The organism is Arenibacter latericius DSM 15913 (genome assembly GCF_000424985.1).
Lineage (GTDB): Bacteria > Bacteroidota > Bacteroidia > Flavobacteriales > Flavobacteriaceae > Arenibacter > Arenibacter latericius.
Map to the genome: position 1 here is coordinate 1 of NZ_AUKX01000007.1, position 57,671 is coordinate 57,671.

The 57,671-nt window shown below is 35.5% G+C and carries 47 protein-coding genes (1 of these 47 running past the window's edge); 28 read left to right on the top strand and 19 right to left on the bottom strand.

What is annotated here, in order from left to right; all coding sequences use genetic code 11:
* Together H344_RS0104440 and H344_RS22265 are read right to left on the bottom strand one after the other, a co-directional pair.
* On the bottom strand, positions 1-237 hold a 237-nt coding region (locus H344_RS0104440), incomplete at its 3' end, for a transposase (RefSeq protein ID WP_205667124.1).
* Positions 238-332: 95 nt separating this feature from the next.
* A complete protein-coding gene (locus H344_RS22265; protein WP_262482271.1) occupies positions 333-467 on the bottom strand; it encodes a hypothetical protein in 135 nt (44 codons plus the stop codon).
* Positions 468-740: 273 nt separating this feature from the next.
* Between H344_RS22265 and H344_RS0104450 the strand changes: the two genes are divergently transcribed.
* The 4 genes from H344_RS0104450 (at position 741) to H344_RS0104465 (ending at position 3,393) form a co-directional block, all read left to right on the top strand.
* On the top strand, positions 741-1,382 hold the full coding sequence (locus H344_RS0104450; RefSeq protein WP_026809199.1) for a MarC family NAAT transporter: 642 nt from the start codon (positions 741-743) through the stop codon (positions 1,380-1,382).
* A 70-nt stretch (positions 1,383-1,452) separates the two neighbouring features.
* Positions 1,453-2,328 (top strand): alpha/beta fold hydrolase, encoded by an 876-nt coding sequence (locus H344_RS19700; RefSeq protein ID WP_051254105.1) that lies wholly within the window; start codon positions 1,453-1,455, stop codon positions 2,326-2,328.
* Positions 2,315-2,812, top strand: coding sequence for an RNA polymerase sigma factor (locus tag H344_RS0104460; RefSeq protein WP_026809200.1), 498 nt, complete (start codon positions 2,315-2,317; stop codon positions 2,810-2,812). The genes H344_RS19700 and H344_RS0104460 overlap by 14 nt, the downstream gene beginning before the upstream one ends.
* A gap of 2 nt (positions 2,813-2,814) precedes the next feature.
* Positions 2,815-3,393 carry a hypothetical protein gene (locus tag H344_RS0104465; protein ID WP_026809201.1) on the top strand — a complete coding sequence of 193 codons (579 nt, stop codon included), beginning with the start codon at positions 2,815-2,817 and terminating at the stop codon, positions 3,391-3,393.
* Between the two features lie 35 nt (positions 3,394-3,428).
* On the opposite strand, the gene H344_RS0104470 is transcribed toward H344_RS0104465, so the two are convergent.
* Together H344_RS0104470 and H344_RS0104475 are read right to left on the bottom strand one after the other, a co-directional pair.
* The gene (locus H344_RS0104470; protein WP_026809202.1) at positions 3,429-3,875 is read right to left on the bottom strand and encodes a response regulator; all 447 of its coding nucleotides are present in this window, start codon (positions 3,873-3,875) and stop codon (positions 3,429-3,431) included.
* 279 nt (positions 3,876-4,154) lie between these two features.
* Entirely contained in the window at positions 4,155-4,814 is a 660-nt protein-coding gene (locus H344_RS0104475) for a metal-dependent transcriptional regulator (protein WP_026809203.1), read from the bottom strand.
* 97 nt (positions 4,815-4,911) lie between these two features.
* On the opposite strand from H344_RS0104475, the gene H344_RS0104480 reads away from it, so the two are divergent.
* The 3 genes from H344_RS0104480 (at position 4,912) to H344_RS0104490 (ending at position 7,862) form a co-directional block, all read left to right on the top strand.
* A complete protein-coding gene (locus tag H344_RS0104480) occupies positions 4,912-6,111 on the top strand; it encodes a di-heme oxidoredictase family protein (RefSeq protein WP_026809204.1) in 1,200 nt (399 codons plus the stop codon).
* 2 nt (positions 6,112-6,113) lie between these two features.
* Positions 6,114-6,548 carry a QcrA and Rieske domain-containing protein gene (locus H344_RS0104485; RefSeq protein ID WP_026809205.1) on the top strand — a complete coding sequence of 145 codons (435 nt, stop codon included), beginning with the start codon at positions 6,114-6,116 and terminating at the stop codon, positions 6,546-6,548.
* 90 nt (positions 6,549-6,638) lie between these two features.
* Positions 6,639-7,862 (top strand): hypothetical protein, encoded by a 1,224-nt coding sequence (locus tag H344_RS0104490; RefSeq protein ID WP_026809206.1) that lies wholly within the window; start codon positions 6,639-6,641, stop codon positions 7,860-7,862.
* Positions 7,863-8,139: 277 nt separating this feature from the next.
* Here the strand turns inward: H344_RS0104490 and H344_RS19705 are convergent, their stop codons facing one another.
* A complete protein-coding gene (locus tag H344_RS19705) occupies positions 8,140-9,396 on the bottom strand; it encodes a sialidase family protein (RefSeq protein WP_084148735.1) in 1,257 nt (418 codons plus the stop codon).
* 572 nt (positions 9,397-9,968) lie between these two features.
* Between H344_RS19705 and H344_RS0104500 the strand changes: the two genes are divergently transcribed.
* The 5 genes from H344_RS0104500 (at position 9,969) to H344_RS0104520 (ending at position 21,528) form a co-directional block, all read left to right on the top strand.
* Complete coding sequence (locus tag H344_RS0104500; RefSeq protein WP_026809207.1) at positions 9,969-13,211, top strand: SusC/RagA family TonB-linked outer membrane protein; 3,243 nt, start codon at positions 9,969-9,971, stop codon at positions 13,209-13,211.
* A gap of 18 nt (positions 13,212-13,229) precedes the next feature.
* Complete coding sequence (locus tag H344_RS0104505; protein WP_026809208.1) at positions 13,230-14,891, top strand: RagB/SusD family nutrient uptake outer membrane protein; 1,662 nt, start codon at positions 13,230-13,232, stop codon at positions 14,889-14,891.
* Positions 14,892-15,284: 393 nt separating this feature from the next.
* Entirely contained in the window at positions 15,285-15,452 is a 168-nt protein-coding gene (locus H344_RS21635; RefSeq protein ID WP_026809209.1) for a lmo0937 family membrane protein, read from the top strand.
* A 305-nt stretch (positions 15,453-15,757) separates the two neighbouring features.
* The gene (locus tag H344_RS0104515; protein WP_026809210.1) at positions 15,758-16,141 is read left to right on the top strand and encodes a response regulator; all 384 of its coding nucleotides are present in this window, start codon (positions 15,758-15,760) and stop codon (positions 16,139-16,141) included.
* A 752-nt stretch (positions 16,142-16,893) separates the two neighbouring features.
* Positions 16,894-21,528 (top strand): PAS domain-containing protein, encoded by a 4,635-nt coding sequence (locus H344_RS0104520; protein ID WP_026809211.1) that lies wholly within the window; start codon positions 16,894-16,896, stop codon positions 21,526-21,528.
* Between the two features lie 317 nt (positions 21,529-21,845).
* On the opposite strand, the gene H344_RS0104525 is transcribed toward H344_RS0104520, so the two are convergent.
* Positions 21,846-22,331, bottom strand: a complete 486-nt coding sequence (locus H344_RS0104525; protein WP_051254109.1) for a DIP1984 family protein — start codon at positions 22,329-22,331, stop codon at positions 21,846-21,848.
* Between the two features lie 381 nt (positions 22,332-22,712).
* Here H344_RS0104525 and H344_RS0104530 point away from each other — a divergent pair, with 381 nt between their 5' ends.
* The 4 genes from H344_RS0104530 to H344_RS0104545 all read left to right on the top strand — a co-directional run bounded on the left by H344_RS0104530 (position 22,713) and on the right by H344_RS0104545 (position 28,341).
* Entirely contained in the window at positions 22,713-24,077 is a 1,365-nt protein-coding gene (locus H344_RS0104530; protein ID WP_026809213.1) for a mercuric reductase, read from the top strand.
* A 155-nt stretch (positions 24,078-24,232) separates the two neighbouring features.
* Complete coding sequence (locus H344_RS0104535) at positions 24,233-25,084, top strand: ChaN family lipoprotein (protein ID WP_026809214.1); 852 nt, start codon at positions 24,233-24,235, stop codon at positions 25,082-25,084.
* 239 nt (positions 25,085-25,323) lie between these two features.
* Positions 25,324-25,695, top strand: coding sequence for a VOC family protein (locus tag H344_RS0104540; protein WP_026809215.1), 372 nt, complete (start codon positions 25,324-25,326; stop codon positions 25,693-25,695).
* 96 nt (positions 25,696-25,791) lie between these two features.
* Positions 25,792-28,341, top strand: coding sequence for a c-type cytochrome (locus tag H344_RS0104545; RefSeq protein WP_034256148.1), 2,550 nt, complete (start codon positions 25,792-25,794; stop codon positions 28,339-28,341).
* 225 nt (positions 28,342-28,566) lie between these two features.
* Here H344_RS0104545 and H344_RS0104550 read toward each other — a convergent pair whose 3' ends face one another.
* The 8 genes from H344_RS0104550 to H344_RS0104585 all read right to left on the bottom strand — a co-directional run bounded on the left by H344_RS0104550 (position 28,567) and on the right by H344_RS0104585 (position 35,860).
* On the bottom strand, positions 28,567-29,319 hold the full coding sequence (locus H344_RS0104550) for a LytR/AlgR family response regulator transcription factor (protein WP_026809217.1): 753 nt from the start codon (positions 29,317-29,319) through the stop codon (positions 28,567-28,569).
* 47 nt (positions 29,320-29,366) lie between these two features.
* Positions 29,367-30,272, bottom strand: coding sequence for a 1,4-dihydroxy-2-naphthoate octaprenyltransferase (gene menA, locus H344_RS0104555; RefSeq protein ID WP_026809218.1), 906 nt, complete (start codon positions 30,270-30,272; stop codon positions 29,367-29,369).
* 1 nt (position 30,273) lies between these two features.
* Positions 30,274-30,873 (bottom strand): SPOR domain-containing protein, encoded by a 600-nt coding sequence (locus H344_RS0104560; RefSeq protein ID WP_026809219.1) that lies wholly within the window; start codon positions 30,871-30,873, stop codon positions 30,274-30,276.
* Positions 30,874-31,213: 340 nt separating this feature from the next.
* A complete protein-coding gene (locus H344_RS0104565) occupies positions 31,214-32,044 on the bottom strand; it encodes a CvfB family protein (protein ID WP_026809220.1) in 831 nt (276 codons plus the stop codon).
* A gap of 84 nt (positions 32,045-32,128) precedes the next feature.
* Entirely contained in the window at positions 32,129-32,473 is a 345-nt protein-coding gene (locus H344_RS0104570) for a DUF2853 family protein (protein WP_026809221.1), read from the bottom strand.
* A gap of 35 nt (positions 32,474-32,508) precedes the next feature.
* Positions 32,509-34,266, bottom strand: a complete 1,758-nt coding sequence (gene menD, locus H344_RS0104575) for a 2-succinyl-5-enolpyruvyl-6-hydroxy-3-cyclohexene-1-carboxylic-acid synthase (RefSeq protein WP_026809222.1) — start codon at positions 34,264-34,266, stop codon at positions 32,509-32,511.
* 54 nt (positions 34,267-34,320) lie between these two features.
* Entirely contained in the window at positions 34,321-35,430 is a 1,110-nt protein-coding gene (locus tag H344_RS0104580; RefSeq protein WP_034256150.1) for a chorismate-binding protein, read from the bottom strand.
* Between the two features lie 7 nt (positions 35,431-35,437).
* Positions 35,438-35,860: a PaaI family thioesterase gene (locus H344_RS0104585; RefSeq protein WP_026809224.1), complete on the bottom strand. Its 423-nt coding sequence runs from the start codon at positions 35,858-35,860 to the stop codon at positions 35,438-35,440.
* A gap of 71 nt (positions 35,861-35,931) precedes the next feature.
* Between H344_RS0104585 and H344_RS0104590 the strand changes: the two genes are divergently transcribed.
* From H344_RS0104590 to H344_RS19710, 3 genes are all read left to right on the top strand, one after another.
* Positions 35,932-36,582, top strand: coding sequence for an alpha/beta hydrolase (locus H344_RS0104590; protein ID WP_026809225.1), 651 nt, complete (start codon positions 35,932-35,934; stop codon positions 36,580-36,582).
* A 201-nt stretch (positions 36,583-36,783) separates the two neighbouring features.
* Entirely contained in the window at positions 36,784-37,485 is a 702-nt protein-coding gene (locus tag H344_RS0104595; protein WP_026809226.1) for a Crp/Fnr family transcriptional regulator, read from the top strand.
* Between the two features lie 126 nt (positions 37,486-37,611).
* The gene (locus H344_RS19710) at positions 37,612-38,154 is read left to right on the top strand and encodes a hypothetical protein (protein ID WP_051254111.1); all 543 of its coding nucleotides are present in this window, start codon (positions 37,612-37,614) and stop codon (positions 38,152-38,154) included.
* 142 nt (positions 38,155-38,296) lie between these two features.
* On the opposite strand, the gene H344_RS0104605 is transcribed toward H344_RS19710, so the two are convergent.
* The gene (locus H344_RS0104605) at positions 38,297-39,235 is read right to left on the bottom strand and encodes a hypothetical protein (protein WP_026809227.1); all 939 of its coding nucleotides are present in this window, start codon (positions 39,233-39,235) and stop codon (positions 38,297-38,299) included.
* 399 nt (positions 39,236-39,634) lie between these two features.
* Here H344_RS0104605 and H344_RS0104610 point away from each other — a divergent pair, with 399 nt between their 5' ends.
* The 4 genes from H344_RS0104610 to H344_RS19715 all read left to right on the top strand — a co-directional run bounded on the left by H344_RS0104610 (position 39,635) and on the right by H344_RS19715 (position 46,559).
* Positions 39,635-40,339 carry a LytR/AlgR family response regulator transcription factor gene (locus H344_RS0104610; RefSeq protein WP_034256168.1) on the top strand — a complete coding sequence of 235 codons (705 nt, stop codon included), beginning with the start codon at positions 39,635-39,637 and terminating at the stop codon, positions 40,337-40,339.
* A gap of 233 nt (positions 40,340-40,572) precedes the next feature.
* A complete protein-coding gene (locus H344_RS0104615) occupies positions 40,573-40,971 on the top strand; it encodes a hypothetical protein (RefSeq protein ID WP_026809229.1) in 399 nt (132 codons plus the stop codon).
* 70 nt (positions 40,972-41,041) lie between these two features.
* On the top strand, positions 41,042-45,379 hold the full coding sequence (locus H344_RS0104620) for a CusA/CzcA family heavy metal efflux RND transporter (protein WP_026809230.1): 4,338 nt from the start codon (positions 41,042-41,044) through the stop codon (positions 45,377-45,379).
* A gap of 10 nt (positions 45,380-45,389) precedes the next feature.
* Complete coding sequence (locus tag H344_RS19715) at positions 45,390-46,559, top strand: efflux RND transporter periplasmic adaptor subunit (RefSeq protein ID WP_034256158.1); 1,170 nt, start codon at positions 45,390-45,392, stop codon at positions 46,557-46,559.
* A 91-nt stretch (positions 46,560-46,650) separates the two neighbouring features.
* Here H344_RS19715 and H344_RS22270 read toward each other — a convergent pair whose 3' ends face one another.
* Positions 46,651-46,773 carry a hypothetical protein gene (locus H344_RS22270; protein ID WP_262482272.1) on the bottom strand — a complete coding sequence of 41 codons (123 nt, stop codon included), beginning with the start codon at positions 46,771-46,773 and terminating at the stop codon, positions 46,651-46,653.
* Between the two features lie 104 nt (positions 46,774-46,877).
* On the opposite strand from H344_RS22270, the gene H344_RS0104635 reads away from it, so the two are divergent.
* The 5 genes from H344_RS0104635 (at position 46,878) to leuB (ending at position 53,568) form a co-directional block, all read left to right on the top strand.
* Entirely contained in the window at positions 46,878-48,440 is a 1,563-nt protein-coding gene (locus tag H344_RS0104635; RefSeq protein ID WP_026809231.1) for a M28 family peptidase, read from the top strand.
* A gap of 337 nt (positions 48,441-48,777) precedes the next feature.
* On the top strand, positions 48,778-50,190 hold the full coding sequence (leuC, locus tag H344_RS0104640) for a 3-isopropylmalate dehydratase large subunit (protein ID WP_026809232.1): 1,413 nt from the start codon (positions 48,778-48,780) through the stop codon (positions 50,188-50,190).
* 67 nt (positions 50,191-50,257) lie between these two features.
* Positions 50,258-50,854: a 3-isopropylmalate dehydratase small subunit gene (gene leuD, locus H344_RS0104645; RefSeq protein WP_026809233.1), complete on the top strand. Its 597-nt coding sequence runs from the start codon at positions 50,258-50,260 to the stop codon at positions 50,852-50,854.
* An 87-nt stretch (positions 50,855-50,941) separates the two neighbouring features.
* On the top strand, positions 50,942-52,459 hold the full coding sequence (locus tag H344_RS0104650; protein ID WP_026809234.1) for an alpha-isopropylmalate synthase regulatory domain-containing protein: 1,518 nt from the start codon (positions 50,942-50,944) through the stop codon (positions 52,457-52,459).
* A 53-nt stretch (positions 52,460-52,512) separates the two neighbouring features.
* Positions 52,513-53,568 carry a 3-isopropylmalate dehydrogenase gene (leuB, locus tag H344_RS0104655; protein ID WP_026809235.1) on the top strand — a complete coding sequence of 352 codons (1,056 nt, stop codon included), beginning with the start codon at positions 52,513-52,515 and terminating at the stop codon, positions 53,566-53,568.
* A gap of 104 nt (positions 53,569-53,672) precedes the next feature.
* Here leuB and H344_RS0104660 read toward each other — a convergent pair whose 3' ends face one another.
* From H344_RS0104660 to ilvA, 3 genes are all read right to left on the bottom strand, one after another.
* Positions 53,673-54,875, bottom strand: coding sequence for an MFS transporter (locus tag H344_RS0104660; protein ID WP_034256159.1), 1,203 nt, complete (start codon positions 54,873-54,875; stop codon positions 53,673-53,675).
* 244 nt (positions 54,876-55,119) lie between these two features.
* Complete coding sequence (locus H344_RS0104665; RefSeq protein ID WP_026809237.1) at positions 55,120-56,706, bottom strand: NADP-dependent glyceraldehyde-3-phosphate dehydrogenase; 1,587 nt, start codon at positions 56,704-56,706, stop codon at positions 55,120-55,122.
* 350 nt (positions 56,707-57,056) lie between these two features.
* On the bottom strand, positions 57,057-57,671 hold the 3' end of the coding sequence (gene ilvA, locus H344_RS0104670; protein WP_026809238.1) for a threonine ammonia-lyase IlvA. It continues 639 nt past the right edge of the window; only the last 615 of its 1,254 coding nucleotides appear in the window; its start codon lies beyond the right edge, outside the window; the stop codon is at positions 57,057-57,059.

Genomic DNA, 57,671 nt, shown 5'->3' on the forward strand with positions numbered 1-57,671 from the left:
CTCATATCCCTGCATCAGCATAAATACGCGTTGCTTTAAAAGTTTCTCTATCGTATGGGTGACTAAGATGGGATTGCGACTATCTGGAATAAATTGACTGAAATACCTGATTAACTTGTGTTCCCGCTCTATTTTCTCCAGTAAAACCAGAGAACCATCAGAACTTATTTCTTCTGCAGAAAAATCTACGGAAATTGATTTTTTACCTCGGTAGAAAACTGTATTTTTAGTACTCAAAATTGGGTGATTTTAGTGTTAGTAAAGATGCCTGTAAGCTCTTTAAATATAACACTTTACACCCAATTTTACTATATACCCATGAATTATCCGGGTTAACCTCCTTGGAGTACAGCAATGTCATTCCGAGTCAAGTTTCCCCTCCCCATATAGTAGAATAGTAGCTTCTTTATATTTCTTTTCCAAACGTCTTCAAAAGCAGCCCTATTCCATTGTGTTAACGCTACCATCTAATTTAATTTATAGTCTAATTTATTTCTCCTGTGATTTTTAAAATGGTCAGTAATATGCTGTCTGTAACCATATTATTATATCAAAGAATCTGTCCATTAACTCTCTTAATACACCTAGATGTATTAAATCCCCCCACTTCCCCCCTCATATAGTAAAACAAAAACTCATATTCTAGTTCCTATTAAAAAATTGATACGATAAATTTACATAATCGTAATACTGGGTTCATTTCAGTGAAAAAGGAAGGACTAATCTTTGCTGAAAAACGAATGGAACTTTTTATAACGATTTTTGCAGCTTTATTTTCGGTAATGAATCCCTTTGGAACCGTACCTGTATTTGTTAGTTTAACTCAGGAAAACAGTAAATTGGAGCGGAACCGAATAGCACTATGGGCATCGATTAATGTTTTTATAATATTACTTATCTCATTTTTTGCCGGCAAGTATATCTTACTCTTCTTTGGGGTTACTTTAAACTCCCTTAAAATTGCCGGAGGACTAATTATTGCAACATCGGGTTTTGCATTATTAACCGGAGAATTTAGAAAGCATAAAGGAATGAAGGTAGAAAAGGTTAAAGAAGATATTAAAACCCGCTCAGAAATTTCATTAACTCCATTGGCAATGCCAATGATAGCCGGACCGGGAACCATGTCCCTCTTAATCACCTATAATCAGGAATATTCCGAGCTAGATAATGTCTTTATAATTCTAATAGCAATTTTAGTAGCGTCAACATGTATTTACCTCATATTAAAAAGCTCATTTTATATCGTTAGATTATTAGGTGCTTCAGGTATAAATTCCTTATCGAGAATTATTGGTTTTATTGTGATTACTATCGGAGTTGAGTTTATCATATCAGCGATTGCTGATATCTTTAATATAAGTAACCAAATACCATCCTAAAAAATAACTCTTAAAAGTGTAATAAAACTAGACTTTGCTAATCTAAAGGGTAAACCATAAAACAATTATTATGAGAAAATTAGCAATTGTAATAGTCGCCCTTTTCATTCAAACTTCAATATTATCCCAATCTGAAACATATTCTTTTAATGTTGAATTAAAAGGAAGTGGGGATCCGGTAATTTTAATTCCCGGACTGGCATCTTCAGGCAAAGTATGGGAACAGACTACAGAGCTATTAGATAAAAATTATGAATACCATATTCTCACATTAGCAGGATTTGCAAATCAGAAACCCATTTCACTTGAAAATGGATACCTACCCTGTATAGAAAAGGAAATAATCAGGTATATAAAAAATGAACTTAAAACCAAACCCATTCTGATTGGACATAGTTTAGGAGGATTTCTATCCCTCTTAATAGCGATTTCTGAACCTACACTATTAAAAGAAATCGTAATTGTAGACTCCTATCCTTTTATGGCTGCGGCCTATAATCCCAACGCGAGTGTAGACAGTATTCTGCCACAAGCGCAACAAACCAGGGAAATGATTATTTCAACCTCCGATAGTTTATTCATGCAACAGCAAAAACTTACCCTTCCTACAATGATCACCGATTCTGAAAACATCTCAACAGCAATAGAATGGTCTTTACAATCGGATCGCGAAACTATTGCCCAAGCTATATATGAACTTATGACAACCGACTTAAGAGACGAAATAGAGAGGATAAAAATACCTATCCTTGTAGTAGGAAGTTGGTACGGCGCTAAAAACTATGGAATTACAAAAGAGCTAGTTAAAAACAACTATGAGAACCAATTTTCTAAATCGAAGGATTATAAGATTGAAATTGCCGAAACAGCAAAACACTATATCATGTGGGATGAACCAACTTGGTTTGTAAAATCTGTAAAGTCATTTATCAATGGAGCAAAATAAAGAACATTATTTTAAACAAGTCTATAAGGACTCAAAGGATCAGATATATAGACTTTGTTTGGGCTTTATGGGAAACAAAACAGATGCGGATGATTTGTTTCAGGAGGTTTTAATAAAAGTATGGAATAATCTAGATGGCTTTAGAAAGGAGAGTAATATAAAAACTTGGATTTACCGCATTACTACAAATACCGCTCTTTTAACCCTCAACAGAAAAACTAAATTAAAGCAAAAACAAGCAAACTACCCCATACATCTCCCTCATTACGACGATGATAGTGACAACTCCAACAACAACCAACAAGAAATAACAAAGCTTTATAAGACTATATCCACGCTAAAAGAAATAGATAGAATAATCATAGGATTGCTATTAGAGGATTGCAGTTATGATGAGATTGCAACTATAACAGGTTTAACAACTTCCAATGTGGGGGTAAGAATTAACCGAATTAAAAAGTCACTGAACAAAAAACTCAAATAGATATGGACACAAAAATATCAAATTGGAAAAATCTTTGGAAAAAAGAAAAATCGGCTCCCTTAGATATAAACAAGTTAATATCAGATTTAAACAAAATTGAAAAAAAAGGGAGAAGGGAGCGAATTGCTTTGCTTATTGCTTTACCAATGACATTGATCCTACTACTCTTCTTACTTCCTGTCCTTTCTAATACCTACTATTTAACCGCTGTTTCGTTAATTGGGTTAGGGATGATTATGATACTAATACAAATTTATAAAAGTAAGTTTGGTATAATTAAAAATGACGTAGAGTTAAGTAACAAGAAGTATATTGTAAACCTTATCTATAAATTAAAAAAACAAATGCTTATAACCTCTAGGTATATGTGGCTATATACTCTTGTTTTAATTCTAGGCATTAATATTGGTTATGTGACTATTTTGGAGAACTTCGGGTTATCATTTTTTGCAAAAACTATTGTTCACAGTGTTCTTTCAGCTACTATGTTCACATTTATGTATCTCTCTATTTCAAACAGAAAAAAGAAAAATGAAGAGCGAATACTACCATTAATAGATTTTTTAGAGAACTTAAATTAAGTGTTATTTAAACGAAATAGAATGTCATGCTTAAATTACCGTTCCCTGAGTAAAAAATCGACTTTATCTGGTTTCGTTATATTTTTATTTGTAACGAGGTTTATAGCCCGAAAAATCAGATCCTGGAGCTGAGAAAATCCTATAGGTTTTTGGATATAATACGATGCTCCAATTCCATACAATTCGGCCGCAACGGTGGCATCATAAGAAGTAGAAATGATGACTACAGGTATCCTTTTTAACTTTTCATTACTTTTTATTTCTTTTAGGCAGTCAAACCCATTTTTATTAGGCATATTTAAATCCAAGAAAAGTATGTCTGGAGGATTTATAGCTGTGTTTAAAAGCGACTTTAAAAGCTTTTCCCCGTCGTTTACAAAGGTTAATTGAGCAGGTAACAACAACTCTTCTAAAGCTTCTCTAAAAAACATACAATCATCTGGGTCGTCGTCGGTAAGGAGAATGTTAGGATTTGCTTTCATCGAGTTTCGATATCGTTGGTCTATCTATAATTATATATTAAAAAACTTAACGGATAAATTTAAATAAAATATAAAAGGTATTATATCTCTAAAAGATAAAAATTATGGCTTAAAATTAAACTTAAGTGAAATAACCCCATATCATCTATACTTTGCAAATAAGAATCTATTAAATCATTAAACAAGTATTTTGAATTCCCCTTTGTTTACTATGGTGTTGTCTTGATTAAATTTCTATTTCAGTGTTCATATTTAATTAAAAACAGCATCTAATCCATCCTATTTTATAACTTCCACTAAGAGTTTCGCAGCTACGGCCTGACTCAAGACAACGTTTACTTGTTCGCCATATGAAACGGTAAAACTATTATCAAATACCTCTATGTTATTTACCTTGATTTCTACTCCTAAGCTAATTTCTTTCTTATTTAAATACATTAGAAATTCCTTATCACTGCTACGCAAGGCTTTTAACTCCACCGTTTCTCCCTCTTTAATTTGAGATAGTGTTTTATAGTTATTTTTAATCATATTTCCCTCCCTATCTGGAATTGGCGAGCCATGCGGATCACTGGTAGGGAAGCCCAACATCTCGTCCATTCGGTCAAAGAAAATGTCGGACTTTAAATGCTCTATCTGTTCTGCAATTTGATGCACTTCTTCCCATCCAAACCCCATAATATCAGATAAGAACATTTCAGACAATCGGTGTTTTCTAATAACCAATGCCGCCATTTTTTTTCCTTCCTCAGTAAGAGAAATAGGCTTATACCTCTCATACATCACCCAACCTTCTTTCTCTAACCTCTTAATCATCTCATTAACAGTAGGCTTGCTTACTCCTAGTCGTTGTCCTAATTCCGTTAAGGATATTTCGGGGTTTTTTAGGTGTAAGGAATAAAGAGCCTTTAAATAATTCTCCGTTGCTTGTGTTGGCATTACTATAGTTTGCTGTAAAGATAGAAATATTTCAAATTTTATTTGTTAGGTTACCCTAACTTTATATGTTTGCAACTCTAATTATTAAGTAAGAGTCATGATAAAATCTAAAATTACTATTCTAAACCTGATCCTAATAGGGTTAATAATAGGTTCATGTAACGATTTCCTTCCATTAGAACCTATGGAGTCCGAATTATTAGACGGCCCTATGGAAGGTTTAAATCACGCTCAAACCGCACAGTTTATTAGTGGGGATGTAGCTTTTAACGATGAGCTTTTTCATTCTGGAAATGGTCTAGGCCCCCTATTTGTTGCTACCAGTTGCGTTAGCTGCCATGCTGGTGACGGAAAAGGTTTACCCTCCACTTCTTTAACTCGTTTTGGACAAGTAGATTCTACTGGTAATAAGTTTCTTCATTTAGGAGGACCCCAATTACAAAATCGCGCTCTACCCGGATATACTCCGGAAACTATACCAGAAGGTGCTACTTATTCTGTTTTTACCCCTCCAGCAGTTACTGGATTGGGATTTCTACAGTATGTTACCGATGCAGATATTCTTGCACTTGCCGACCCCGACGATTTAGACGGTGATGGGATATCTGGAGTACCCAATTGGGACTACTTAAGGGACTTTGTAATACCATCTCCCGATGCAATTACCAAGGATAGAAAATACATACATCGTTTTGGCAAAAAAGCTTCGGTATACGATCTTTTGGAGCAAACCGTAGACGCTTATAATCAAGATATGGGAATAACCTCCCTTTTCGATCCTATAGATACCTATTCCGGATTGGCTGTAGACCCGGAAATCTCTAAACAAACTATTAGGGATGTTGTTTTTTACCTGGAAACTTTAAAAGCACCCATTCCTCGAAATCAGGAGGACCCACAAGTACAAAATGGAAAAAATATATTTTCTCAAATACAATGTGCTTCTTGTCATCTCCCAGAAATGAAAACCGGATATGCTCCTATAGAAGCCTTATCCTATAAAACCTTTCATCCCTATACCGATCTATTGTTGCACGATATGGGAACAGAATTAGACGATGGGTATACCGAAGGTGGTGCCCTTACCTCAGAATGGCGCACCGCACCATTATGGGGGTTAGGACTTTCTCCAGATTCACAAGGAGGCAAATATTACCTGATGCACGACGGAAGAGCAAGAAGTATTGAAGAAGCAATTCTCTTACACGGGGGAGAAGCAGAAAATAGCAAGAATCAATATGTTGGACTAGGTCAATCTGAAAAGGATGACCTTATTAAATTTTTAGAATCCCTATAGCTATGCGAAGAAAAGAATTTATTAAAACCTGCGGACTTGCTTGCTTAGGGGCTACCTCAATTGGTGTGTTCCTCCACAGCTGTGTATCTACCAAAAACATTTCGGCCAATATAGAGGGAGACGAGCTAGTTATCCCTAAATCAGATTTCACCAAAAAGGATGGCTTTTATAACTATATCGTAATAAACAATTCGAAATTACAATTTCCTATTGCCTTATTTCGCTTTTCCTCGGAGGAATATAATGCCCTTTACCTTAAGTGCACTCATCAGGGAAATGAACTTAATGCTTTTGGGGATAAGCTGGTCTGTTCTGCGCATGGTAGTGAGTTTGACAATAAAGGGAACGTTACCAATGGTCCTGCCACGGATGCCTTAAGATCCTTCCCTGTACGTATTACGAAAGATAATCTTCATATTTCTTTAAAGTCGGCTTAACACAAATCAAAAAACATCATACAAATCTGGTCCTCAACATTTCATTAAACCTACTGTAAAAACAAGAGCGACCACCATAAAAAGTTTCAGATGAAAAAAGTAATATTCCTATTTCTCCTATTATTGACAGTAACAGTCCATGCTCAAATTGATGCAAGCCTTTTACAGGGTACTAAAAAAGATTCTACTCTAAAGGGACTCAATATGGACGCAGTTTACGATCGTCCTTTTTTAAACCTAGGCAAATCTCCTGTTTCAGTAGGTGGATATATGGAAGCCAACTGGCAATATATAGGCACCGAAGGAATTACGGAAGGTCACGAGTTTCAAATGAGAAGGATGACCCTCTTTATTTCCTCTTCCATAGGTAAAAAATTAAAGTTTATGAGTGAAATCGAGTTTGAAGAAGGGGGTAATGAAATCGTCATAGAGTTTGCCTCTTTAGATGTAGAATTTCACCCACTAATAAACTTACGCGGAGGGATAATTATGAATCCGATAGGTGCTTTTAACCAAAATCACGACGGTCCTAAATGGGAGTTTACGGATAGGCCTATTTCTGCCACTCAAATGCTTCCCGCTACTTGGAGTACAGCTGGTTTTGGACTGTTTGGCAAAACTTATAAAAAGGATTGGATGTTGGGATACGAGTTTTATCTCACGGGAGGTTTTGATAATACGATAATAGATAATGACCAAAACAAAACCTATTTACCAGCCTCTAAAGCTAACTCTGCAAGGTTTGAAGAAAGTGCCAGCGGAACGGCCTTAACCTCAGCTAAGATTGCAGTACGGAATACAAATTTTGGAGAAATTGGACTCTCTTTTATGGGGGGTATCTACAATACTTTTGAAGATGATGGTGAAGAAGTAGATGAAAAGAGAAGATTAAACGTTTTTGCCGTAGATTACAACCACACTCTCCCAAAATGGAAGACATTTATTACAGGAGAATGGGCCTGGATAAATGTGGATATTCCTAACTACTACACTCAGCATTATGGCAATAAGCAGCACGGAGGATTTTTAGACATAGTGCAACCCATCATAAGTAAAAAAATGTTGGGTTGGGAAAATGCCTCCCTTAACCTGGGATGTAGATTAGAATATGTAGATTGGAATGTAGGAACCTTTAAAGAGACTGGATATAACATAGGTGATCATCTCTGGAGCGTAATGCCTGCAATTAGTTTTAGACCCACACAACAAACCGTATTCCGACTCAATTATCGGATTCAACAACAGTCCGACGTACACGATAATCCAGCAGAAAAAACAGGTGGATTTAGTTTAGGGCTCTCCACCTATTTTTAGATTTTAAGTAAACTACCTCGGGGCAAGCCCGCCTGAAAAATTCGGGCAGACCCACAAGGCATAAAAAGAAAAAAAATGTATTGATTTCGAGGCCCGCCTGGAAGATATGGGCAAGACAGCCTCGGAGCATTTAAATCTCGATTATCGAGTCAAGTAGTGTTGTTAGAGGTCGACTAATTTGAATTTTAGTCGGCCTCTTTTGTTTTACTAACGGAGTAAAGCTTATTCTCCAAAATAAAATCGATATAGTGAATTATACTTCACCTGCCCTTCTCCCCTATTCTGATCTACGTTGAATATCCAAAATAGTACCCCCAATATGACGGGTGCCATTTTCTTTATTAAAATAATATACTACCAATACTCGCCCATCATCCAATTGAGTTGGCCATGTATACCCTATATCTCTAGACCCACCATCATCTCGTAGCACTATCTCAGGTGCAGTTGCAAAGTCTGTGCATTCCGAATTTAGAATACGGGCTCGAATTCCATAAGGTTTATGACGATAACCATAGGTAAGCAGTACGCTATCATCTTTTAATCGTAGTGCATTTAATGGATGCCCTTGGAAACCCATAGTTTCCCACTTAAAGGATTTACCCCCATTTGTAGAACGTGCAATCACCGCTTGGTCTTCAAAGTTTGCTGTTCTTAAAAAGCCTACGAGATCACCTTTTGGAGTTTCAATAATAGAAGCTTCGTTAAAAGATACCGTGCTATCTACAGCTACTGGAGAAACATAATTCCAAGTTAATCCCTTATTGTCTGAGGTAATAAGATGGTTTGATGTTTTATTGGGTCTATCATGCGCCGCTACTATCCATAAAATCCTCCCATCGTTTGCCTCATATAATGCTCCTCTATTATATGCTGCTACCGGAGCCCCAAATGCATCATTTAAAATTTCCGGTTCTATATGAGGAGGATAAATTACATCTCCCCATGTTTTTCCACCATCAAAGGAACGAATCAGATATCCTCCTAAAAAAGTAGCATCCGAACTAACAAAACTAGGTTGCTTTAAATTGGCCATACCTTCTGGCCTAAGAAAAGCCCAACCGTAACTAGTGCAAAGAACAGTGCCATCCTCCAATTGTAGAAGACAGGGATCCTGGGACCCTCCAAATGGATGGGAATAAACTAATTCAGGATTTTCTGTCCATGTTTCCCCATTATCATTGGACCTAACTGAAACTAAATAACTATTTGGATCTACATGGTTAGAGCCCGATTCCCCAAATATTTTACGATCTGGTGCTCGCCTAAAGGACACCAATACTTCTCCGTTAGGGCGAGTTACTACAGAAGGGAAAGTGGAATAAAACAAGGAATCCTTATAAATAACAATATCCTTTATTTTACGAATTCCTAGCGTACTATCTCCTAGAAATTCTGGTTTATAATGGATATCCGTTTCATCACCTTTAAGTTTTTTATCCAAAATGATTAAGCCCGTTTTACTATCTGCAAATTGTACGGAAAGAACAAAGACAAAACTTAACAAACTGAATTTATTTATTATAGGACTCATTATTATAATAATTTAATGTTGAAGTTAATTCAGAACAAGAGTAAAAGCAATTTACTCTTATAATCCCTTTGCATTATATCTCTAAAGAAATTGTAGTAACCTACAATTGATTAATATGTACTTAATATTAACTTAACTCCTAGCTTTATTTAACTCGTTATTATTGCCCCGTATTAGCAATAAAAAATTCTTGAATATGTTTAGAATTTAACCTATAAAGAAATCTCTCACGAATACTTAATCTTGAAAGAATAAATATATAATTATTTAACAAACTCACATTCGATCCTTTAATTTTAAAGTTAAAAAAAAGAGTTATTTTTATATACCGCATGAAATCTATTAATCACAAAAGGATAAAGTCCGTAAAGGCCTACTTCAATTGAGTAAGAATGGGAAGCATTGATTATAAGTTTTAATGAACAACCATTCCTTTTATAACTCTAGCTCTAAAAATCTAAGTTCACTTATACATCTATAATATGGAAACCTAAAAACAATTCTAATTACCCTATCCCGAAATTACAAAGGGATTAAAACAATTATATAACCACAGTTAATACTTTACAGATATGATAAACAATCTTGATCAAAAAAGAAGGTCCTATCCACTTCTTAAATTTAAATTTAAGATAGGAAGTAGTTTAATGTTAATGTTAATGGTAGTATTTACCGTACAGGCCAATTCAACCAATTTAAATTTCACTAGAACAGCGCTTAAACTGAATATTGAACCTATAGAGGGACTTAAAGTCCAACCGCTAGTCAATCAACAGATAGTTGTTACTGGTCAGGTTACGGACAATACCGGCACTCCTCTTTCTGGAGCTAATATTGTTGAAAAAGGCACTACAAATGGCGTTATTGCAGATTTTGATGGAAATTTCTCCATAAATGTGCGAAGTGAGAATCCCATTTTAGTCATTTCTTTTATCGGATTTATAACTAAAGAACAACCTGCTACAGGCCTTGAACAATTAAATATTGTACTCCAGGAAGACTCTGCAAAACTGGATGAAGTGATTGTTACAGGATATACCTCAGAAAGAAAGAGCGATCTTACAGGTGCGGTTTCCATAGTTAAAATTGATGAAATGACAGACCAACCACTAGGAACTGTAAACGAGATAGTTCAAGGAAGGTCTGCTGGAGTAGAAGTATTAAGCTCTAATTCACCAGGGGGCAATGCCGCAATAAGAATTAGGGGTTTTAGTACCATAAGAAACAATGATCCTCTTTATGTTATTGACGGTGTACCTACAACTACTGGAATTAACTTAATTAACCCCAATGATATTGAGTCGTTGCAAGTTCTTAAAGATGCATCTTCTGCATCCATATATGGTTCAAGGGCTGCTAATGGTGTTGTAGTAATAACCACCAAAAAAGGTCAGGATGGTAAAGTTAAAGTTGCGTATGATGGTTATGCAGGAGCTATGACCGTCGTAAAATTACCTAAATTAGCCAGTGCCGCACAGTATGGTGAAGGGCTTTGGCAAGCATTTGCCAACGATGGCATTACACCTTCCAATGATATATACGGTTCTGGTAGCACACCGGTAATACCTGCTTTTCTTGATGCACAAAATACCATTCCTTCAGCAAATACAGATTGGTTAGGGGCTTTATTCAATACAGCTTTAGTGACTTCTCATAATATTTCCTTTTCCAGTGGCACCGAAGCCTCAAACAGTTTTTTCTCTGTAGGGTATTATAAACAAGATGGAATATTAAAGAATACAGGATTTGACCGTTATACGTTTAGGGCTAACACTAACTTTAAATTAGGAAGTATTGTTACTGTCGGAGAAAATTTTTCTGTATCCTTTTCCAATAATACAGATGTTAATACCAATTCAATTTTGGGAAGCCCCATTTATGGTGCATTCCTAATGCCCTCAATTGCTCCTATTTATAATGTAAATGGAGAATTTACAGGTTACCCTCTAGACGATATTCAAAATCCGTTAGGCGCATTAACGAGAAATAAAAATAATGAGGATAAAACATTACGTCTTTTTGGAAATGTATTTGCAGAAATCCAACTTGCAAAGGGACTTAAATTTAAAACTAATTATGGCTTAACGATAAGTAACTTCTCGGGCACCAATTTTAATCCTACTTTCACTGAACCCAATGTACAAAGAGTTTTGGCCGATTTAACAAAGTCCGAACAGAATTTATTGGAATGGACTTTTACGAATACTATAAATTATGATGCTACCTTTAATGATAAACATAACCTTAATCTATTAGCGGGTTATGAAAGTATAGAATCTAGTTTAGAGACCTTATCCGCATTCCGACAAGGTTTTCCCGGTAACGATCCCAATTTTCAAGTGTTAAATGCAGGGGATTCCGGTACTCAGCAAAATACCAATATGAAATTTGAAAATTCTTTGGTTTCCTACTTCGGAAAAGCAAACTATAGTTATGACGACCGTTATTTGGCTTCTTATACCATTAGAAGAGATGGCACCTCTAAACTGGCCAATAACAAATGGGGTACCTTTTCAGCCGCCTCCTTAGGTTGGAAAATTTCAAACGAAGCCTTTTATAGGAGTGAACTCGTGAATAGCTTAAAACTTAGGCTTGGGTGGGGACAGAATGGGAATCAAGATATTCCACCTTATGTTACTTCTAGTGGTTATTTTAGTAATGCTTTTAATTCTAACTATGCCATAGATGGTGCTCAAAACAGCGTTTTTAACGGATATATTATATCTAGAAACAGTAACCCAGATTTAAAATGGGAGACAACAGAACAGTATAATATAGGTATAGATCTTGGGCTTATGTCCAATAGACTGGATTTTACTTTGGATTATTTTAGTAAAAAGACTGAAGATCTTCTACTAGAACGTCAACTGGCACCAATATCCGGAGGTACCAATAGCTCTGTATGGGACAATGTTGGAGCAATGAACAATAAAGGATTTGAGTTAGGAGCTAATTACCGAAATGATTACGATAGAGAACTTAAATTTTCTGCAGGGCTAAATATGTCTATTATTCGTAATGAACTTACTTCCTTGAAAGAAGGGGTAGACTTTGTTGGAATAGATGCAGTAACATTGCACAGCAACAATTTTGATCAAGAAGTCTCTAGAACAGCAGTAGGCCAACCTATTGCATCTTTTTATGGATGGGTAGCTGACGGTATTTTTCAAGATCAGTCAGAAATTGATGCTCACTCCTTTCAGAATGCTTCAACATCCCCTGGCGACATTAGATTCAAGGATATTAATAATGATAATGTAATTGATGATAAAGACAGGACATTTATTGGGAACCCACACCCAGATTTCAGCCTTAATCTCAATCTTAATTTTGAGTATAAAAATTTTGACTTATCAGCCTTCTTTAGATCCTCTTTTGGTAATGATGTTTATGACCTTACCAGATATTATTCTGATTTCTACAACTTATCATCCTACAATAAACATTCAAGAATTGTTGACGCTTGGACACCTTCAAATACAGGTTCATCCATACCACGACTATCATTGAACGATCCAAATAATAATATTAGACCATCTAGCTATTATGTTAAGGACGGGACTTTTGTAAAGCTTCAAACATTGCAATTGGGGTACAACTTTAATCCACAGCTAATCGAAGACTTTTCATTGAGCAAATTCCGCTTATATGTTAACCTACAGAACGTTTTTACCATTACTGGTTATGATGGTATTGATCCGGAGATTGGCTTGCAGAATTACTCTTCTGATGACCGTAACCTGGATATTGGAGTGGATCGTGCTATTTACCCACCATCGCGCACAGTTACTTTGGGTCTAAATATTGCTTTTTAATTATAAAAAAACATCAAAATGAAACAGATAATATATTTTACACTAACAATACTACTAGTTTCGTGCTCATCAGAATTTTTGGAAAAAGATCCCTATGGTCAATTAACCCAAGATCAAATTTCTAAAGAAGAAAATCTTGAATCCCTAATAGTTGGAGCATATAGTATTTTAAATGGACAGATAGATAATGCAAGTAATGCATTTAATTCTCCTGCCTCTAACTGGAGTTTTGGAGATGTAGTATCCGATGACGCTTATAAAGGTGGCGGCGGAACAGGTGATCAGAACAATATTCACCAAATGGAGATCTTTAATACCAATCCATCATTAATCGATATAGAAAGAAAATGGAAAGCATTGTACGAAGGGGTTAGACGAACTAATATAGCCATTGGAATTTTGAATGAAACTGAGGATATTTCGTCTGATTTAAAACAACAACGATTAGCGGAAATGAAATTTTTAAGAGGTCATTTTTATTTTGAGCTTAAAAAGATTTATAATAGAATACCTTTTTTGGATGAGAATGCCACTTCATTGACCGATTTTAAAGTTTCTAATACCGAATTATCCAATGAACAGGTTTGGGGCAAGATTGAGAACGACTTCAATGATGCATATGCCGTTTTGCCAGCAACACAATCTCAAAAAGGACGACCAACAAAATATGCTGCAATGGCTTATTTAGCTAAGGTATATCTATTTCAAGGAAAATGGGACCAGGTACTGATTTCAACTGAAGATGTAATGATAAATGGAGGCTATAGTTTAATGGAAAACTTTGAGGATGTTTTTCTTCCTGAAAATGATAATGGCCCTGAAATAGTTTTCAGTGTACAGCAGTCCATTAATGACGGTAATCCTAGCAATTATAACGGATCCATAGGTGACCGATTACTTGCTCCTGGAGGACCTAGATATTCAGCTTATGGATTTCTTCGACCTACTCAAAACCTAGTAAATGCCTATAAGACCAATAGTGCAGGTTTGCCTACTATGGACAATTCAGAATTAACAATGAGTGATAATGTTGACCCACGAATTGATTTTACGCTTGGGCGTCCCGGCATTCCATATAAAGACTTAGGAATTCTCTACCAAGCTGATTGGGCTCGTGATTTAGCTACCTATGGTCCATATGGACCTAAGAAAAGAATAGTGTCTGCCAATTCACCTCATCACCTTACAGTTTGGCCTTACGTTAATACTTTAAACTATTATATTATTCGATATGCCGATGTATTATTGTGGAGGGCAGAAGCGCTAATACACACAGATGATATTGAAGGTGCCAGAACTATAATAAATAATATAAGAAAAAGGGCCAGAGATGGCAATAAGGTTATGACATTGGATGGTAGTTCTATGGCCGCAAATTACTCCATAGAAGAATATCCTGTATTTACAGATGCTAATGAAGCGATGACAGCCCTAAGAATGGAAAGAAGGTTAGAATTTGCTCATGAAGGTCACCGTTTCTTTGACCTTGTACGTTGGGGCATAGCAGAACAAGTCATAAACACTTATGTAACTTCAGAAAAAGAAATACGACCTTATCTTAATGGAGTCAATTTTATTAATGGTAAACATGAATATTTTCCTATCCCACAATCCCAAGTAGACCTTGGAGGAACTGATGAAGGAGGTAATCCGTTGATCACACAAAATGAAGGATATTAAAAAAAGGTAAAACAGAATTAGAGTGAGTTATTTTATGAAAGAGGTCAGGATTAATTTCCTGCCTCTTTTTTATTGATTCACGCTTATTTATAGTTTTTAAAATCTATCCTTCATATTTCTCAGTCATTGTCTACCTTTTTACAATCCTAATTACTCAAAACCAGTATTTTTAATTTAGTGACTATTCACTATTAAGTACTTCAATAAGTTGTAATAGCTCTTAAATACTATAAGTCTTAAAGAAATTAAATTGTGCTATTATATTAGTAAATAGCCCCTACTACACCATTTGCGATGAGAAAATCATCTTATTTATTAGCAATTAACCTATTACTCTGTAATTCAGACAGATTCTTTTGTATATTTAGTACTCAACCTTTAAAACCTTTAATTATGAGAAGTTTACTTTGGTTAGTCGCTGTAATTTTTATTATCGTTTGGCTTTTGGGCATTTTAGGAGTTATTCCTGGAATAGGAACCAACAGTCTTATTCACGTACTATTAGTAATTGCTGTAGTTGTAATATTGTATAATATAATTAGTGGAAGAAAACCTTTATAAGCTTAAAGAGGAATAACATTTGGTAACGCAAAGTCAAGAGACTTTGCGTTACTTATTAATAAGTTTCCCTGTCAATTACAATGTTCAATTAGTCTAATAATTATATGGAACACTTTCCCTACCTTCTTTCTGCTGTTAATAAAAACTCTAACAATAGGCATGTAAGAAAACGCCTATCCAATATACAATAATCGGAACATCCTCTCGTTATTCTAGGACATATTAAACCACCAACCAAATGCCAACAATTCCACTCTCCCTAATTCCTAACTTAAAGTCTATTACTTCCTTTTAAAAATCCCCTCATGAGAAAATCTATTATGATAATTGACGACAATCTAGTTTCTCAATACGCAACTAGATATGCCATACAACAGAGTCAAGTGAAGAGCGATATTTTTGTATGTGACTCCGCTCAAGAAGCTTTAGATGTTTTAAATAACTTCTATCAAATTGGCCAAGAATTTCCAGATTATATCTTTATCGATTTAAATAAGCCAGAAATGAATGGCTGGACTTTCCTAGATCAATTTTATAGCATAAGTGATAAAGCAAAAGATACAAAAGTATATTTCCTTTCTTCCTTTGTAAGTACCATAGAAAGAGACAAAGCAAACCACTACGCAACCGTAAAAGGATTTTGTAATAAACCCTTATCCGCAAGTACCGTTGATCTTATTTTTGAATAATAATCCTGTAAAATTGAAATATAAGAGAAAGCAGTTTTTTTTATGACCCGATTACTAATATTACAATAAGTAGGATGTATTTGGGATGATGTAGTTTCTTCAAAAAATGTAGCTACGTAACCTTCTTACAAATAATACTTTTAAGTAGGAGTATCTTCTAGATGATGAATTTAAGGAGAAGAATACTCCTATTTTTTTATATGCCACTCCAATCAAGTCAATTACTACAATTTACTGATAACCAACAATAAAACTTAAGCTTCATATCAGTTGTGTTGTATTGTATTCTACTCCGTCAGCATTTACATCATATAATCCCCACTTAATATTTGGTATTACATTGGTAAACTACATCATGAAATTACCCCAGTAAAGGTGATAAAATCTCTACTTGATAAAGCACTATCAATTTAACTCGGGCTTAGAAGCATTGATACCCTCCTTTTGCGTAAAACTCCTTAGATCCTAGCCTAAATAAGTTGGGGTTCATCTTGTATAAGATACCTTAGAGCACAAAAAACTAAAATTGGTGATAGGTGTTAATTAAGAGAAATAATTTTATCGACTTTAAATAATAATTAGATTTGCCCAAGGAAATTAACTATTTTGTAAGTTAATTCTTAAATATTATATAATTAATATCTTAAGATGCGAGGTTTTTAATTAATTTACCCCAAACCCTAATTTAAATTATTAAAGAAAATAAATTTTCTAAACAGTGAAACAATACTTAAATAGTAGTTTAAATCGCAATGTCTAAAGATATCATTTCTTACCTCCCCTCCTATCCAAAACTAGCATTTACCCATAATGTTTATCAGGAGATTTGTGAACTCACCTCAATTATATTAGAAGTCCCATTGCATAGTATTGCTATATTAGATATCCCAAAAAAGGAATCTAATAAGCCCGCAAAATCAGTGCAACCTATTTCTTGGAGGGAGCAACTTCTAAATGAATATCTTTCTACGGCTTCCAAGGAAATACAAATTATTGAAAACATTCAGAAATACAAAAAGAGTAAAGAACTAGCAGATAAGCTACCTGAAAATTATCAAAATTTTATTGCTATAATACCTTTGATAAACTCTTCAGGTTTAACTGAAGGGCTTATTTTCATATCGGACAATAACTCCAAAGTATTAAGTGATAAAGAATTAAATGGAATAAAAACTATTGCGAACCATACCCTTTCCTTGTTAAGGGCTAAAAACGAAGAAAAATTAGTTGAAACTGTAGAAAGAACCAATGAATTATGGGATTTTTCTGTAATTGATGCCACTGTTATCAACAGTGTCACCATCTGGAAATTAGAAGTTGAGTCGGACACATTTTACACTAAACCATCGTTCGCGGAGGTTCTTGGATATAGTCCGGATCAATTTGAAGTAAATTCCATTAACGATTGGATTAATTATATACACCATTCCGATAGGTCTAAGTTTAATACTGCCTTAGATAATTGGGCCAATAAAAATAAGGATCCTGATGAATTGGAGATTAAAATGTTACACAAAACCGGCCAAGTTATTTGGACGCATTTTAAAGTAACTAAAATAGCTACTAATGAATTATTCTCTCCTACGATTCTTGAGGGAGAAGTTCACGATATCACTCCACAGAAAAAGACCTGGGAACAAATAGATTTTCTTTCGCCTAAGTTTACCTCGGTAATTCAGGCAGGTTACAACATACTCTTTATCTTAGATCTAAAAGGTATTATTACTTATGCCAGCGGAGGTTCTGGATTTCCACTAGGTTATTCCTCAGAGGAAATTAACGGAAAGAACATTTTTAGTTTTGTACATGAAGAGGACAAGGAAAACACGTATAATAATTTTAAAAAATTTCATAACAATGAACCCTATATTTCCAAGCCCTTTAGATTTAAACATAAGAATGGAAGTTGGAAATGGATAGAGGTTTTAATTATAAATTTGTTAGACGACCCTGAGATACAAGGGATTGTTATTAATGCTAAGGACATTACGGAGCGTATGTCGTTAGCGCTTAGTTTAAAAGCATCACAAGAAAATAGACAATTACTTTTCAACTCAGATCCATCACCTAAATATATCTTAGATCTAGAAACTCATATAATCTTAGATGTTAATGACAGTATGTTGAAACATTTTGGATATAGTAAAGAAGAGTTGATAGGAATGCATGCATTAAACCTAAAACCGAATGCAGATGTCCCTATATTTCTAGAAGCTGTAAAAAACTCAGGACCTAAAGACGGAAATATTAGCTATGGAATTTTTACCCACCAGAGCAAAAATGGTGAATTATCCCAACTAGAAATAGTAGGTCATCAAATAAAAATTAATGAACGTGACTGTATGTTAGTTAGTTGTTATGATGTTTCGGATAGAGAGTTTTATTTACACGATTTAAAACTTACAGAACGTAAACTAGAACGAGTATCTAACATTGCCAAACTTGGTTACTTTACTCTTGATTTAAAAAGTTTTACAATTTCTTGGTCGGATGAAGTATATTCTATTTGGGGACGAGAGAAAGAGAAATTTGACATTAATTATAAGAGCTTTCTAGCTACTGTACATCCTGATGACAGAGAGCAATTCCTCCATAAGGAAGATTTCCTTTCTTATAATCATAATTGGATATATGACAATACCTTTAGAATTATATTACTAGATGGATCTATAAAATGGGTGCATGGATTGGGATATTTTGTAATGGGTAGTAATAATCTACCAAACTCTTTTGAAGGCACCGTTCAAGATGTTACACATCAAAAAAAGGAAGAAGAGCAACTTAGGCTATTAAAGTCTGTGGTAACCCATACCAAGGAAGCTGTGTTGATTACCGAAGCAGAAGCTCTAGAACAGGGGGGACATAAGATTATTTATGTTAATGACTCTTTCCTTAAAATGACGGGATATTCAGAAAATGATATTCTTGGAAAAAGCACCTACATCTTAAAAAGTCCAAATGTAGACCCTTCGGATATTAAAAGACTTGAAGAATCGATGGCCCGTTGGGAAGCCTTCGATATGACAATTAGAAGTAGAAATAGATTAGGTGAAGATTATTGGGTAAACTTTGTAATGAATCCAGTAGCCGATGATGAGGGTAGGTTTACCCATTGGGTTTCTATAGAACGAGATGTTACAGAAAGAATGAATTCGCTATTACAAAAAAAGATAGTGAACGACATTGGACTGCTGTTTGTTAAAGATGATAAATTAGCCTCTTGTTTAACTAAAGTGTTAGAACATTTAATTAAAGACATTAATTATGAGGTTGGGCAAATTTGGGTACCAGATTCCAATCAAAGTACCTTATCACTCGTAGCCCACTATCCTCATACTTCCCAATCAGTTATAGAATATACTGCTACTCCAACCACTTTTAATTATGGTGAAGGACTACCCGGTACGCTATGGAAAAGTAAAGAAATGGCGGTATGGGATTCTTTAGAGAAAGAAAAATTTTTAATAAAAAACAATTCTTCTAATCTTAGCTGCCGTCCAGAAATAGTTGGCATCCCTTTAGTGCACAATAGCAAGGTTAAAGGAGTACTTGTTCTAGGAATAGAAAACAAACAGAAAAACCCTTTGTTTTATGGCAGCCTGTTTAAACAACTGCAAACTTATTTAGGGGCAGCGATAAAACGAAAGCGATTAGAAATTGAATTAGATGAAATTTTTAAGTTTACTCCTGCAATTTTAAGTAAAATTGGAGATGATGGACAGTTTGAAAAAATTAGTCCAGCCATCACACAACTTTTAGGATATTCCGAAAAGGAAATTCTATGGAAGAATTCATTAGATTTTGTACATCCAGAAGATAGTTTAAAGACAATTGAAAAATTAACGCTACTGCAAGAAGGGAAAGCTGTACAATCTTTTGAAAACCGATTCCTAACAAAAAGGGGGGAAATAAAATGGATTAACTGGACCGCAAATCCCAGCGAAGAAAAAGGAACTATTTATGCTGTTGGAACAGATATTACCGAGAAAAAAGAACTAGAAGAGTTACTTAAGGATATCACTGATTTATCACGAGTAGGTGGGTGGGAAATGGACTTTGATAACGGTAAGGTATATTGGTCAGAAATGACTAAAACTATTCACGAAGTAGATAGTGAGTATATCCCCAACCTAAAAAGCATCACTGGTTTCTATAAGGAAAAGAGTGATGCTAAGAAATTCTCTGATCTAATATATAACACTTATCATAAAGGACAATCTTTTGATGTAGAGTTACCCATTATAACTAATAAAGGAAAAGAGCGATGGATAAGAGTCCTTGGAAAGCCAGAAATCATTAATGATAAATGCACTAGAATATATGGTAGTTATCAGGATATTCATGAGTTAAAAATCACCCAATTAGATTATAAAGCTACAAGTGAGGAGAAAAACCTAATCTTAGAAAGTATTGGTGACGCATTTATATCTCTCACAAATGAAGGTAAAGTCACCTATTGGAACCAAAAAGCAGAAAAATCTTTTGGTATTAGTCGTGAAAGTATCTTAAGACATCCTTTAGAGAACGTATTTTCCCATATCAATAATCAAACATTTTTTCGGAAAATAATTAATGCATTTCAAAATAATGTTGGTCAGTCATTTGAAGCTTTTTTTCCTGATAACGATACCTGGTTTGAAATAAATATCTACCCTTCCCACAATGGCAAGTCCATTTTTATTAAAAATATAAATGAACGTATATCGGCTAAGAAAGAGATTGAACTTTCTAATGAGCGTTTTCAGAAAGTCTCACAAGCTACAAATGATGCTATATGGGATTATGATTTAACTAAACAAAGCTTATTCTTAAGTGATGGGTTTCAGATACTTTTTGGACATAGCACAGATCCCCAGAAAATAGATCAAAATACCTGGATGAATCTAATACACCCAGCAGATAAAAAGGGTGCTATAGAGTCTTTTTTTAATGCCATAAATAACCCCAAAATAGATAAATGGGAAATGGAATATCGTTTGTTAAAAAAATCAGGGGAATATGCTTATGTATGGGATAAAGGCACCGTTATAAGAGATAAAGATAATACCGCAATTAGGGTAATTGGCTCTATGACCGATATCACCTATAGGAAAGAATATGAAAAATCGTTGATGCAACTTAATAATGAATTACAGCAACGTGCCAATAACATAGAAGCACAAAACAACAAATTAAGGGAAATAGCATGGATCCAATCCCACGTGGTAAGAGCTCCATTAGCTAGATTAATGGGCCTGATTCATGTAATTAACGACGATACTATTTTAGAGGAAGATAAGGTGGGTTTACTAGATCACATTCAGACCTCAGCAGCAGAATTAGATAAGATTATCAGTGAAATTGTTAATAAATCAAAATCTGTAATGGACAGTGATAAAAAATACTAAGAGGATTTTAGATGTAAAAACCAATACCTTTTTGGAAAACAAAATAGCATAACTTTTTAGTAATATATAGCCAGTGTTTAGGTGATATACCGTAATAATAACTCGGTATAATTGGCTATTAATTAAAAGAATGATCGGTCAGTACCTGGTAGTAAGTTATACTCTATACATTTGTAAACTGTAAGCGGTAATGGGTCCTAAACAATACGATTTTGCCGCAACCCAAGCAGCTATTATGCGGTAGTGTTTTCTATTTACCCCGAAAACCACACCATAAAAAGGGGCTGGCACTCGCCCCGATCATTCCGCCTCTCGGCTTAATCCTTTAATTCTGTGAGCCAATTTATTTCTTGGATCTTACTATCAATCTCCCTAAACGCTCTACCAGTTTGATCCATTTCTGCTTGCAAGTTCTTAATATTAATAGTCGTTTTTAGATTGCTCTCACCACTATTATTTATTTGCGCAGCATACCTTATATTTCTTAGTTTTTCCAAAAGCATTTTTAAGGAGTCCCTTTTTGCAAGTGCTTCCATAAGCAAACCCTCTCCTTCTACAATTGTTTCATTATTGGTTTTATTTATTCTAATAACCAAAGATTCTAAATCCTGAATCGCCTTTCGTAATTGTGCTAGCAATTTATCTGGATCTTCCTGAGGAAGCTTATCGTCAGAAACTATAAGTACTGGTCTAATTCTATTTTGAAGATGTTCTATTTTCTTCATTAAATCCGCTCTAAACAACAGTCCCTCTGCAAGTTTCATTTTCTTATTATTTAAGGGGTTATCTTTTTCCTCTGACATTTAAATTTTATTTTTTATTACAAATAAACAAAAGGCAACTCGGTCTAAGTTTTCCCGAAATCTGCAATCTACTCTCTCCTATTCCTCTTGTCCTACAAATCTAAGTGATTACCTTGATTCCTCAAAGCCTCTAAAAATAATTCCTTAACTTTAAGCTAGTTAGTGTGCTATTAAATATTGTACTTTGGATTATCGAGATATTAAACACTCCCAATACCAAGACTTAATTCATTCTAAAATTAGCACCAACTCCTTGCTAAACACAATTTAGTGCTGCAAGTAATGTAAGCATTATTCTAAAAGATAGCCCCTTCTTATTAACTAGGAATAAGTCTTACCTATTTTGCAGACTAGAGACATATAAATTAAAAATAAAACCCTATGAATTTTGACGCTATTATTATCGGAGCCGGACAAGCGGGACCTCCACTAGCCCAAAGCCTTGCCAAACATGGAAAAAAGGTGGCTATCATAGAGAAAAATCATTTGGGCGGTACCTGTGTCAATGTTGGCTGTACTCCCACCAAGGCATATGTGGCTTCCGCCAGACGCGCCTATGTTGCTGCAAATAGTAGTGCCCTAGGTATAGAAATTAAAGGTGAGGTAGTAATCGACCTAAAAAAAATAAAACAGCGCAAAGATGCTCTTATCCAAGAATCCAGAAAGGGCTTAGAAAAAATGCTGACCGATAATAAGAACATCACACTTATCCGTGGGGAGGCAATGTTTGTTGATAACCATACCATTGAAGTTAATAGCAAACAATACAGCGCATCTAATTATTTCATAAATGTGGGCGCAAGACCTCGTATTCCAGAAGGTTTCAATGAGGTTCCCTATCTTACTAATGAGAGCATATTAGAATTAGAGGAGATTCCAGATCACTTGGTGATAGTAGGAGGCGGATATATTGGTTTAGAATTTGGCCAAATGTTTAGAAGATTTGGAAGTAAGGTTACCATTTTAGAAAAAGGTGAGCAATTATTGAAAAAAGAAGATGATGATATTTCTGCCCTTATTTCAGAGATTATGAACGATAGTGATGTTGAGGTAAAATTGAAATCTAATTGTATTGGAGCCGAAAAATATAAGGATTATATAGAGGTAACCTACAACTGTAATGCCACCACCGAGAAACTTAAAGCCAGCCATTTACTCATGGCTACAGGTAGAACTCCCAACACAGATAATCTAGGTATAAAAAATACTGGAGTAATACTAAACCCCCATGGCTATATCCAAGTTGATGATACCTTAAAGACCTCTGTAGACCATATTTGGGCCTTAGGTGACTGTAATGGCAAAGGTGCCTTTACGCATACGGCGTATAACGACTTTCAGATAGTAAATTCGCATTTGTTCCTTAGCCCAAAACGATTCTTATCTGATAGATTTACCTGCTATGCTGCTTTTATTGATCCTCCTTTTGCAAGGGTAGGGATGAATAAAAATGATATCCTAAAGAGGGGACTTTCAGCCAAAGTTTCGGAGATTCCTATGAAGGACATATCTCGTGCTAAAGAAATGGGAGAAACTACAGGTAAATTAAAAATTTTCATTGAAGCTGATACCGATACCATTTTAGGAGCAAGTTTTATTGGGCCTGGTGCCGACGAATATATACATACCATAATAGACCAAATGTATGCTGGGGCCTCCTATAGAACAGTAAGGGATGCCGTGCATATTCATCCTACAATTAGCGAACTAATTCCCACCATGTTAGAAAACGCTACTAAACTTTAAACCTTGTAAAAGTCAATCCCCCCCCTTAATACTACCAATCCCATAATTAATCGGATTTAAAACTTTGTTGTCAGATGTTTAAAACCGAGCATATTCTGCTCAATTTTCACCATATTTGATACTCAACTATTTCTTTTAATGTAACCTTGAAGCATATGTTTAAAGCTATAATCGTCTTACTCCTATTTCTATTTAGTAGCAATAGCTATAGTCAAATTAAACCCTATATACTTTATAATGCGAAAGGCAAGAAAGTTTCCCACAATAAAATGTTGCGACAATTAGCAAAGGCAGATATAGTTTTATTCGGAGAGTTACATGATAATCCTATTGCACATTGGCTGCAGTATAAAGTAACTGCCGAATTATACAACCGAAAATCCCTAACTCTAGGTGCAGAAATGTTTGAAGCAGACAACCAAATTCCACTTAACAGGTATTTAAACGAAGAAATCACCTTTAAAGAACTAGATACATTAGCCCGACTGTGGCCCAACTATAAAACCGATTATGCCCCATTGGTAGATTTTGCCAAGTCAAATAAAATTCCTTTTATCGCCACCAATATCCCTAGAAGATATGCCAACTTAGTTTATAAAAATGGGTTTTCTATTCTAGAGTCCCTTAGTGAAGAGGAAAAAAAATGGATAGCTCCTCTCCCCATTCCTTTTAATAGCGAATTACCAACCTACAAAAACATTCTATCCATGATGGGAGATCACGGAAGCCCTAAATTAGTCATGGCACAAGCTATAAAGGATGCAACAATGGCCTATTTCATTTTAAAAAATCATAAAAATAATCACCTATTCTTACATTTCAACGGGGCTTATCACTCCGATTTTTATGAAGGAATTCTTTGGTATCTTAAAAGAGAGAAGCCCAACCTTAACTACAAAACCATTACTACAGTTTCCCAAAAGAACTTAAAAAAACTGTTGTTGGAGAACCGTAACAAAGCCGACTTTATAATTTGTGTAGATAGGGATATGACTACTACCTATTAATATTCTATTATTAACACATATAGACGTTATCTTTAATTATAACCGCCTATTTATTAGTTTATAGGGAATATGGTTCCTACAATGAACTCATTGAACTATTCTGTAATCTATCATCAATAAAAAGACCTTAAAAAGAACTCTAATTATTATACCTATCATCCTATACTTATTAATTCTCCTATTCCGTATTTAAAAAAATACGTAACTTAGATGATCCTTCTAAAAGCAAAAAATAACATATGGAATTAGGTGCATTTTCGATAAGTTTAAGTGTCAAGGACATTGAGGCTTCAAAATTATTTTATGAAAACTTAGGCTTTACTGTCTTCGCAGGTGATTTGGAAAAAAATTATCTAATAATGAAAAACGGGAACTCTCTCATTGGATTATTCCAGGGGATGTTCGAAAACAATATATTAACCTTTAATCCTGGTTGGGATGAAAATGCCTCCAAATTAGATTCTTTTACAGATGTTAGGGAAATTGAAAAGGACCTAGAAAACAAAGGAATTTCATTAGTACAAAAGACAGATAAGAGTTCTAGCGGACCTGCAAGTATCGTTGTTGTTGACCCCGATGGAAATACCATTCTTATAGACCAACATGTGTAAATATCCATAAATTATAAAGTTTACCCAATTTTAGTTTTTGCCAAAGCCTATTTTAGTACTACAATCATAATAACCTAAACAATCAACCACAGACCAATGCGTAAAATAACCATATTACCCCTATTCCTATTATTAATACATTGGGGATGTAAGTCTCCTGTTGAATCTGATCCAAATATTCTGGTACAAGACGGATTTATTGTAGAGAAATTATATAGCCCCAGCGACAATGACCAAGGATCTTGGGTATCTATTACTAAAGATGATAAAGGGAGATTAATTGCCTCTGACCAATATGGAGCGCTCTACTATATAGAAGTTCCCAAGATTGGATCTAAAACCCCTATAAAGGTAGATTCCATTCCCATAAACATTGGCAACGCCCATGGATTATTATGGGCCTATGAGAGCTTGTATGTAATGACCAACTCGGACAAGCAGGAAGAAAGCGGATTGTATAAGGTTACCGACTCTAATGGGGATGGAGTTTTAGACCATATAGATTTTTTACAACAGTTTGTAGGTCGTGGCGAACATGGACCTCATGGTATTATACTCGGACCCGATGGTTACCTCTATATGGCCGGTGGCAACCACACCCTGCTGCCAAAAACATTTAGCTCTGTACAGAAACCTGTATGGGATGAAGATCAGCTATTTGATGCGATAAAAGACCCTAGAGGTCATGCCAATGACGTTTTAGCCCCAGGAGGATGGGTCGCAAGAACGGATAAAGATGGAAAAGATCTTACCGTTATTGCTACAGGATTTAGAAATGCCTATGATTTAGCCTTCAATAAAGACGGTGAGCTTTTTACTTTTGACTCCGATATGGAATGGGATATGGGCTCTCCTTGGTATAGACCCATTCGCGTATGCCATATCACTAACGGCTCCGAATTTGGCTGGCGTACAGGCTCTGGAAAATGGCCTGCATACTACCCAGATAATGTTCCCGGAATTTTAGATATAGGTCAAGGATCGCCCACAGGAGTAATTGCGGGGAATACGCTAAATTTTCCAGAACATTATCAGGACGGACTTTTTGTATTCGATTGGAGTTTTGGTACCATGTACTACGTTTCTTTAATTCCTGAGGGAGCTAGTTATAGGGCAGAAAAGGAAGAATTTCTGGCTGGCGCCTCCCTCCCTCTTACAGATGGAGTTGCTGGAGATGATGGTGCAATGTACTTTGTAACGGGTGGAAGACGATTAGAATCTGGTCTCTATCGCGTATACCATTCCGGAAATAATAAGAAAACCCAACAAACGGAGCCTATAATAACAGAAGAACAACAACTAAGAAGAGAATTAGAGTCCTACGCCATGGGATCACCAGCAGATATAGATCTTATTTGGTCTTCCCTTCTACACTCAGACCAACGTATAAGATATGCAGCAAGAGTGGCACTGGAATATATGGAACCGGAAATAATTGGAGCAAAACTGATTGCTGAAAATAACCCAGACGCCATACTACAAGCTGCCATAGCATCTGCCAGGATAGGTAATAAAGAATTACAGCAATTAACATTTGATAAACTAGGGGAAATAAACTTTCCTGACTTATCCGAAAATCAAAAAACTGATGTTATCCGAGCATACGATCTATTATTTATTCGTGGGGAATTCAACTCAGAAAAGAAAATTAAACTACTGGAAAAGTTAAGTCCCCACTACCCTAGTACAAGTAATCAAGTAAATAGAGAATTAGTTCAACTATTGGCTTATTTGGACGACCCAGAAGTGGTAGAGAAAACTATTGCTATGCTAGACGATATTACCAAAACCAATGAAAACTCCCCTGTGATTAATGAAGAAGTTACAGGAAGAAGCGAGCAATACGGTGGTACTATTGAAAGAATGAAAAGCAATACTCCACCTTCAGAACTTATCCATTATGCAAAAGCCCTTAGTTATGCTAGTAAGGGATGGAACGAGGAACTTAGGGAGAAATACTTCACCACGTTTGCAAAACTATTTGCAGCTAATGGAGGGGAAAGTTATACGGGATTCCTACTAAAAATAAGAGAACAGGCCCTAACTAATATGCCTAAAAGTGAACATGAAAATTTAATAGCCTTATCTGGAGAAGAATTATTACAAGTCAGTGGAACCGATTTAGCCAGCCTTCCCCACCCCAAAGGCCCTGGGAAAAACTATTCTGTTGATGAAATAATCTCCCTTTACAACAATGTGGCAGACCAAGGAAATATTGAAAATGGAGCTCAAATGTATAAGGCAGTGCTTTGTAATAGTTGTCATAGCCTTCAAGGCAGCGGTTCTAGCGTAGGTCCAGATCTTACCCAAATAACCAATAGGTTTTCTGCTAAAGATATTGCAGAGGCCATCGTTTACCCTAACAAGACCATATCTGACCAATACGAGGCAATAGAAATAACTATGAACAATGACAAGGAACATTGGGGCAGGTTAATCAACGAAACTAAGGACACCCTTACGATTAACGAAAACCCTTTAAACCCCAAACAATTATTAAAATTAAAGAAAAGCGATATTAAATCCAGGCAAGCCTCTAAAAGATCTCCTATGATGCCTGCTTTATTAAACCGATTAAACGAGCAAGAAATAATGGACCTCTTTGCATTCTTAAAATCCCAAGCCCGCCAATCCGAGTTACAATAAACTACCTCGGGGCAGGCCCGCTTAGGAGCATTTAAATCTCGATTATCGAGTATAAACAACACAAGGTGCCATTTGGCACCTTGTGTTGTTTATTAAATATTTCTGATTATCCCCGGATCCTTATTTTATTGAAGCGATAGTTTAATAAGGAGATTGATAACTTTAAACTCTTTACCTATAGAGTACTCATAAAGAATTGAGGCAGAATACCATAGCTATAAGAAATTATGAATTCATCGCAGAAATTATAAAATCCTTAAACTCTTTTGATATAGGAATCAGAGTTTCGTTGATTAAAATATCTCTAGAATTTATAGCATCAATATGATCTACATTTACAATATAGGATTTATGCGCTCTATAAAACTTCTGCTTTGGCAATTTTTCCAAATAGTCTTTAAGAGGTGACCGCACTAAAAACTTCTTATCTACCGTATTTACTTCTAGGTATACATTATCTGCCTTGATAAATTGGATATCACAAAATTGTATACGATAATATAACTGTTGTTTTTTAACAAAAATAGAATCTTTTAAGACAGTGTTAGAGATCACTTTATCATCCTCTTCCTCACTATGCGCATCCCCTTTCTTTGCTACACTAATAAAATTAGATAAGGCAATCTCAATAGATGTGTATAGATCCTGCTGCTCAAATGGTTTTACTAAATACCCATTTGGTTTAACGCTCTTGGCATTTTCCACTGTTGCCCTGTCCGAGTTAGATGTGACAAAAATGAATGGAATATCATAGTTTTCCCTGATGTGTTTACCGAGGTCTATTCCGGTTTTATCAGATGCTAAAATAATATCTATCAGTACTAAATCTACCTCTTGATTTTTTAACACCTCTATTGCTTGTTCATAAACTATAACATTGTCTACAATGACATAGCCTATTTCTTCCAACATAGATTGCATATCATCTGCAATAATTACGTTGTCTTCTACTATAAGAATTCGAATTGGTTGTTCCAAAATTTAAGTTTTTGTTGGTTGGTTTTTCGGTTTGTTAGTCTAAAACACTATAAATTAGTGAAACTAATATAAAATAGAAGTGCCACTAAAAAAGTACTGAGTGCTAATTTTTTTAATTCTGGATCGAGTAAAACAGTGTTTTTCACCCTCAGCATCTTTATCAAGTGTATAAATATAGGAATAAATGCTAATAAATGTAAGACATTCTTCCATTCTTCATAATGCAAAATAGTATAAATCAACATACAAACAAAACTTAATACTATTAATAGTGTATGGTATATCTTACCGTGGTACACCCCTATTTTCACTATTAGTGTATTTTTATTAGCAAGCTTATCTGATTCATAATCTCTAAGGTTGTTTAAGTTGAGTACACCAACACTTAATAGACCTATAGTAATGGCAGGAAATAAAGATGATAAGTAGATGGCTTTAGTATAAAGAAACATAGATCCCATTACCGCTATTAATCCGAAGAAGAGGAATACAAAAACATCACCATAACCTTTGTAACCATAGGCAGAATCTCCTACTGTATACCTAATGGCGGCCCAGATACCAAATCCTCCAAGGAATCCGAAGACCAATATGTATTTTAAATTTTCAGTTCCAAAAGAGAAGTAAAGCAAAGCAAGAACTAGGGCTATACAAATAAAAATAGTGATAATTATTCCATGCTTTAATTGGGCTCTACTGAGAAGGCCACTTTGAAGCACACGTTTAGGACCTACTCTATTTTCGTTATCTGTACCCTTAACGCCATCTCCATAATCATTAGCAAAATTGGAAATGACTTGTAAACCTACTGTTGTAAGAATGGCAAATATAAATATAAGCCAATCAAAGCTACCATACATAGTTCCTAGGGCAGTACCCACAATAATTCCTGATAAGGATAGCGGAAGGGTTCTTAACCGTGCCGCATTGAGCCAAGCTTTTGTTTTCAACAAATTAGTAAGGGTCTTCTATTTCTATTCGTTTTCCATCTCTATAAGATGCAACAAAAGCATCTTTAAATCCCATTTTCACCAATTGATACCTAAAAGAACGTGCTTCTTCTAGCGTTTCAAAATTCCCTAAGGAATAAGAATAAAACGGATTTGTTTTTGCAAATATGGTGTTTCCTAGAGATTCAGAGGCGAGAGTAAGGTTATTATCTATAAAAGATTTTACCTGAACCGAATATATTTTTTCTTTTTCGAGAAACTTTTTAGCCAAATAAAATTCCTTTACCAGGCTTAACTCTTCATTTTTCTCTTTTAGATTATCTATTCGTGCTTTAATCACTTCTAAGCTATCTATAGAAACTAACAGATTGTTTCTGCTCTCCATATTAGTAGACCTTACAAAACCAGCGTTGTAAGAAAATACGGCTAAGGTAAATATTAAAAAAAATACAGTAATGCTACCAAATATATTTCTTTGGATCTTGCTACGCCTTAACTCCTTATTCTTATATTTTATTTGATCCAATAAACGCTCATTAATTAATTGAGCCTTATCAATATCTTTATGCAATTCTAACAAATCGCTTTCTTCAATGAACGGCATAGAAGTAATATTTTAGGGGGTGAATACTTAAATATAACTCAAAACAGCGAAAACTTTATTATTTTCTCCAATTCTGATGTAAATTTAAAAGAATTTGCGATTAAATGATAAATATCGGAGAATAATTTTAAAGTCAATCGAAGCTATACAACTTATAATCAACACTTTATTAATAACTCCCTTTTATTTACCTACTGCCAATTGAACATATATTTTTATTGCTCAATAAAACGGCAACAACTAAATTTTAGCATTTTAAAAAACTGAAGATTACCTAAAGGGTTTATATAAAAACAAATAAGTTACTCTTAACTCGGAATCAGTTTTCTAGACTTAATACTTATATCATTCGTATACCGTCTGTACTAATTTCTATTTTACGTTCCTTATATAGCGCCCCAATTCCTTTCTTAAAGGTTTTTTTACTCATTTGAAGTATCCTTCTTATTTCCTCTGGGTCAGATTTATCATGAAGCTCAAGATACCCCCCATAGGCTTGTAATTTTTCGTAAATAAGATTAGCTGCAGGCTCTAAACTTTTATATCCTATAGGTTGTAGAGATACATCTATCTTATTATCGGGCCTAATGAACTTGATATATCCAACGAGCTGATCTCCTACAGCTATAGTCTTAAATACTTCATTGGCATAAACTAATCCTTTGTGACTTTCGTTTATAATAACTTCCCAACCCAAGTCCGTGAACCGGGTAACAGTTAAATTAACTTTATCCTCTTCTTTTACGGTAAGGGTATCGTTAGATAAGAATTTATCGAGTTTATTAGAGGCAACCAATCTATTGGTTTTTTCATCTAAATAGCAGTATACCACATACCATTGGTCTTGTCTCATCTTGCTACGCTGCTCGCGAAAAGGAACCAACAAGTGTTTCTCTAACCCCCAATCCATAAAAGCACCGTACTCATTAACCTCAGCAACTTGAAGCAACCTAAATTGATTAACCATTATATAGGGTTCCAAGGTAGTGGCTACAATACGCTCCTCGTGGTCTAGATAACAAAACACCTCCAAGAACTCCCCAATCTCATATTCCTCTGGTACATACTTATTAGGTAATAATACGTCATTCCCTTCTTCATCTCCTAAAAAAAGACCTACTGTTGTGTCTCTTAATATTTCTAATTTACTATATTTTCCAAGTGCTATCATGCTGCAAAAATACACTATAAAAGAGTTCTAATAAAAAAAAGCCGCTCTTTTTAAAGAGCGGCTTAAATATTAAAATATTGTTGCTTACTTATTGTAAATTGATTCTTTATTAAAGTGCTTAGCCAGCATATAATATATTACTGCCCTGTACTTGTTTCTTTCAGATTTACCGTACTTCTCGATAACGGAGTTAATAGCTTCCATTAACTTAGGACCATCTTCTAACCCTAGCTTTTTAATTAAGAAGTTGTTCTTTACAGTCGCCAGTTCTTTATCATCCGATCCAGAAACTCTTGATGCATCAGCATTATAGATTGAAGGCCCACAACCGATGGTAACCTTAGTCAATAAATCCATATTAGGTGCCTCTCCAAACTTATCCTTTATGTCTGCGGCATACTTTTCAATCAATTCGTCTCTTTTACTCATAATTCTAGTTAATGATTTGTAAATTAATTCTAGCCCTAATATATGAAATCAAAATAACCTAGCAAAATTTCATCATTCAATAATCTAGGGGTTTTTATTTCCATTATTTTAGGTCGATGAGACTTTGCATAAAACTGATCTAATTCTGATTCTAATGACGTTTCATCCGCCACAGAAATAAAGTCGAAATTATAGGTCTTGGCAATTTGAGAAAGATCTATCTGATGAGTTGTTTCAAAAAAGGTTTCAAAATTATCGGACTTCTCTTTCCCTGGTAAGATCCTAAAAATACCACCTCCACTATTATTAATAACTATAATTCTGAAGTCTGGACGTATATATTTTATCCACAACGCATTACTATCGTATAAAAAACTAAGATCTCCAGATATTAATAGGGTTGGCGCTTCTGCATATAAGGCTGCACCAATAGCGGTAGAAGTACTGCCATCTATTCCACTTGTTCCACGGTTGCAAAAAACAGATACGGAAGAATCCAAATCAAACAATTGTGCATAACGTATTGCAGAACTGTTACCCAATTGCAATTGATAATTATTTGGCACACTACCCATAAGATGATTAAAAGCCAACATATCACTAAAAGGTATTTCCTTCATATACTGCTCCCTCCTATTAATATAGTGCTCTTTAGCCTTGGACCAATATTGCTGATAAGCACTTTTAGATACCAAACTCTTATTCAACAACTTACCAAAGAAAGTATTGGGATCGGTTTTAAAATGATGGGTAAGGCTAAAAAAGGTATTTGGAGCCTTTTGCACATCAATATGCCAATGGTAGGTAGGACTATATTCCCTTAAGTATGCCTTAATTTTTTTGGAGACAATTAGCCCGCCAAAAGTTAGTACTACCTCCGGTTGCAATTCCTTAAACAATTCCTCTTTTTTAGGAGATTTTTCTATTGGCGCTATAATACTATCTATACTTGGAAAAAAATTAGGGTGATGCAAATTGGAGGTGCATTCTGTTAATACAATAACCGAAGGATCCATAGCTAATAATTCCAAATACTTTTGATCTACAGTGTTTGGAGAATTAACCCCTACCAATACTATTTTCCGTTTGGCCCTATTCCAAACCTCTATACACGCATGAAGATATTCTGAATCTAACTCCCTGCTTTCCTCATTTTTAAAATTAACTTTCGGAGTTAAGGTCGGCTCGGTGGCAACCTCATATAACGGTTCCTCGAACGGAACATTAATATGAATTGGACTATTTTGATTACACACCAAATTTAAAGCCTTGTCTAAAACGGTATCGTTAAACTCTTGCACTGCAAGCTGCGCCTCATCAATATTTCTCCCACTAAGATTAGGTGCATCATATTTTAATACCTTCTCAGTAGCATGGGAAACGTCTAACTTTAAATTTGCACTAAAAGCAATATGATTCTTAAAAACATCTTCTTGCCTTATGGTCTGTCCATCACCAATATCTACCTTATATGGTGGTCTATCAGCAGATATAACCACCAAGGGGATATCACTGTAAAACGCCTCTGAAATAGCGGGATAGTAATTTAACAATGCACTCCCAGAGGTGCACAAGACAACAGTTGGCTCTTTAAGCTGCTGGGCTATACCCATAGCAAAAAATGCAGCACACCTTTCGTCTACAATACTAAAACAGTTAAAATAAGGGTCTTCAGTGAAACCAATTGTCAACGGGGCATTTCTGGATCCCGGAGAGATAATAATATTTTTTATACCTCTTGCTTTGCAATGGTATACCACAGTCTGGGAAGAGGGAATAATAGAGTATTTCATTTGCACAAAAGTACAATCTCCGTCTTATTTAAACCAATCCTACTTCCTAATAATTTAACTGCTGATAATATTCAACATGGTTCTACTTTTATCACAGGTTTCTTTCCATTCCATTTCCGGATCAGACTCACGCGTAATTCCCCCACCAACGTAAATAGTTAACTGGTTTTCCTGCATTTTCATGCACCTTAGATTCACAAACAAGACGGTCTTTTTCTTGATAGTTCTATACGCTCTATGCTCTTGATTCCTTCGTTTTTCAGGTCTACTAACCTCCTCTCTAAGGTTTAACTCTCCCAAGAATCCAGTATAAAACTCACGATGATGTTTCTCGTTCTTCAAGATAAAATCCTTTGCCTTTAATTTGGGAAGCCCACATACAGCAGGAGTAGGATGCAAGGAATCTATTATCTCACCAATTCCCGTGTCTGACCTTACTACACCAGAAATAGCGGTCTTTAAATGCCAAAGTTCCCCAGCGCGTGTACTTATAGTTTCTGACACATTAGAAGAGGTAACCTTCCCCTCTAAAGAGTCTGTTATAAATTGGGTAACCATGTGTTGCTCATCTAACTCTTTATTGCCCCAAATAGGTTCTGCTTCCCCATTATATTTCTTAGTACCTGCTAGTGACATGGTGCTTAACCTTCTATTTTCCATTTCCAACAATAATTCTGGTGTAGCCCCCAGCCACATCCCTACCTTGGGATGATACCAGATATAGCAGAATGCGGTTGAATAATGAGACAAAATATTTTGAAATAGCTGAATTGGTTTTTGAGACGATTTCACTTTCACTTCTCTAGAAAAAACTACTTTTTCTAAATTCCCTAATTTTATTTCGTCTATTCCCTTTTGTACTAACTCTAGATGAAAGGCCCTATCCGCTTCCTTTTCTTCTACATCCATCAGCGGACCAAAATTTTCTACTGCCCCTTCTAACTTGAGGGTTTCGGAAAAGGAAATGTCATTTCTTAATAAAATAGCTTTCTCCTTAGAATTAAAAGGTGCAAAGACAAATCCGCTTTCTTCGTAATCTACCACGGTATGCAGTTCCGCATTATTTTGCAAGATTAAATTTACTTTCTCCTCATTGGGCTTTCTATAAGCTACAAAAGGCAACTGAACTTTAATTTGCTGAGCTATACGTTCCAAAAAATCCATTCCCTTATTATGCTTTTGGTAATGCTATGGTTGTTAATTTACAAATGGAAACTAAGTTATTATCCTTATCGGTAACCTTAATATCCCAGACTTGAGTGGTACGGCCTTTATGTACCATAGTAGCCTTAGCAAAGACCTCCCCTTCTCTTACACTTTTAACATGATTAGCAGAAATTTCTAATCCCCGTATGGCATATTTTTTGGCATCTAAAAAAATAAAAGAAGCGGCACTCCCCACACTTTCTGCCAATGCCACCGTAGCACCACCATGCAAAACTCCATCTGGTTGATGAACTTTTGGTGTAACTGGCATTTTAGCCACCAAATAATTCTCTCCCACATCTATATATTCCATCCCCAAGGTTTCCATCAAGGTTCCTTTACTGGTTTCATTACAAATACGTAGTATTTTCTCCTTATAATCTTCCATGAATAGATTTTTTGTAAAATTAAGCAATAGAAAATCAATAAATAACTTACTTTATACCCTATTTAACTCTTATGAACCAACAAGAAAAACAAGTCACATACACCAGCACCAATACCTATCTCAGTTTAAATACTTTAGATGAAAACACTAAAAACGTTTGGATTGTATTACATGGGATAGGGTTTCTTAGCAAATATTTTATTCAGTATTTTAAAGGACTCCCAAAAAAGGAAAATTATATCATTGCTCCCCAAGCCCCCTCCAAATACTACCTAGGTTCTAATTATAAACATGTGGGTGCTAGCTGGCTTACCAAGGAAAATACGACTGAAGAAATAGAAAATGTAATCCGATATTTAGATGAAGTGCTACTAAACGAGAATATTCCTGCTGATTGTCGTCTTATTGTTTTGGGGTTTTCTCAAGGTGTTTCCATTGCAACAAGATGGGTTGCTAAAAGTAAGATTCCTTGCAATGAACTTGTATTATATGCCGGGTCAATTCCCGCAGAACTTAAGTGGACCGACTTTAAATTCTTAGCTCCAATAAAAACAGAAATAAAAATTGTTTATGGGGAGCAAGACGAGCTCCTTACCCCAGAGCGATTGGAAAAAGAACGCCCTAAAATAGACGCTCTCTTTCAAGGAAGGGTTAAATATATTCCTTTTGAAGGAAGACATGAAGTGAAACAGAGCATAATAAATAACTTAGCTCCCAATTAACACAACATTTTTTCCTAGATAAACAAAGCTAAATTTGATGATAAAGAATTGTTAACCAACCCATATACCTTTCCGTTTTTTCGTAACTTTAAAAGCTTGTTTATTCAAAAAATCAGGTGATTTCCTATCTGAGTTCTCCCCTAGTTATTTTACCCATCTTTTCTTACTACTCAGAAAAGAAAATCAACTAAAATCAATCAGATGGATGCAATAAGATCTACCGCTTATTTAAAAAAAATAAGGAACAATTCCCTCTTCTCTGATATTAATGACGAGTCCCTATTAGAATTACTTGCCATTGCAAATCCATGCGACTGGCCAGAAAGAACTTGTATTCTACAAACCGATCAAGAATTACGTAAATTTTACATCATCACAATTGGAGTAGTTAAGGCTTACGACTACGATTCTAAAAACGATAGAGAGTTGATACTTTCTTTACTAACCGAAAATGATGCGTTAAATGTTTGCTCCTTAATTAGTGAGGGAAGCACTAGCCTATATTATGAAACGCTAACTCCTACAGAAGTACTGTATATCCCATTAAATAAAATGCAGGAATGGACTTCTAAAAATCCACTTTTCTTTAAACAAATATTAGCCTATGTGTTAAAAAAGATGGAGCATTTGGAAGATATTGTATCAGACATCTGCCTTAAAGACACCTCAACACGCCTAGCTAAACTACTACTTCATTATACCAATAAGTCTACTAATAAGATTGAAACAATAGATGGGTTTACCCATAATCAATTGGCTGGATTAATTGGAACAACACGTGCTGTTTTAAATAGACACCTCCAGGAATTTAAGGAAGAGGGCATATTAGACATAAAAAGAAAACATTTAGAAATTATAGATTATCCTCTTCTTCATAAGAAAGCATCACCATTAAATATGTAATAGATTAACTAAACTATTTAGCTATGTTAATATTATTATAAAGCGGAGACATATGCTACTTAAGTAGCATTTTATGCCTGTCTAAAATGGTATTTTCAAGATATACAAATCATAAATTCATCAATCATGAAAAAATCAATTTTATTTATCGCATTTATGTGTTTTATTGCTATCGGGTTTTCTCAAACCGAAAAAGAAAATGAGAAGAATCATGACGAGCATAGTAATGCTTTTGAACTGGAAGGTGTTACTATACGACCCATGACGAACTTAGTTTACCACAATATGGTAAATAACGAATCTACACCAGAGTTTGTGCAGAATCTTCAAAATGAAGTAGCAAATTACAATGTTACCGAAGACCCTGATTTTGATGGGGATTACGATAACTTTAAGGTAATTTTTTCTCAGACCAATGGTAGAATTATTGCCACTTATGATGCTAATGGAAAAGTAATTTCGACAATTGAAAAGTTTAAAAACGTTACTCCTCCAAACTCAGTTCGGAATGAGATTTTTAAACAGTATCCAGATTGGATTATTCAAAAAGACATCTATAGAGTAACCTATTTTAAGGATAAAGGTGTTAAAAAAACCTATCAAGTTCAGGTTCATAATGGAAATAACAAGAAAAATCTAAGGATAGCCTATGCCGGTGAAATCCATTAGTATGACGCTAATCTAATATCAACATCCTGTGCTTTCTAATATGTACAGGATGTTTTATTTTATAAACTATGATTTTATGTAAAAACAAAACACCCAGTATTCACAAGAAACATGGTGTTCTCTTAATTAGGCCCTCTATTTATTACATCTTACTTTCTTGAGGTTCCTCCTTTGGGTAATATTGTATTCTCCTACTGGTATAGGTATTATCCGGAGTTACAATTTGTCTAATCCAATTTTTTATTTCACTCCCATCATATTGGTAATGATAGTTTTTTTCTGTTACAGACTTTCCCTTTTTAATTTTCTCGGCAATTAAATCACCTTCAAGGTTGTATTCGTAGTTTTTACTTTCAATAGGTTCAAAGGTATTTTTTGACTTATTAAAAGTAAACTGTACCTCAGAAAGCACTTTCCCCGTATCAGTGAATATTTGCTCATACGCCTTATAAGGCATTCCTTCTAAGTAATCCTTAATCAGCACATTTTTCTTATTCTCCCCCTCCATTACAGAAGTTCGGATAGATTTTAAAATTACATCATCTAAATAATGCGTTTCAGTATACTCGCCATTGTTTTTCTCGTAAATTATAGCTGTCTCATCTATCCCTTTATCGTTTATTCTTTTAATAGAAACTAGCTTCCCCTCTACATCATATTCATACTCATACTGATCTAAAAACTCCTTATTATAGGAAATAATCTTTTCAGTTACTATTTTACCTTGCGTTGTATCTACTTCGTACAAGTTAGCTATTGAGGTGTTTCTTACAAATTTTCCATCCCTATAATTCTCCAATCGCTTTTCTAACAGTAAGGTGTCCTTTATTTTGTAAAGCGTAATATCATAATCTTCGTCATTGTAACGCGTAATAGCTTTGGTAAGAATTCCCTCTCTGTTAAACTGGTATTCCTCCTTCCCATAATTAGTTATTACCATACAAGATTTAACTGCACCATTTAGATTAAAATCCTGAACCCTAAACACTTTAAGTTCTTGGCCTAGTACGGACATCGGGAGCAAAATGGTAAAAACATAAAAAAGACTAAAGACAAAAGATGTTGCGTATTTTCTTACCATGCTACAAAATTAACGATATAAAACTATTAAAAAAATAAAAATAAACATCACCACTTTTACTTCATGCTTCAAAGAAAACCTCGTATAAACATAATAAACTCAATGGATTATAACATCCTTAATTTAGAGTTTTACATATAGCCATTTAGGGTTTAGAAAAATTGTTATTAACTAGTTTACCTCAATAAAACATTACATTAAAAAGTCATTTTGGAACATAAACGTCAAAATTGCGCAACTTACCGTATATTTGTTATTACAATAACCCTAAATCCAACCTTAGATAATGCTTTTTATTCCCACTATGTTCCTCGAGAAAAACGTACGAGAATACAAAGCTCAATCTCATTAATATAAAATTAATGCAGAAATCTGAGGTGTTTTATGAACCTAAGCTATATGAAAAGCAGTAAATTAAAATGTATCCTTATTGAGGATTCTGCAATGCAGAGACGTACCATTTCTAAGCTGATAAAAGACAACCCTTCGCTACTCTTTTTGGATGAATTTAAAAATGGACTAGAAGCTAAAGAGTTTTTAACCGATAATGAGGTGGATTTAATTTTTTTAGATATTGAAATGCCTCTAGTAAGCGGCTTTGATCTTCTAGAATCTTTAAACGTTATTCCACAAATAATTGTGATATCCGCCAGTGCCGATCATGCGATGAAAGCGTTTGACTACAATGTGGCAGATTATTTAAAAAAGCCTGTAGACAAAAAAAGATTTGACAACGCTGTAAAAAAAGCGATAACTAATCATAAATTGGAAAACACTGAAGAGGTAGAACAGGACTATATTTATATTAATCACCAATTAAAAAACACCAAACTAATCTTAAATGATATTTTATGGGTTGAGGCGTATGGGGATTACATAAAAATAATATCTAAAGAGAAAAACATGCTGATCCTCTCCACTATGAAGGGATTTAACAACCAATTACCTTCAGATAAATTTATGCGAATACATAAATCCTTTATCGTTAATCTAGATAAAATAGAAAAATTTAATGGATCCAGTGTAGAGATAAATGGCAAAGTAATTCCTCTAAGTAGACATAAAAAAGAATTGCTACAAAATGCTTTAGTCGTTGTAGAGTAATCTATCAACAGGCTTACGCTTATATTTTTCGCAATCTCTTTTATAAAATTATAATGCAGTATCAACACTTATTTTAGAGTAGGTAAGATTAAAACGTGATTTCAGTCAACCATATATAATTGTTATCAATTTAAAGCCTAGCGATTTCATTTAATAAGTATGACTTACATTTTATATAAAGGATGACAAAGGTCAGGTATTTATTTTCGAATTATTTTTATCTTTAACCCTAAATGGGCAAATTATTTTCCATAGCGCTGTCGTTATTGCTTTTTATCCAAAGTCTACACATGGATATGGTAAACGTTGCGCAGTTAAATGAATTCTTTTCCCACGCCCAATTCCACAAGCAAAAATACGGAGATAATCTAATCGATTTTGTATCCAAGCATTATGGAGCACAAAAGGAGGAACATCATAGGGAACACCAAGAAGAACATAAAAATCATGAACAACTTCCCTTAACTCATCAATCCTGTTTACATTCTGCTACAGCCTTTGTAATAAACGAGGCTCCTGCATTATTGTTAAAAACGCCTCCTGCAGTAGATACCATTTCTGGTTTCTATTATCAAGAATTTCACGAACAATTATCGCATACCGATATTTTTCAACCTCCTAAGTACGCATAATTCATTTTAGGTCCAGTTTATTATAATCGAGCTATTCTCCTATAGCTTGAAAACCATTTATATATGAATTATGCTATCCAATATTATTCAATTCAGTTTAAAGAATAAATTAATTGTTCTTTTACTCACCTTATTTATTATCGGTTTTGGTCTCTATTCCATTACACAAATTCCCATTGGGGCTGTCCCCGATATTACCAATAATCAAGTACAGGTAATAACGACCTCAAAAAACTTGTCCACCCAAGATATGGAACAGTTTATTACCTACCCGGTGGAGTTAGAAATGGCAAATTTACCCGGAGTGAAGGAAATACGTTCCGTTTCTAAATTTGGTCTTTCCGTTGTTACTATCGTCTTTGAAGACAAAATGGGCACCTTTTTACCCCGTCAGCTGATCTCAGAAAAATTAATATCGGCCTCCGAAAAAATACCTGAAGGATTTGGAACTCCAGAGATGGGACCCATCACTACCGGTTTAGGAGAAATTTATCAGTATATCTTAGACACTAAACCAGGATATGAAGATAAATATTCCCTAATGGAACTAAGGACCATTCAAGATTGGGTGATAAAAAGACAGCTTTCTGGAATACCTGGGGTGGTAGAAGTAAATACCTGGGGTGGTCAATTAAAACAATATGAAGTAGCCATTAACACCAATAAGTTACACGCTATGAATATTTCCACGGCTGATATTTTCACAGCCTTGGAAAAAAATAATAGCGTATCTGGGGGTGGGTACATAGAGAAAGTAAACCAAGCTTACTTTATTAGAGGTGAAGGACTAATCTCTTCCCTAGATGATCTTAGAAATATTGTAGTTAAATCGACCAATTCCTCACCTATTTATATTAAGGATATTGCCGAAGTTAGTTATGGAAGCGCAACCCGCTTTGGAGCCATTACTGGGAATGGCGAAGGCGAAAAGGTGCTAGGTCAAATTATGATGCTAAAAGATGCCAATTCCAAAAAAGTAATCGATGCCGTTCATGAAAGAATTGAGCTGATTTCTGAATCCTTACCCGAAGGTGTTTATATAAACGGATTTTTAGATAGAAGCGAGCTTATAGGAAAAACGACCTATACCATTTCTGAGAACCTCATCTTAGGATGTTTAATAGTGATTTTTGTAGTGGTGCTATTATTAGGGAATTTACGCTCTGGTTTAGTTGTAGCCTCGGTAATCCCCCTTTGTTTACTATTTGCACTCTCCATGATGTACATTTTTAATGTAGATGCCAACCTAATGAGTTTGGGAGCTATAGATTTCGGAATAATAATAGACGGAGCTGTAATTATTGTAGAAACAATTGCGTTTCAAATGACCACAAAAAGACACGAGCTCGCCAATATTGCCATAGGTCAAAAACAAGCATTGAAAAATAAGATTACGTTTCAAGGTGCATCTAAAATGATGAATTCGGCCATATTTGGTCAGTTAATAATCCTTATTGTTTTTATACCCATTCTCTCTCTTAGCGGCGTAGAGGGTAAGATGTTTAAACCAATGGCACTAACGTTTAGCTTTGCTTTACTAGGAGCCATGCTGTTATGTTTTACGTATGTCCCAGTAGCCGCGTCTTTATGGATTAAGCCTGCAACCTCTTCTCCAAAGAATATTTCGGTGAGACTTATGGCTTTTTTTAATAAAATATACGATCCGGTTATTAAATGGGCGCTAATGCAGAAAAAAGTGGTATTGTCCATTTCAGCCCTGCTCCTAGCCGCGTCTATCTATCTATTCTCTACAATGGGGGGTGAATTTGTACCTACCCTAGATGAGGGAGATTTCGTAATACAGCCGGTATTGAAAACAGGAACCTCTTTAAGCAAAACAGTTGATATTACTACCAGAATAGAACAGATACTGTTAGATAATTTCCCCGAAGTAAAACAGGTAATCACTAGAATTGGTGCAGCGGAAGTACCTACAGACCCAATGTCTATGGAAGAAAGTGATGTAATTATCACCTTAAAGAATAAAAAAGAATGGGTTTCCGCAACCTCTAAAGATGAGTTGGCCGACAAGTTTAAAGAAGCACTGTCTGTAATTCCGGGAATGGAGGTAGAATTCACCCAGCCTATTGAAATGCGCTTTAATGAATTAATTACTGGGGTACGTGCAGATATTGCTATAAAAATATTTGGAGAGAACCTAGATATACTTCAGGCAAAGGGCAATGAGATTAAAAACTTGATTCAAAATGTGGATGGTGCAGCAGACATCATTGTAGAAAAAGTAGCCGGACTTCCACAAATGAATGTGAAATTTAATAGAGCTAAAATTGCCCGATATGGTCTTAACATAGCTGATCTAAATCAAATTATTTCCATGGGCTTTGCCGGGACCAACCTAGGTAGTGTTTTTGAGGGTGAAAAACGATTTGACCTCACCCTAAGGCTAGATGCAAAAAGTAGAAACGATATTTCTAATCTTAAAAACCTATATGTGGACACACCCACAGGTCAGAAAATCCCCCTTAGTGAGCTCGCAACTATTAGCTACACCCAAGGTGCTGCAAAAATTTCTAGGGACGATACCAAACGAAGGATTGTAGTAGGCGTTAATGTAAGGAATAGGGATTTACAATCTGTTGTAGACGATGTTCAACAACTTATAAACTCTAACATTAAATTGCCTGTGGGATACACCATTGACTATGGAGGACAGTTTAAAAACTTACAAAGTGCCAAAAACCGATTGTTAATTGCAGTTCCCGTGGCTTTGATTCTAATTTTTGTACTACTGTATTTCGCTTTTAAATCGGTGAAAGACGCCTTATTAATCTATTCAGCTATTCCATTATCTGCGGTTGGTGGAATAGTATTACTATGGATTAGGGATATGCCATTTAGTATTTCTGCGGGCGTTGGATTTATAGCACTTTTTGGAATTGCCGTTTTAAACGGAATTGTACTTATAGAACATTTTAAAGAGTTAAAACAACAGGGGATGACACATTCAGACCAACTTATTATACAAGGATCTAAAGACAGGTTGCGAGCGGTATTACTTACTGCCTCAGCAGCAGCACTTGGCTTCTTACCTATGGCTATTTCCACAAATGTAGGAGCAGAAGTTCAACGACCATTAGCAACGGTGGTAATAGGGGGACTCATTAGCGCCACCCTATTAACCCTGGTTGTGCTTCCCATTCTCTATTCTATTTTTCACAGAAAAGATAAGGGGGATTCAGATAAACCTAAATCCAATTACAACCTTCCTATCACTGTTCTGCTGCTACTAGCCACTTCTGGATTAGTAAACGCGCAGGAGCAGGGATTAAGTTATGAGGATATCCACAGTCTTGCACTTAAGAATAATGCCGGACTTAAAGCGGTGGATCTAAAGGTACAAGAATCTAAAGCTCTCATTGGAAGTGCCTTTAGTTTTGATAAAACAGAAGTGTACTATCAATACGATCAAAACAATATGGCCTTTAATAATAAGCCTTTAAAAGTATACGGTGTGCAGCAAGATTTTCTGTTCCCTACTGTATACTTTGCCGAAAAAGGAGTAAAAAAAGCCCAATTTGGGATGGAAAATAGTGCCTATGAGAGCTCATTACTCCTATTGCAACAAGAACTATCTTCTGCATATCACGAGCTTCAATATGCCAGGCAAAAAGAAAAGACTTATAGCGAGCTAAACGCTATTTATAAACAGTTTTCTCATGCCGCCCAAAGAAAATTTGAACTTGGAGAGAGCAATTACCTAGAGAAAATTACCGCTCAGGCTAAACAAAAAGAACTACAAACCCACTATAAAAAAGCAGTTGAAGATTCTAAAATAGCACTTTTAGAATTGTCCAAAATTGTACAGTCAGACTCCCTATTAAAAGTGAGGAGCATGCCTATGGAGAAGATAAAATTACAACAGGCGAAAATAGAAGATAATGTAGGGCTGCTTTTTTATGAAAACAGAAACAAACTTTTCCATGCCAAGAGCAATCTGGAGCAACAACATTTACTGCCCGATTTTAGCCTAAATTATTTTCAGGGAACCAATGAGAGTTTGGGAGAAAACCTCTACGGATTTCAGGTAGGACTAAAAATTCCATTATTCTTTAGTGGTAATGCCTCTAAAATAAAAGCTGCCAAAATAGCTAAGGATGTAGCCAGCAAAGAAATGGAAGATTACACCATACGCCTCAAGGCTAAATATGATGCTCTTATGAGCCAATTAAATAAATACAAGGAAGTCCTTTCATATTACGAAAACGAAGGTCAAGGGCTTGCGGATGAAATAATTAAAACGGCGACTCTGAGTTATCAAAGTGGAGAAATAGATTTTTTTCAATACATCCAAAGTATGGAAAATGGATATCAAATCACCCTAAGTTACCTAGAGCACCTTAATGCCTATAATCAGACCGTCATTGCCATTAATTATCTAAATTTATAAAACAACTACTATGTTACGTATACCATATATCACAATTACCACCTTGCTCCTACTTATCCTAACCGCATGTGGGAATCAGAACAATAAGAATAATACTCCACTCCCCGAGGAAGGCGAAACACAAGCCGAAACCACTATTAAAGTTTCCAAAGCGCAATTTGAGGGAGAAAAAATGGCCTTAGGAAAGCTAGTTGAAAAAGATTTCCCCTTAGTTGTTGAAGTTAGGGGTAGCATAGATGTTCCACCTAAAAGCAATGCTATTATAAGTTCTTTTATGGGAGGATACGTTAAGAAAACCCATTTATTAGTTGGTGATAGGGTAAGGAAAGGAGAGCCTTTACTTAGCCTGGAAAACCCTACATTTATTCAACTGCAACAAGAATATATGGAATCTGTTGAACAGCTAGTCTATTTAAAATCGGAATTTGAAAGACAGCGATCTCTAGTTGAAGAAAAAATAACCTCCCAAAAGAATTTCCTAAGAGCTGAAAGTGAATACAAGCGGAATTTAGCAATGTATAATGGCTTAAGAAAGAAATTACAAATGCTAAACATATCCCCAGACAATGTGGAGAAAGGAAATATTGTATCCCAAGTAACCATTTATGCTCCAATAGATGGGAACATCACCAAAGTAAATATATCCCCTGGTATGTATGTTTCCCCTTCCGATGAAATAATGGAAATAGTAAATACGGAACATATTCATTTGGAATTAACCGTGTTTGAAAAAGATATCATGCAAATTAAAAAAGGTCAAGACATACTTTTTAAGATCCCAGAAGCCTCTGATAAAATATACCATGCCGAAGTTTATTTAGTAGGTACATCTATTGATAGTGAAAGCAGAACGGTACAAGTACACGGGCATTTACATAACGACGATAATCATTCTTTTGCAGTGGGGATGTTTGTAGAAGCTGGTATTGTTACTGAAAACAAAAAACTAAAGGCATTACCAGAAGAAAGTATAATCTCAGTAGATAATGATCGGTATGTTGTAGTGTTGGTATCTGAAGATAATGAAGGCTACTCCTTAGAAGCAAAAAAAGTAAGTATAGGAGATAGTTACGGAGGATTTACTGCTATTACCGATTTGGAGAATTTAAAGGAAAATGATAAGGTAATTGTGAAGGGCGGATTTAATTTAATAGGAGAATCTGAGGGGCATGACCACTAATTAGGTCCTTACATAATAGATAGAATGTATATGAAATCAGATAAACCAAACATTAAACAAGCTAGGTTAGATTCAGCATTTAAGGTTGATTTTAAATTAAAGCACCTTGTTTCCCTGAAAACTTATCATTTTCATAGGCTTTACCCATTTCTATCTTATCTAAATCAACACTGATTAGTAAGTCTGTTTTACTAGAAATCAAATCATTCCGCATTGGTAAGAGATGTTGAGGTAGTTTTATAACAATACTAAGATACAATCCTCTATATTTTGCTTATTTTTGGACGAATTTGAATTTATTAATATTAATATCATACAATGAAAAGAATTTTGTTTGTTGCGCTAGGACTAACCATGGCGTGCAATTCATCGCAAAAAACGGTTAACAATCAAGCCGCACAACAGTTGGAGGATATAAATCCTTTTACCTATGCTGAAACTATTACGGAAGCGGAATTAAAAGAGCATCTATACATCTATGCTTCTGATGAGTTTGAAGGTAGAGATACTGGAAAACCAGGCCAAAAGAAAGCCGTAGAATATATTAAAGCAGAATATATTAAAAATGGAATTCCTGCTGCGCAAGAAAACGGAGATTATTTCCAAGACGTTCCTTTAAGTATAAACAAATTACCTACTGGGAGTGTTACTATAAATGGTGAAAAAGTTGAAAACGGAGAAGGAATACTAAGCTTTGCCCAAGCTATAGGGAGTTTTGACAATATTGTTTACGTAAACAATGGTATTGAAGAAGAAAATTACTCGGATTACACCGGATTGGATGTAAAGGGTAAAATAGTTTTGATGAAGTCAGGGGAACCTATGAATGCTGATGGCACCTATACCCTTTCTGGAAACCAGGAGAAATCCGTTTGGAGCAATATGTCAGAGTCTATTGGTAAGAGAATGGAATTAGCACAGAGTAAAGGCGCTATAGGAGTTCTTTATTTTGACACTGACAATTTTGGTCGTTTCAAAAATAGATTCAACCATATGCAAGCCAACGATAGTGGCCGTATGGGATTAAAGGCAGATAATAATGAAGACTTCTTTTATTTATTAGTCGATTCAGCCACTGCCAACGCCATCTTACCTAATATCACAGAAGAGAATTCTTCAAAAACAGTAGCTACTAAATTAGAACTGAATATAGAAAGTACTAATGAGAATGTACAGTCAGAAAATGTGGTGGCTATTATTGAAGGATCAGAAAAGCCTAATGAGTATATTGTTATTTCTTCTCACTTAGATCACGTAGGTGTAAATAAGGAAGGTGAGATTTTTAATGGAGCAGATGATGATGGTTCTGGAACAGTTGGAATGTTAGAAATTGCCCAAGCTTTTAAAGCTGCTGCAGATGCTGGTCATGGTCCAAAGAGATCTATTGTATTCTTACATGTAACAGCTGAAGAAAAAGGATTATTAGGTTCTAAATATTATGCAGACTACGATCCTATTTTTCCTTTGTCTGAAACAGTGGCAAATTTAAATATTGATATGATAGGAAGAATAGATCCAAAAAGAAGTGGAGATAGAAATTATATCTACCTTATTGGAGCTGATAAGTTAAGTACTGAACTTCATGAAATTTCTGAAGCAGTAAACGAAAAGTATATGAATATTGAATTGGATTACACCTATAATGATGAAAACGACCCTAATCGTTTTTACTATAGAAGTGACCACTATAACTTCGCCAAAAACAACATTCCAATTATATTCTATTTTAATGGTACCCATGAGGACTATCACCTACCTGGCGATACTCCAGACAAAATAAACTACGATTTATTAGAAAACAGAACAAGATTGGTATTCCTTACCGCTTGGGAGTTAGCGAATCGTGATGCTAGAATTATTGTAGACAAGCAAGCAAAATAACAATCACTTTTCATTGTTTTTTCCTTTCGGAATAAGCATTTACTAACGGGGCTCGATAATTAATTATCGAGCCCCGTTCTTTTTTAGCCACCGATAAGAATCATCTTATAACTATCCAAAGCAATTTTTTAAAAGCACAGCGGCTAAGGGATTTTAAAAGCTTACTTAAGTAGCTAAAGTGCAAAGAAATCTAGATTTATTAGGTTGAACATCGTAATTCTCTGCATTTTAATTTCAAGAACTTCTAAGATAGTTATAACTTAGCTTGATTATGTTTTAAAGGCAGTTTGCCTTTAATAATTAAAGTAAAGAAACAAGTAGATTATAAAATAGTAAAATGAAGAAAACGTTATTCGATAAGGTTTGGGATTCCCATGTTGTACATTCCATAGAAAATGGTCCTGATGTACTTTTTATAGATCGCCATATGATCCATGAAGTTACTAGCCCAGTAGCTTTTCAGGGCTTAAGAACTAGGAGCATTCCTGTGATGTACCCAGAGAAAACCTTTGCTACCGCAGATCACAACACACCAACTATAAATCAACATTTACCCGTTGCAGACCCTCTATCCGCCAATCAACTTAAGGCGTTGGAGGAAAATTCCAACGAACACGGAATATCGTATTGGGGATTAGGCCACAAAAAGAACGGAATAGTTCACGTTGTTGGTCCAGAGTACGGAATTACCCAGCCTGGAGCTACTATAGTTTGTGGAGATTCCCACACTTCTACCCATGGCGCTTTTGGTGCAATCGCTTTTGGAATTGGAACTTCTGAAGTAGAAATGGTTTTGGCTACACAGTGTATTATGCAGCAAAAACCGAAATCCATGAGAATCAATGTTAATGGTTCTCTTAACCGAGGGGTTACACCAAAGGATGTTGCTCTTTATATTATTTCTAAGCTTTCCACTTCTGGTGCTACAGGATATTTTGTTGAATATGCCGGAGATGTATTCAGAAATATGAGTATGGAAGGTAGAATGACGGTATGTAACCTAAGTATTGAGATGGGTGCCCGTGGAGGAATGATTGCTCCTGATGAAACCACTTTTGAGTATATTAAAGGAAGAGAGTTCACTCCAGTTGGTGCAGCTTGGGACAAAGCAATGACTTATTGGGACACTTTAAAATCAGACGAGGGAGCTCAGTTTGATCAAGAAGTTACTTTTGACGCCTCTGAAATTGAACCTATGATTACCTTTGGTACCAACCCTGGAATGGGTATGGCAATATCTAAAGATATCCCCATGGCTGCAGATGTGGACGGGGCGGTTAGCACTTATAAGAAATCCTTGGAATATATGGATTTTAAAGAAGGAGATAATATGATTGGAAAGCCAATCGATTTTGTTTTCTTAGGAAGTTGTACCAACGGCCGTATAGAAGATTTTAGAGCATTCGCCTCTATTATAAAAGGAAGAAAGAAAGCAGATAATGTTACCGCTTGGTTAGTACCAGGATCTCATAAGGTAGTTGCTGCAATTAAGGAAGAAGGTATTCTAGACATAATACAAGAAGCAGGATTTGCTTTGCGTGAGCCAGGATGCTCCGCTTGTTTGGCTATGAACGATGATAAAGTTCCAGCAGGAAAATACGCAGTTAGTACTTCTAACCGAAATTTTGAAGGTAGACAAGGCCCTGGAGCTAGAACCTTACTAGCGAGTCCATTAGTAGCCGCTGCCGCTGCAGTAACAGGGAAAGTTACCGACCCAAGAGAACTGATGGAGCCAGAGTTGGCGCACTAATCCTAAAGAATAAAAGTATAATACAATTCGCATAAAGCCTAAAGTGCTTAGCAAAAAAGTAATAATAATGGCATACGAAAAATTTGAAGTTTTAAAATCAACAGGAGTCCCACTTCCTATAGAAAATGTGGATACCGATCAGATTATCCCAGCACGATTCCTAAAAGCCACCGAACGTGAAGGTTTTGGTGATAACCTATTTCGTGATTGGAGATATCATCCAGACGATACTCCTAAAAAAGATTTTGTTTTAAACAACCCTATCTACGGTGGTAAAATATTAGTAGGTGGAAAGAATTTTGGTTCAGGATCTTCCCGTGAGCACGCGGCATGGGCAGTTTATGACTATGGTTTTAGATGTGTAGTCTCTAGTTTCTTTGCCGATATTTTTAAGAATAACTGTCTAAACATCGGGGTATTGCCTGTTCAGGTAAGTCCAGAGTTCTTACATAAGATTTTCACGGCTATTGAGGCAGACCCTAAGACCGAGATTGTGGTAGACCTACCGGAACAAACCATCACTTTAACGGCCACTGGAGAAAAAGAAAACTTTGATATTAATGATTACAAGAAGCAGAATATGCTAAATGGTTTTGACGATATTGATTATCTGTTGAATATCAAAGAAGACATTCGAGAATTTGCCAAAAACGCACCATTATAAGAATGGGTCTCGTATAAAAAGTTTGACTTTACATTGCTTGATGTTAATTAGGCAACAGGGATTCGCACACTAGTTCCGCAAACATAAATGAAAAGAAGAAAAATTGAGATAATGGATACCACCCTACGTGATGGGGAACAAACATCGGGGGTATCCTTTTCAGCATCCGAGAAGCTCACTCTAGCGAAATTACTGCTAGAAGAGCTAAAAGTAGATAGGATTGAAGTTGCTTCAGCAAGGGTTTCCGAAGGGGAACTTTCTGCTGTTAAACAGATTACCGATTGGGCACAGAAAGCAGGGTATTTGGACCGAATTGAAGTGCTAACCTTTGTTGACAACGAGGTTTCCTTGGATTGGATGAAAAATGCCGGTGCGAAAGTGCAAAACCTGTTGACTAAAGGTTCCATGAACCACTTAACACATCAGCTAAAGAAAACGCCAGACCAACACTTTAAAGAAATTGAGGCTACACTAGCCGCTGCCCAAAAAGAAGGTATCTCTAGCAATGTTTATTTGGAGGACTGGAGTAACGGGATGAAAAGCTCTAAAGAATATGTTTTTCAATTCTTAGATTTCCTAGCTACACAGCCGGTAAAAAGAATATTGCTCCCAGATACATTAGGAATACTCACACATAACCATACCTATGAATATATATCTGAAATAGTAGACCGTTATCCAAACTTACATTTCGATTTTCATGGCCATAATGATTATGACTTAAGTGTTTCTAATGTAATGGAGGCCGTAAAGGCAGGATGTCACGGGTTACACCTTACGGTTAACGGAATGGGAGAAAGAGCAGGAAATGCTCCTATGGCTAGTACAATAGCTGCTATAAACGATTTCTTACCCCAGGTTAAGGTTCATGTAAATGAAACCTCCCTATTCAAGGTAAGTAAAGTGGTATCTGCTTTCACTGGTTTTGGAATACCAGCTAATAAACCAATTGTAGGTGATAATGTATTCACCCAAACCGCAGGTATTCATGCAGATGGCGACTCTAAAAAGAACTTATATTTTAATGACTTAATGCCTGAGCGCTTTGGCAGAAAGCGAAAATATGCTTTGGGCAAAACTTCGGGGAAAGCCAATATTCAGAAAAATTTACAGGAACTGGGGCTTACCCTAAATAATGAAGAACTTAAAAAAGTCACTGCCAGAATAATAGAACTTGGCGATAAAAAAGAAAAGGTTACTAAAGACGACCTACCCTTTATTATTTCTGATGTCTTGGATAGTGATACCTATCAGCAAAAGGTTTTTGTAAAGTCATATGTGCTAACCCATGCAAAGGGATTAATGCCCTCCACTACTCTAGCTATAGAAATTAATGGGGAACTAATAGAGGCCCATGCCCAAGGGGATGGACAGTACGATGCCTTTATGAATGCTCTTAAAAAAGTATATGCTTCTAAAAACTTAGAACTACCCTTGTTGGTAGATTATACGGTACGAATTCCTCCTGGTAGTAATTCTGATGCCCTATGTGAAACCATCATTACCTGGGAGCGCAACGGGAAAGAACTTATTTCTAGAGGACTAGATTCTGACCAGACGGTATCAGCAATTAAAGCCACTGAAAAAATGTTGAATATAATTTAAGACTAGAAAATTAATTTTCAGTCTTAGTACAATCATAAATAAAAACGTAAAAAATGAAATTAAACATTGCCCTTTTAGCAGGAGATGGAATAGGCCCTGAAGTAATAGATCAGGCAGTAAAAGTATCCAATGCAATAGCTAAAAAATATAATCACGAAATCACTTGGAAGCCTGCTTTAACAGGAGCAGCCGCAATCGACGCCGTTGGTGAGCCTTACCCAGATGAGACTCATGCAGTTTGTGAAGCAGCCGATGCCGTATTATTTGGCGCTATAGGACATCCAAGATTTGATAATGACCCATCTGCAAAGGTGAGGCCAGAGCAAGGGTTATTGAAAATGCGTCAAAAACTAGGCCTTTTTGCCAATGTTAGACCCACCTTCACCTTTCCATCGCTTATAGAGAAATCTCCTTTAAAAAGAGAAAGAATAGAAGGGACAGACCTTGTAATTTTAAGAGAACTTACTGGAGGTATTTACTTTGGAAAAAGAGGTAGAGAAGACAATGGAGATACTGCATATGATACCTGTACCTATACCCGAGAAGAAGTAAAACGCCTAGCGAAAAAAGGATTTGAATTGGCTATGACACGTTCTAAAAAACTGTGTTGTGTAGATAAGGCTAATGTTTTAGAAACCTCTCGTCTATGGCGTGAAACAGTTCAGGCAATGGAAAAGGATTACCCAGAAGTAACCGTTACTTATGAGTTTGTAGATGCCGTAGCTATGAGACTAGTACAATGGCCAAATTCTTATGATGTAATGATTACTGAAAACCTATTTGGAGATATATTAACCGATGAAGCATCCGTAATTTCTGGATCTATGGGGCTAATGCCATCTGCCTCTTTAGGTACAAAAACCAAATTATACGAACCTATCCATGGGTCTTACCCACAGGCAGCCGGAAAAGATATAGCCAATCCTTTGGCTACGGTATTATCTGCTGCAATGATGTTCGAGGACTTTAACCTTAAGGAAGAAGCACAAGCCATTAGAGACGCCGTAAATAAATCGTTAGCCGAAGGGATTGTTTCTGAGGATTTAGCTGAGGGTGGAAAAGCATATAAAACCAGTGAAATAGGCGATTGGTTGGCTAAAAACATCTAATTAGCATTAGCGTCGTCCATTTACCATAAAAAAGATCCCAATTACATAAAGCAATTGGGATCTTTTTTCATTTATAGTACTCCTATAAAACTAAAAAATATTACCTATTGGTTAAATGCCAATGACTTTTCTGATCTTCGTTTTCTAACTCTTCTACTAACAACTATAAATATTCCAATTAGCACCCCACTAGCGGCCATTGTAGCACCAACCATACTAGGCGATGTGAAATCTGCACCCATCGCTATAGGCAAACCCCCAAAATATGCTCCTGAAGCATTCCCCATATTAAACGCACTATGGTTCATAGAAGCCCCCAACATTTCTGAACCTTTTGCCGACCTAATAAAAGCCATTTGAATAGGAGTAGATACCGTAAATGATATCATACCAATAACAAAGGTCCAAATTAAAATACCAGTAGGATTAGTAGCTATCACGGTATTGAGTAATAACACGATTACCATTAAAGATAAGCTTATGATTACCGCTTTCATAGGACTGAAAATTTCTGCCATTTTCGCACCAATAAAATTCCCGACTACCATACCAGAACCTGCAATTATCATAGCATAACTCACCATAGTTTGCGTATGTCCTGAGACCTCTGTTAACAACGGAGCTATATAACTATACCATGCGAAAAATCCGCCAGTACCTACAATGGTCAACACTATAATTACCCATAACTCCAATCGCTTAAAAACTTTAAGGTCTTTAAGCATTCCCTCCGAGGATGCACGCTCTAATTGCGGCATCCAGAAATAAAGCGCCAGCATAGTTAATACGCCTACAATACCCACTAAAATAAAAGAAAGACTCCAACTGTAATGCTGCCCTAAATAAGTACCTAATGGTACTCCTACCACATTAGCCACCGTTAGTCCAGCAAACATAATAGCAATGGCCTGAGCAGCTTTTCCTTTCCTAGCAAGCTTACCAGCAACCACAGCTCCAATACCAAAAAATGCCCCGTGTGGAAGCCCTGATAGAAATCGGGTGACTAGCATCATATCATAGCTGCTAGAAAATGCAGAAATGGTATTAAAAACAGTAAACCATAACATTAAAAACAATAATACCTTGTGCGCAGACCACCTACCACTTAACAACGTTAAAGTAGGAGCCCCTACCACAACCCCTAAGGCATAGGCAGATATAAAGTGACCTGCTTGTGGAATAGTAATCTGAAGCGAACTCGCCACATTAGGTAAAATCCCCATGATTACAAATTCCGTCATACCAATTCCGAATCCGCCCATTGCCAAGGCAAAAAGTGCTTTCTTATTCGTTTTATCTAATCCCATAATTCTATTTTCCCTATTTAATTACCATTTCGCACCCCTATTACAATAAATTTCATAGGTAATTGATCAGTAATTTAAATCTACTCTCTATTACAAAAAAGCTGCAAAATTACGTCCTTTTCAGTGACTACTAGCTTATTTAACCAATCTTTAGGTCTTAATCAACTAACTGTATTAAAACAAGAGACCTGTCAGTTCTTAAAACTAACAGGTCTCTGTAGTATCAATGAAATATTCATCTAGATTATAAAATATAATCAGTGCTTATAAAGTTAGATAATTTGGTTTCAAGTAATTTCTCTACTGTCTCTGTATTAAGGTCATTATCTTTAAAAGCCACAAATGTCCTTACGGAGAAAGAGCGTAGTGCATCGTGAACACTTAAAGTAGATTGTGCAGAATCCTTACGTCCCGTAAATGGATAAACATCTGGGCCACGTTGACAGGAACTATTAAGGTTTACTCTACAAACCAAGTTCACCAAGGTATCAATTAAAGGTGCTATTGCGTAAACGTCCTTACCAAAAAGACTTACTTGCTGTCCATAATTAGACTCGGCCATATCATCCAATGGCTCTTCAATATCTTTAAAGGTTAGGACTGGAATTACAGGACCAAATTGCTCTTCTTGGTACACCCGCATACTTTTATCAACAGGAAATAATACCGCTGGCCAAATATAGTTTTCCGAAAGTTCACCACCCTTTTTATTTAAAACTTTAGCCCCTTTATCTACTGCGTCATCAATCAACTCTTGAATATAGGCTGGTTTCCCTGGTTCTGGTAATGGCGTTAGATTTACACCACTTTCCCATGGGTTTCCAAATTTAAGTTGATCTACCCTTTCTGAGAAGCGTTTATTAAATTTACTAGCGATATCCTCATGCACATAAATCACTTTTAACGCTGTACAACGTTGCCCATTAAATGACAAGGTTCCTGCTATACATTCATCAATAGTCAGATCTAAGTCTGCATCAGGAAGGATAATAGCCGGATTCTTAGCTTCCAAACCAAGCACCAAACGCAACCTATTGCTCTTTGGATGCTGGTTTTGTAGGGCGTTAGCAGATTTACTATTACCTATCAAGGCCAAAACATCTACTTTCCCCGTCTGCATTATAGGTGCGGCCACCGCTCTTCCACGACCAAAAACAATGTTTACAACACCTCTAGGGAAACTGCTCTGAAAAGCTTCTAGTAAAGGAGTTATAAGGAGTACCCCGTGTTTTGCCGGTTTAAAAATTGTGGTATTCCCCATTATAATTGCGGGAATCAACAAAGCGAATGTTTCGTTTAATGGATAGTTATAGGGTCCTAGGCAAAGAACCACTCCTAATGGTCCCCTTCTAATATGAGCGTAAACACCATCATGCTTTTCAAATTTAGCAGCATCACGATCTAGCTTTTTATAATCTTCAATAGTATCTTCAATGTATTCTACAGTTCTATCAAATTCTTTTCGAGAATCATTAAGTGATTTACCAATTTCCCACATCAGTAATTTTACTACCTCATCTCTTTTGGTCTTCATCTTTGTAACAAAGGCCTCCATACACTCAATCCGCTCATTTACCCTCATAGTTGGCCAAACGCCCTTTCCTTTATCATAGGCTATATCAGCTGCATCTAATGCATCAAGAGCTTCTTTTTCGCCCATATCAGGAATACTTCCTAATAAGGTGGGAGCATAGGTATCTGTTGATGAAATAGAGGAAAAAACGTCACTTGTTTTACCGGACCATGTTTTTAGTTCCCCATTTACCAAATAGGTAGATTGGTGTATTTTGGTAGTAATTCGGAATTCTTCTGGTATAATTGTATTACTCATAAATTCTCATTTGATATAATGATGATAGATAATATTTTTTACTTTCTCCGTACTAAATTACTAAAAGTGTCTTGCATTTAATAATAAAAGAATGGATGAATACCTCTATCAGCATTCGAAAACGGTTTCGTTTATAGGTAAATAATAAAAAGACATATAAATGTTATTTATTAAAATCCTTTTTGCTCCAATAAGAAGTATAGCCCATGGATTTATTTATGAAATTATGCGCAACCTGAATCAACTAAATACTCCACCTTATCGTTTTAAACTTTTAAGACCTTAAAACTCATAAAGCACAATTGGATTGTAGATGGAAAATGCATCTAAATTGAATAGTAAATATCCCTTTAAATTAAGTACTGAAACAGGTCTGGCTTATCATTGATATATTCCCCAAAAAAGTTATTATCCTTCATTCGTTTAATTAAAGGTGCCAAATCTTCAGGACTGGTTAATTCTATCCCTACTACTGCAGGTGCATTCTCTTTGCTAGATTTTTTTGAATACTCAAAATGGGTAATATCATCATTAGGGCCTAAAATTTCAGCCACAAACTGTTTTAGAGCTCCAGGTCGCTGTGGAAAACGCACAATAAAATAATGCTTTAACTTCCCGTATAATAAGGCTCTTTCCTTTATTTCTGCAGTTCTAGTAATATCATTATTACTACCACTAACTACACAAACCACATTCTTTCCTTTAATTTCATCTTTATAATCATCTAAAACAGATAAAGTAAGTGCACCTGCGGGTTCTACTACTATTGCATCCCGATTATAAAGATCTAAGATTGTCTGACACACCTTTCCTTCTGGAACAGTTACCATATCATGGAGGTGCTCTTTACATATATTAAAGGTAAAATCTCCTACCCTTTTTACCGAAGCCCCATCAATAAATTTATCGATATGCTCCAATTTCGTATTCTCTCCTTTTTTTATTGATGTCTTCATAGAAGGAGC

Coding starts and splice junctions, on each gene's coding strand:
- H344_RS22265 (WP_262482271.1), bottom strand. CDS start 467: ATGGTAGCGTTAACACAATGGAATAGGGCTGCTTTTGAAGACGTTTGG.
- H344_RS0104450 (WP_026809199.1), top strand. CDS start 741: ATGGAACTTTTTATAACGATTTTTGCAGCTTTATTTTCGGTAATGAAT.
- H344_RS19700 (WP_051254105.1), top strand. CDS start 1,453: ATGAGAAAATTAGCAATTGTAATAGTCGCCCTTTTCATTCAAACTTCA.
- H344_RS0104460 (WP_026809200.1), top strand. CDS start 2,315: ATGGAGCAAAATAAAGAACATTATTTTAAACAAGTCTATAAGGACTCA.
- H344_RS0104465 (WP_026809201.1), top strand. CDS start 2,815: ATGGACACAAAAATATCAAATTGGAAAAATCTTTGGAAAAAAGAAAAA.
- H344_RS0104470 (WP_026809202.1), bottom strand. CDS start 3,875: ATGAAAGCAAATCCTAACATTCTCCTTACCGACGACGACCCAGATGAT.
- H344_RS0104475 (WP_026809203.1), bottom strand. CDS start 4,814: ATGCCAACACAAGCAACGGAGAATTATTTAAAGGCTCTTTATTCCTTA.
- H344_RS0104480 (WP_026809204.1), top strand. CDS start 4,912: ATGATAAAATCTAAAATTACTATTCTAAACCTGATCCTAATAGGGTTA.
- H344_RS0104485 (WP_026809205.1), top strand. CDS start 6,114: ATGCGAAGAAAAGAATTTATTAAAACCTGCGGACTTGCTTGCTTAGGG.
- H344_RS0104490 (WP_026809206.1), top strand. CDS start 6,639: ATGAAAAAAGTAATATTCCTATTTCTCCTATTATTGACAGTAACAGTC.
- H344_RS19705 (WP_084148735.1), bottom strand. CDS start 9,396: ATGAGTCCTATAATAAATAAATTCAGTTTGTTAAGTTTTGTCTTTGTT.
- H344_RS0104500 (WP_026809207.1), top strand. CDS start 9,969: ATGATAAACAATCTTGATCAAAAAAGAAGGTCCTATCCACTTCTTAAA.
- H344_RS0104505 (WP_026809208.1), top strand. CDS start 13,230: ATGAAACAGATAATATATTTTACACTAACAATACTACTAGTTTCGTGC.
- H344_RS21635 (WP_026809209.1), top strand. CDS start 15,285: ATGAGAAGTTTACTTTGGTTAGTCGCTGTAATTTTTATTATCGTTTGG.
- H344_RS0104515 (WP_026809210.1), top strand. CDS start 15,758: ATGAGAAAATCTATTATGATAATTGACGACAATCTAGTTTCTCAATAC.
- H344_RS0104520 (WP_026809211.1), top strand. CDS start 16,894: ATGTCTAAAGATATCATTTCTTACCTCCCCTCCTATCCAAAACTAGCA.
- H344_RS0104525 (WP_051254109.1), bottom strand. CDS start 22,331: ATGTCAGAGGAAAAAGATAACCCCTTAAATAATAAGAAAATGAAACTT.
- H344_RS0104530 (WP_026809213.1), top strand. CDS start 22,713: ATGAATTTTGACGCTATTATTATCGGAGCCGGACAAGCGGGACCTCCA.
- H344_RS0104535 (WP_026809214.1), top strand. CDS start 24,233: ATGTTTAAAGCTATAATCGTCTTACTCCTATTTCTATTTAGTAGCAAT.
- H344_RS0104540 (WP_026809215.1), top strand. CDS start 25,324: ATGGAATTAGGTGCATTTTCGATAAGTTTAAGTGTCAAGGACATTGAG.
- H344_RS0104545 (WP_034256148.1), top strand. CDS start 25,792: ATGCGTAAAATAACCATATTACCCCTATTCCTATTATTAATACATTGG.
- H344_RS0104560 (WP_026809219.1), bottom strand. CDS start 30,873: ATGCCGTTCATTGAAGAAAGCGATTTGTTAGAATTGCATAAAGATATT.
- H344_RS0104565 (WP_026809220.1), bottom strand. CDS start 32,044: ATGATAGCACTTGGAAAATATAGTAAATTAGAAATATTAAGAGACACA.
- H344_RS0104570 (WP_026809221.1), bottom strand. CDS start 32,473: ATGAGTAAAAGAGACGAATTGATTGAAAAGTATGCCGCAGACATAAAG.
- menD (WP_026809222.1), bottom strand. CDS start 34,266: ATGAAATACTCTATTATTCCCTCTTCCCAGACTGTGGTATACCATTGC.
- H344_RS0104580 (WP_034256150.1), bottom strand. CDS start 35,430: ATGGATTTTTTGGAACGTATAGCTCAGCAAATTAAAGTTCAGTTGCCT.
- H344_RS0104585 (WP_026809224.1), bottom strand. CDS start 35,860: ATGGAAGATTATAAGGAGAAAATACTACGTATTTGTAATGAAACCAGT.
- H344_RS0104590 (WP_026809225.1), top strand. CDS start 35,932: ATGAACCAACAAGAAAAACAAGTCACATACACCAGCACCAATACCTAT.
- H344_RS0104595 (WP_026809226.1), top strand. CDS start 36,784: ATGGATGCAATAAGATCTACCGCTTATTTAAAAAAAATAAGGAACAAT.
- H344_RS19710 (WP_051254111.1), top strand. CDS start 37,612: ATGAAAAAATCAATTTTATTTATCGCATTTATGTGTTTTATTGCTATC.
- H344_RS0104605 (WP_026809227.1), bottom strand. CDS start 39,235: ATGGTAAGAAAATACGCAACATCTTTTGTCTTTAGTCTTTTTTATGTT.
- H344_RS0104610 (WP_034256168.1), top strand. CDS start 39,635: ATGAAAAGCAGTAAATTAAAATGTATCCTTATTGAGGATTCTGCAATG.
- H344_RS0104615 (WP_026809229.1), top strand. CDS start 40,573: ATGGGCAAATTATTTTCCATAGCGCTGTCGTTATTGCTTTTTATCCAA.
- H344_RS0104620 (WP_026809230.1), top strand. CDS start 41,042: ATGCTATCCAATATTATTCAATTCAGTTTAAAGAATAAATTAATTGTT.
- H344_RS19715 (WP_034256158.1), top strand. CDS start 45,390: ATGTTACGTATACCATATATCACAATTACCACCTTGCTCCTACTTATC.
- H344_RS22270 (WP_262482272.1), bottom strand. CDS start 46,773: ATGCGGAATGATTTGATTTCTAGTAAAACAGACTTACTAATCAGTGTT.
- H344_RS0104635 (WP_026809231.1), top strand. CDS start 46,878: ATGAAAAGAATTTTGTTTGTTGCGCTAGGACTAACCATGGCGTGCAAT.
- leuC (WP_026809232.1), top strand. CDS start 48,778: ATGAAGAAAACGTTATTCGATAAGGTTTGGGATTCCCATGTTGTACAT.
- leuD (WP_026809233.1), top strand. CDS start 50,258: ATGGCATACGAAAAATTTGAAGTTTTAAAATCAACAGGAGTCCCACTT.
- H344_RS0104650 (WP_026809234.1), top strand. CDS start 50,942: ATGAAAAGAAGAAAAATTGAGATAATGGATACCACCCTACGTGATGGG.
- leuB (WP_026809235.1), top strand. CDS start 52,513: ATGAAATTAAACATTGCCCTTTTAGCAGGAGATGGAATAGGCCCTGAA.
- H344_RS0104660 (WP_034256159.1), bottom strand. CDS start 54,875: ATGGGATTAGATAAAACGAATAAGAAAGCACTTTTTGCCTTGGCAATG.
- H344_RS0104665 (WP_026809237.1), bottom strand. CDS start 56,706: ATGAGTAATACAATTATACCAGAAGAATTCCGAATTACTACCAAAATA.